Here is a 40,590-nt window from a genome sequence, read left to right on the forward strand (position 1 = left end):
TGAAATGAGTGTTTTTAAAGAAAAACGTGATAAAAATTTATCGAGCTATTATAGATTAAGTGAACGCTTGAAAATAGACTAAGGTTAGTTGGCTACGCTTTCATGGTAATGACCAGGTTACCTTCGAAAAACTTCAATTGTTTAAGCAAAATTTCTTGTGTATCAGCTGTCATAAATACGTGACCAACTTCGCTACTGGTACTGTCGTGCGCGAAAACTTCGTCCCCAGTTGTAATATTAAATTTAAATTGTTCTATTTCTTTAAGTGCTCTGCATTGCTCTATACCCGAAATTTCATCAATAATTCCTGGCCCCGGATGGATCATAAGCACGCACGCAAATTTGGTCGCTTTTATCGGTAAGGGTTTGGGTGTCGCTCCGGTTTCCAATTCAACATAGGTTTTCCATGGATTGAATCCATAGGCATATTGAATGAGTTCCATATAGTATCCGCCGGGAGGTCGTACTGCCATTTCGCCAAATACCGGCCCCGCTTTGGTAAGATAAAATTCGGCATGAGTCATGCCATTTTTAACGCCAAATCCTTTAATGACTTGATCATTTATGGCGATGATTTTTTCTTGTAAGGCTTGCGCTAAACTTGCCGGTAATATTGATTTTTTCCACTGGTGAAGATAGTCGGTGATATTATGAAAAATTGGCTCACCATTATGGATTAACGTCTCTACGCTGACTTCACGGCCTTCGACAAAAGCTTCCGCCAGTAAGCCGGGCTTATAATGTAACGTTACCTCAGCTAAGTTTTTTAGCACCATAACGCCTCTTGCACCTGATTCGGCTACTGGTTTAACAACAAGTGGCAGACCTAATTTTTCAACTAAGGATTCAGGCGTATCTTTATCATCAATGAGATGAAATTTTGTAATGGGAATATTGTGCTCTAAAGCTTTGAGTTTCATCTCGTTTTTATTATGTAAAATGCGGGTTATGCTAAGTGGTGTACCTGTAAGTTTGAATTTTTGACGAACCATAGCAGCAATATCGACACTCGATTCAGTGGCTGCAATAACATACTCGATATTAAATGCCCGTATTGCGGTGATATCAGCTTTTAAAAGATTTTTTTCAACGTTTTCAAATGATGTTTCAATATAACCGGACAACTTTTCTTTTCGACTTTCGTGAAGGGGACCATCACTCCAGAGAAAAACGTTATGGCCTAATTTTAATGCGGCGCGATAACATCGACCTCTTCTACCAACAATTAGTACATTCGCCATTAAATACCTCTAATAATTTCCAACTCATATTTTTATCTGCTGAGTCTAGTGAATATATATAAATTAATATATAAGAATATTTAGATTATTTAGTACAAAAGAAGAGGGCAGGTTAAAGTTTCAAACAGTGGTGTACTTTGCATCATTATCGTATTGTTAAATAGGGTCAGATATTAAGGAAGATAACGCTTAGCTGACCCATAGTTAATATGCCTGGGACAAGGCATATTAACTTTTATTGATAACGTTTAACGGTAAAACGCTTCAACTGTTCCTTTAGATGTCATCAAAAGTGGCTGGCCACGACGGTCTAACGCTTTGTTCATTGTGACTTTTACCCAACCTTCGCTGATGCAATACTCTTCAACATCAAAACGTTCTTTGCCATTGAGTCGAATACCTATCTCGTGTTGAAAAATTTCTTCTACATGATGTGGGCTGCGAGGATTACCTGATAGGCGATCGGGTAAAGCGGGTAGCGATGTCGTATCGTTCATGTTTGTGACCTATGATAAAAAATTGCGCTATTGTAGGCAATATATAGATAGCGCTCAAGCGCTGTTTAATAAATTTACCCCCTAGCGGCAACTAAATGTTAAGCATAACAGAAAATATATTGTTCTTTAGCCACATCTATGGCTCATTTCATCGATGTTTTCTTAAAGTCGCTCATTTTTAGATAAGCACCTTTAAATTGCCGGTGTCGCTTGAATAACTTTATTTCTAAGCCATTTATTTGCTGGTTCAAAGTCTAGGTTTGTGTGCCAATAAAGGTGCATATCAATATCAGGGAGTGCTACAGGTAAGGGATATATAACTAAGTCTAGCAATTGTGCATACATTTTAGCGGTTGTTTCCGTTGCGGTGAGTAACATATCATTACCTGCTATTACCCGACACGCGGAAAATGTATGCTGACACCGCAAACCTATTCTACGTTGTAAGCCAAGACGAGCTAATTCGAAATCCTCAATGCTCGGGCCTGCTGAACGTGATGACACTAAAATATGGTCCATCGCTAAATAGCTTTCTAAGTCTAGTATTGCTTTGATTTGTGGGTTGTTTTTACGTGCTACAACGACTAATTTATCTTTTTCTAATTGGGTATGTAATATATTGTCACTGACGGGCAATAATGTATCGATGGCTAAATCAATGTCGCCACTGGCGAGTTTGTTTTCCAGTTCATGGCGATTAACTCGGCGGCTACTTTGTATATTTACCCAGGGCGCTTCTTTATGAATTCTCTGTATCAAAGGCGGTAAGTAAGAGGCTTCTAACGCAACGTGCAACGAAATGGTAAAACTTTTGCGCGAGGTCATCGGCTGAAATTGTTTTGACTGTGCTAAACATATTTGTAATTGACGTAAAGCTTCACGCACATCTGCAACAACATTATTAGCCACCACAGTAGGTCGCATTTCATTGCCTTGGCGTACAAAAAGTGGATCGTCAAAATGTGCACGTAACTTGCTCAAAGAGTGACTAACCGCAGGTTGTGATAAATTCAGTGCTGACGCTGCTTTAGTAATATTGCCTTCGCAGTAAATAGCTTCAAATACCACAAATAAATTTAAGTCAACTTTCATCGCTATTTTCAACCTAGTTCGTCAAGTAAGTCATCAATATTGTCATTCTATTCATAAAATGAATAGTTAATCATTAAGTTTATTACTTTATTTAACTTAATTAGAGTCATATATTTAAACAATCGCTATTTATTTGTGCTGATTAATCTTTATTTTAGTGACTTTATTCGGAAGAGGAATAGTAGGTCATAATAACTATTCATTTGTTTAATTGTATGTTGGCAATTAATATCAATAAATCAAAAAAAACAGATGTTAAAGAATCTCAATAAGTGATGAAAGTGATAATAAGTCAGTACTTTATTCTATTTAAACAGCAGCCTACTACAGTGAACGGGTAAACTTATGACGGCCATTTATCTTATACGTCACGGGCAAGCCTCTTTTGGTAAAGCCGATTACGACCTCCTGTCTGAAAAAGGCCGTGAACAATCTCGTTTATTGGGTAAGTATTGGCAAGCTATGTCTGCACCAGAAAAAATCTACTCGGGTGATTTGCTGCGACACGGACAAACCCTAGAACACTTTTTATTGGGATATGAAAGTGAACCATCTCCAGTGATCTTGCATTCAGGGTTTAATGAGTTTAATCATCAAGAATTGTTAACTTGCCATGATGCACGATGGAAAGATTTTTCAAAAATGGCTGCGATAATGAGTGAACAGCCGAGCGCAAGTAAAGCTTTTCAAAAAGAGTTTGCCAATGCATTGTCACGGTGGATAAGTGGCAACCACGACAAAGATTATAAAGAAAGTTGGAGTCAATTTAAACAACGTTGTGTTAGCGCATTGCACGATGTCATTAAGCAAGAGCTAACGGCAAGAAAAACGCCTAGGCAAGCCAATCAACATACAAACAATATTTGTATTTTTACCTCAAGTGGCACCATAGCAGTCATTATTCAGCATGTTTTAGGCTTGTCCGATGATAAAGCATTAATCATTAATCAACAGTCACGCAATACCGGCGTTACTAAACTACTCTTTTCAGAAAAGAATTTAAGCATTGATTATTTTAACAACTATAGTCACTTGACCCTTGCAGGTGAAGACTGGGTTACGTTTAGATAATCGATATAATATTAGCAATTAACAAGGAGACTTAACATGAACAAGTTCAACTTATTCGATCTAACAGGAAAAATCGCTTTGGTTACCGGCGCAAGTCGTGGCATTGGTGAACAGATAGCTAAATTACTGGCGCAAAGTGGCGCCCATGTCATTGTTTCTAGCCGTAAAGTTGAAGGTTGCCAAACTGTAGTTGACGATATTATTGCAGATGGAGGCAGCGCTCAAGCTATCCCTTGTCATATCGGAGAAATGGACCAAATAGAAAGCATTTTCTCGCTGATTAAAGAACAACACGGCAAGCTTGATATTTTGGTTAATAACGCCGCGGCAAATCCCTATTTTGGCCATGTGTTAGATACTGATTTAGGTGCTTTTCAAAAAACAGTCGACGTGAATATTCGCGGGTATTTTTTCATGTCAGTTATCGGGGCAAAACTAATGAAAGAAAATAATGGTGGCGCTATTGTCAATGTTGCCTCTATTAACGGCGTTATCCCAGGTGACTTTCAGGGTATTTATTCAATTACCAAAGCGGCTGTCATCTCTATGACCAAGACCTTTGCTAAAGAGTGTGCCCAATTTAATATTCGCGTTAATGCTTTATTACCTGGCGGCACCGATACAAAATTTGCGTCAACATTAGTTAATAATCCCAAGATACTTGAACAAATGCTGCATCACGTGCCGATGAAGCGAATTGCACAACCTGAAGAAATGGCTGGCACTGTGCTTTACTTGGTTTCAAATGCATCAAGTTACACGACAGGTACTGCGATTAACGTTGATGGTGGTTATTTAATTGGCTAGGTAGTAAAGCGATTAATAACGGCAATATTTAATATCAATAAATTTTAGGAAATAAAATGAGTAACACTAATTCAGCTAAACTCTTCGAGTCATTTTCATCTGGCGGACTCACCTTAAAAAATCGTACGGTGATGGCCCCGATGACGAGAACCTTTTCGCCTAATTATATCGCCAATAATGATGTTGCAAAATATTATCGACGCAGAGCAGAAGGAAATGTTGGTTTAATTATTACCGAAGGTACTTTCATTTCTCATAAAGCGGCTAATGGCTATGAACGAGTTCCTGCTATTTTTGGTGAAGAAGCTTTAGCCGGTTGGAAACATGTTGTTGATGAAGTACACGCCGCTGGAGGTAAAATCGTGCCACAAATTTGGCATGTTGGCTCAGTGAGAAAAGCAGGTATTGGTCCTGATAAATCGGTACCTGCCTACAGCCCATCTGGATTATATAAACCCGGCGCGCCTAATGGTATTGAGATGAGCCAAGCCGATATAGACGAAGTTGTTGCTTCCTTTGCACAAGCCGCTGTTGATGCTAAAAATGTTGGTTTCGATGGCGTTGAAGTTCATGGTGCTCATGGTTATTTGGTTGATCAGTTCTTCTGGGAAGGAACAAATCAACGTGAGGATGGGTACGGAGGTTCATTGGAAAATCGTACCCGCTTTGGTGTGGAAATTGTCCAAGCAATCCGCGCCGCTGTTGGTGAAGACTTTCCTATTATCTTTAGATTTTCTCAATGGAAGCAACAAGACTACGATGCAAAACTCTGCCAAACACCCGCAGAGTTAACGACTTTTTTAACACTATTGAGTGATGCTGGGGTTGATATATTTCATGCCAGCACCCGCCGCTTTTGGTTACCAGAATTTGAAGGTTCGACGCTAAATTTAGCTGGATGGACGAAAAAAATAACGCACAAGCCGGTAATAACTGTGGGCAGTGTTGGACTCGACAGTGATTTCACCGGTGAAGGTAGTATGGATCTAGGCGGTGCTTCTAACCCAACCGGTATTGACGGTTTATTAACGCGCTTAAATAATGATGAATTTGATTTGGTTGCTATTGGCCGGGCGTTGTTAGTCGATCCTGAGTGGGTTAATAAAATACGAGATAAAAAAGAAGACCAAATAGCGCCGTTTAATAAAGAAGCGCTGATGAAGTTAAGCTAAATAAATTAAGTCAGTTGTCGGTTGATGAATTAAGTTTCAACCGCTGATGATTTTTGGATATCGTGACATAAAAATTCTCACTGCACTCGTTAGTAAACGGGCGCTATTAAATTATAGGGATCTCTCATGGATTTTGAATACAGTGACAAAGTTAACGCATTAATAAATCGTGTAAATTTATTTATGGATAAATATGTTTATCCTGCTGAGCAGAAAATGCATGAACAAGTTGCGCAAGAGCCTTGGTCAACACCACCGCTAATGGAAGAGCTAAAAGCGAAAGCAAAAGCAGAAGGGCTATGGAATTTATTCTTACCTTTGAGTTATGGCAAATATAGTGCGGGTTTAACTAACCTAGAATATGCACCTTTAGCTGAAATTATGGGTAAAGTGATGTGGGCGCCAGAAGTTTTTAATTGTGCGGCTCCCGACACCGGCAATATGGAAGTTCTCGCTAAATATGGTAGTGAAGCCCAGAAAAAGCAGTGGCTAGAGCCGCTACTTGAAGGAAAAATTCGCTCCGCTTTTGCCATGACAGAGCCTGAAGTTGCTTCAAGTGATGCGACCAATATTGAATTACGTATCGAACGTGACGGTGATGAATATGTCATCAATGGTAAAAAGTTTTACATCAGTGGGGCGTGTCGTAAACAATGTGAAATTATGATTGTTATGGGCAAAACCGACCCAGATAATGAAAATCGTTATATTCAACAATCGCAAGTGCTAGTGCCAATGAGAACACCCGGTGTCACTATGGTTCGCCCAATGAAAGTGTTTGGCTATGATGATTCGCCAGAAGGGCATGCCGAAATTATTTTTGAAAATGTTCGAGTGCCTATCGACAACATTATTGTTGCTGAAGGTAAAGGGTTTGAAATCGCGCAAGGGCGCTTAGGTCCTGGTCGTATTCATCATTGCATGCGTTCAGTGGGCGTTGCTCAGCGTGCGTTAGATTTAATGTGTCAGCGTGTTAATGAACGTATTGTCTTTGGTCGACCGATGATAAAACAACAATCAATACGCGAAGATATTGCTATTTCAGCTTGTCAAATTGAACAAGCGCGTTTGATGACGTTAAAAGCGGCACAAAAAATGGACCTTGAAGGTAATAAAGCGGCGAAAGATATTATTGCCATGATAAAAATAGTTGCGCCGAAGATGTCACTTGATGTTATTGACCGAGCCATTCAATGCCATGGCGCGGTAGGGGTTAGTCAGGATACCTTTTTAGCACATGCTTATGCGGGCCAAAGAACATTACGTTTAGCAGATGGTCCTGATCAAGTTCACATGATGCAACTTGGGCGAGATTTAGTTAAAAAATCGACATAACGTCAAACGATTATTGAAATTAACCGGCTTAAATCAGAAAGAGAATAAAGACATGGCAGCAAACGTACCTTTTGATGTTGAAAAACTCACCGCTTATTTAGCGCTTCATCTTAATGGTTTTATCGGGCCCATCACCCTTGATAAATTTTCAGGTGGGCAATCTAATCCAACGTATAAAGTAATAGCGCAGTCTGGAACATTCGTCCTGCGCAGCCAACCACCGGGCAAATTGCTAAAATCAGCACATGCGGTTGACCGTGAATATAAAGTGCTTGCGGCGTTAAAATCTTCTGACGTGCCTGTCGCCGAGGTTTATCACCTTTGTGAAGACACCAGTATTATTGGTTCGATGTTTTATCTGATGGAGTATTGTGATGGTAGCGTTTATTGGAGTGCCTCATTAACAGCAGTAAAAACCAATGAATATCGCAGTCAAATGTACGATGCGATGAACAATGCTTTGGTTGCCTTACATCGAATTAATGTTGAAAGTATTGGGCTTAGTGAGTACGGAAAAGCGGGTAATTATTTTCAACGTCAATATGACCGTTGGTCAGCGCAATACCGCGCCTCAGCACTTAAAAAAATAACAGCAATGGACGAGTTAAACCAATGGCTTGAAGTTAATCTTCCCGCAGATGATGGCAAAGTTTGTTTAGTCCATGGTGACTTTCGTTTAGACAACATGATGTTTGCTAAAGACAAACCAGAAATTATAGCCATTCTTGATTGGGAACTCTCAACCTTAGGACATCCGTTTTCTGATCTAGCCTACCAATGTATGGGATTACGTATGCCTCAAGGCATTGGCAGCATCGACGGCTTAAAAGGCGTAGATAGAGCAAGTTTAGGTATTCCAACGGAAGAAGAATATGTCGCCACTTATTGTCAGCGCATGGGCATTGAAAAGATTGATAACTGGACATTTTATCTCGCTTTTAGTTTTTTCAGATTAGCCGCCATTGTTCAAGGTGTTGCAAAAAGAGCGTCACAGGGCAATGCATCGAATGAGAATGCCAGTAAAATCGGTCAGTTTGTTGAACCTTTAGCATTGATGGCTTTAGAGATAATAGGGCAAGAAAAGGTCACCAAATAGCAGTTAGCGATTGAATTTAGCACCATGACAATAAATACGTTCAAATAATATTTTAAGGAAAAAAAAATGGATCCATTATTAGATTTTACCGGAAAAGTTGCTGTTATTACGGGAGCTGCTCAGGGGTTTGGTATGTTATTAGCCCAAGAATTAGCTCAGCGTGGTGCTAAGTTAGTGATCAGTGATATTAACGAAGCAGGTGTTAATAAAGTGGCCAATGATATTGCCGCTTCAGGCGCTGAGGTGTTCGCACTTCAATGTGATGTTGCTAACAATGTAGATTGTAAAGCTATGGTCGACTTAGCCATTGAAAAGTTTGGTCGTGTTGACATTGGCGTTAATAATGCCGGGGTTGCTCATGATTTTCATGCCTTACACGAAATTGACGAAGCGCTAATGGATAGACAATTTGCCATTAATGTTAAAGGTGTGCAGTTTGGCATGAGTCATCAAATTAAGCAGATGTTAACGCAGCAAGGTGGCGCCATTTTAAACGTTAGCTCAATGGCAGGTCTTGGCGGTGCGGCAAAAGTTGCGGCTTATTCTATGGCAAAGCATGCCGTTATTGGTTTAACAAAAACGGGCGCTGTTGAATATGGTCGCCATAATATTCGTATCAATGCGATATGTCCTTTTTTTACCTTAACTAAAATGGTCACTGATATGGCCGATGAAAGTATGCAAAGTAAAATGAGTTTAGGTGCGCCAATGAAACGTTTAGCCGAGCCTAAAGAGGTTGTTGCCGTGATGCTAATGATGCTGTCACCCGCAAACACATATATGACCGGGCAATGTATTGCAATTGATGGCGGTGTATCAGCACAGTAAACAATAATCTTGTGTTACTTTTTTAAATAGTTAATAAGAAGAGATCCGTATGGCCAGTGAATTAATGAATGAACGAGATATTGAATTTATGCTGTATGAATTCTTTGATAGTGAGTCTCTTTTAAAAAGAGAACGTTATCAAGATCATGACCGTCAAACATTTAACGAAGTTATTGCTACCGCTAAAACAATAGCAGAAAAATACTTCTTACCTATTCGTCAAAAACTTGATACCCACCAACCAACTTTTGACGGTAAAAAGGTACATTTAATTCCTGAGCTTAAACCCGCTATCGATGCTGTTATTGCCTCGGGTTTATCTTCAGCGACCGCAGATTATGAAACCAGTGGTATGCAACTACCACCAATCATCGCCAGTATCGCCACGTCCTATCTAACTGTCGCTGGTGGTGTCGGTTTAGGTTACAACATGTTGACCACTGCGAATGCTAATTTACTGAGTGCGCACGGTAGTAAAGACCTCATCGAAAAGTGGGTAAAGCCGATGCGTGCTGGTCGCTTTATGGGCACTATGGCGATGACAGAGCCGGGCAGTGGTTCAGGCTTAGGTGATTTAATTACTAAAGCGACAAAAGCCGAAGACGGTAGCTATCGCATTAGCGGTAATAAAATTTATATTTCGGGTGGTGATCATGATCTCAGTGAAAATATTGTTCACTTAGTGCTTGCGAGATTAACGGGCGCGCCAAAAGGGATAAGAGGTATTTCACTTTTTGTTGTGCCAAAATTTTTGCTTAATGACGATGGCTCAATTGGCGATGACAATGAAGTTGCTTTATCCGGACTATTTCATAAAATGGGCGGTCGAGCTCAAACGTCTACCGCATTGAGTTTCGGAGAAAAGAACGGGTCTGTTGGTTACTTAGTGGGGGAAGAAAATCAAGGGCTTAAGTATATGTTCCATATGATGAATGAAGCACGCATTATGGTTGGAACCAGTGCAGCGGTTATCGGTATAGCGGGTTACTTGTACTCATTAGACTATGCTAAAAATCGGCCACAAGGTCGTTTACCCTCGAGTAAAGATCCCCTATCACCTATGGTTAATATTATCGAACATGCCGATGTTCGAAGAATGCTACTCGCACAAAAAGCTTATGCAGAGGGGGCATTTTCATTAGTACTTTATGGCACACAATTGAGTGATGACGAGAAAACAGCCGCTAGTGCTAAAGAAAAAGAGCACGCACATCTCTTATTAGACTTTCTTACCCCTATTATTAAAACATGGCCTGCTGAATATGGCACTAAAGCCAATGACCTAGCCATTCAAGTACTCGGTGGTCATGGCTATATTAATGAACACCCCGTGGAATTATTTTATCGTGATAATCGTTTAAACGCGATTCATGAAGGTACAACGGGGATTCAGTCGTTGGACTTGTTAACGCGAAAAGTGCCAATGAATAAGATGGCAGGTTACTTAGCGACCTTAGCTGAAATAAATATAACTATAGAACAAGCCAAACATTATCAACGTTTAACTGAATTTAGCCAACAACTAACGGCAGCGGTAACATGTTTAAAGCTAACGACTGAAGCGTTATTAAGTGCAATGACCAGCAATAATATTGATTTAGCTTTAGCTAATTCGGTTAAATACCTCGAGTTGTTTGGTCACGTGATCGTCGCTTGGTTATGGCTCAAACAAGGCCTTGTTGCCACGAAAGCGCTTGAAAATAAACCACACCAAGCTGATGAAAATTTTTATCAAGGAAAACTGCAAACCTTACAGTATTTCTACAGATTTGAATTACCACAAATCGCGTTATGGTCAGCGCTGTTAATACAAAGTGATGACAGCACTTATCAGATGAAAGCTGAATGGTTTTAAAAATAGTCATTAAAATATCAGTTAAATAATAGAGATACCTATGCCAACAATAATTAACAAAGAAGAATTAGCAAATTATATCGGTTTTCAAGCAAAACCAACGCCTTGGCACTCAGTTACTCAGCAACAAATTGACCAATTCGCTGATTGTACACTCGATCATCAGTTTATTCATGTTGATGAAGAAAAGGCAAAAGCGACACCCTTTGGCGCTACTATTGCTCATGGTTTCTTATCATTATCAATGCTCTCTCATTTTGCTGAAGACTTTAGCGTTATCATTGACGGATTTTACATGGGCTTAAATGCTGGTTTTGACAAAGTGAGATTTTTACAACCCGTTACGGTGAATAGCCGTATTCGAGCCCATGCAACAACGTTGGCGATTGAAGAGAAAAAGCCAGGACAATATCGCTTGTCGACTCAAGTGAGTGTTGAAATAGAGGGCAGTGAAACACCTGCGCTAGTCGCACAGTGGATTTCAGTACAAATGGTAAAATCACATTAGTAGAAAGTAATTTTAATGTATTTTAAGGAAATTTCATGACCATCAGTTTTATAGGAAAAGTCGCTATTGTTACTGGCGCAGGTAATGGTTTAGGTCGCTCGCATGCGTTAGCGCTTGCTGCGCGTGGTGCAAAAGTCGTGGTTAATGATTTAGGAGGCGCGCGCGATGGTAGCGGAGCGTCTTCACAAGCGTCACAAGATGTCGTGCGTTTAATTGAACAAAACGGTGGAGAAGCCATCAGCCATGGCGCAAATGTTGCGAACTTTGATGAGGTACAAGACATGGTTAATCAAGCCATGGAAAAATGGGGCCGTGTTGATATATTAATCAATAATGCTGGTATTTTAAGAGATAAATCTTTTGCTAAAATGAGCTTAGCAGACTTTACTATGGTGATGGATGTTCATGTGATTGGCAGCGTTAATTGTACTAAAGCTGTTTGGGATATTATGCGTGCACAAAACTATGGCCGTATTGTGATGACAACCTCATCGAGCGGCATGTACGGTAATTTTGGCCAAGCTAACTACGGCGCAGCTAAAATGGCGGTGTTAGGATTAATGAATACGTTATCGATTGAAGGCGCTAAAAATAATATCCGCATAAACGCTCTTGCCCCAACCGCTGGCACACGTATGACAGAAGACCTCATGCCTGAAAACATTGTCAAAGCATTTGCCCCTGAAGCGGTAACGGCTGGTTTGCTCACCCTTTGTGATGACGATGCGCCGACTCGCTTTATTTTATGTGCAGGTGCGGGCGGTTACTCAAGTGCAAGTATGTTTGAAACTCAAGGTTGTTTTATTCCGCAATCGTCACAAACACCAGAATCTGTACGCGGGCAGTGGTCGCAGTTAACCGATGAGGCAGGCCAAGCAGCTTTATCTGCTGGATCAAAACAAGGTGAAAAATTTGTCAGCAAAGCTATGGCTTATATGAAGTCACAGCAGCAAGTATAAATATGACGACTGGTTTGTCGTTCAGATGATAATTAAAAAGGAATACTGATGAGAGAAGCTGTAATAGTATCTGCTGCGCGTACCCCGATAGGTAAAGCATACCGAGGTGCCTTTAATGATTTATCAGCGCCAACTTTAGCGGCTATTGCGGTTAAAGCCGCCGTTGAAAGAGCAGGAATCGATGCCAATGAAATTGAAGACTGTATTTTTGGTGCCGCGCTAACGCAAGGCAATCAAGGAATGAACTTTGGTCGGCAAGTGGCAATGGCGGCTGAATTGCCAGTTTCTGTGCCCGGTATGACTATCGACCGTCAATGTTCATCAGGTTTAATGTCTATTGCTATTGCGGCAAATCATATTGTTGGTGATGGCGCACAAGTGGTGCTTGCCGGCGGTTGCGATTCCATTAGTTTAGTACAAAACGATAAAATGAATATGCATAGGGCTGTTGACCCGAGTGTTAAAGCCTATCGACCAGCAACTTATATGCCGATGCTTGATACGGCCGAAATCGTTGCCACTCGCTATAGTATTTCTCGAGCAGAGCAAGACGGCTATGCGCTTAAATCTCAACAACGCACGGCCGCAGCACAACAAGCGGGTAGGTTTGATGATGAAATTGTGCCAGTGACCTGTACTAAACGTGTTATGGACAAGGCGACAGGCGATTTCAGCAAAGAAACGGTCACTTTAACTAAAGATGAAGGTAACCGTCCATCAACAACGCTAGCAGGACTGTCGGCTTTAAAGGCGGTCAATGATAATGGTGCTATTACTGGCGGCAATGCTTCGCAGTTATCTGATGGCGCTGCGGCTGTTGTTCTAATGGAACGAGGTTTAGCTGAGCAAAGAGGTCTTAAGCCTTTAGGAGTCTATCGTGGCATGGTTGTTGCCGGTTGTGAACCCGATGAAATGGGGATTGGGCCGATTTATGCGATACCCAAATTGTTAGCGCGTAATAATTTAACGATTGACGATATCGGCTTATGGGAAATTAATGAAGCTTTTGCGGTACAAGTTTTATATTGTGCGACTAAGTTAGGCATTCCCGAAGATCGTTTAAATGTAAATGGTGGGGCAATTTCTATTGGCCATCCTTATGGCATGAGCGGCACACGTATGGTGATGCACGCACTGATTGAGGGTAAACGTCGTGGAATCAAATATGTTGTCATTAGCATGTGTATTGGTGGTGGACAGGGCGCAGCAGGCTTGTTTGAAGTACTTTAACCGTTTTAAGTAAAACATTTACCGTGGCGTCACTATAATAATAATGCCACGTAAACAATAAGTGATTGGGGAGATAAGAATAATGGAAAAGATTTGGCTTGAAAAGAGTTACCCACCCGGCGTTGATTTTGAAATAGACCCAGATAAATATAATTCACTCGCAGATTTATTTGCTAAATATACCAAGTTATATCAAGGTAACACCGCTTTTATTAATATGGGGGCGAGTATTAGTTATCAAGAGCTAGGTCAACAAGCTCATGACTTTGCGGCTTATTTACAGAGAGATTTAGGATTAGTTAAAGGTGATAAATTTGCGATTATGATCCCTAATCTTCTTCAATACCCTATCGCATTATTTGGTGCCTTGTTAGCTGGGCTTACTGTGGTCAATGTTAACCCGTTATATACACCACGCGAATTAGAGCACCAGTTAAAAGACTCAGGCACTAAAGCTATTCTTATTCTTGAAAATTTTGCCCATGTTCTTGAAAAGGTTATTGATAAAACTGATGTTAAGCATATTATTCTTACAGCTGTTGGCGACAGGTTAGGGACAGTTAAAGGTTTACTGATTAACAGTGTACTCAGGCATGTGAAAAAGCAGGTGCCTGCCTTTAATTTCCCTGGAGCCGATAGATTTAATCAAGCGATGAAAAAAGGGGCTACATTAACCTTTAGCCCTGTCAAAGTGCTTGGTTCAGATCTCGCCTTCTTACAATATACCGGTGGCACAACAGGTCCATCAAAAGGAGCCATGCTGACTCACCGTAATATGGTTGCTAACCTTGAACAGTCAAATGCGGCGACCAAAAATGTTTATGAAGTCGGCAAAGAAATTATGATCACAGCTTTGCCGCTCTACCATGTTTATGCGTTAACCTCTAATTGCTTATGTTTTATCCCCTTTGGTGGTACCAATATTTTAATTACCAACCCAAGGGATATGAAAGGTTTTGTGAAAGAATTAGCCAAATATCCTTTTACAGTTATTACCGGGGTAAATACTTTATTTAATGCTTTGCTGCATACCCCAGGATTTGACCAGCTTGACTTTAGCCCATTAAAGCTTGGTTTTGGTGGTGGAATGTCGGTACAACGTCCGGTAGCTGAACTTTGGGAAAAGGTCACTAAAACAAGATTGTTAGAAGGTTATGGCTTAACTGAATGTGCGCCATTAGTGACCATGAGCCCTTTTAATCAACAAAGCTATAATGGCTCTATTGGTGTGCCTGTTTCTTCGACCGACATTCGCTTAATTGGCGATGATGGTCAGGAAGTTGTGCTAGGTGAGCCCGGTGAAATGTGGGTTAAAGGTCCTCAGGTGATGAAAGGTTATCACAACCGACCCGATGCAACAGCTGAAGTACTTAAAGATGGTTGGCTAGCCACCGGCGATATTGCCACCATGGATGAAAATGGCTTCTTCAAAATTGTTGACCGAAAAAAAGACATGATCAACGTCTCAGGCTTTAATGTTTTTCCTAATGAAATTGAAGAAGTACTCGTTATGCATGATGGTGTACTTGAAGCGGCTGCTATTGGTATCCCGCACGACACAACAGGAGAAGCGGTTAAGGTTTTTATTGTTAGGAAAAATCCTGATCTAGCAGAGCAAGATATTTTTGATCATTGCCATGAAATGCTAACAAACTATAAACGGCCTAAGTTAATAGAGTTCATCGATGAGTTGCCCAAAAGTAATGTCGGTAAAGTGTTACGAAAAGAGTTACGTAAGGATGTTGCATAAGTAGACAAGGTTATTTTTACGAGTAATAAATTGACTGGGTAATTACGCCTACGGCTAGTGCTATGTTAGTCCTTAGGCGTTTTTTATTCTGCTAGGAAGCTAAAAAACTCATTAACACGATAAGGACTTACCTGTGAATATAATAGAAAACAGCTGCCTTTTAGTAGGACGTTTACTTATGGGCTTATACTTTATTATCCCTGCGATAAGTAAAATTAACAAATTTGAGGGCACCAGTGTCTACATGGAGCAGCACAATGTTCCTATGGTGCCAGTACTATTAGTGGTGACCATAATCATTCAGTTGGTTGGCGGCGCGGGCATCATAGTTGGTTTTAAAAGTAAAGAATCCGCTTTTATATTGGCTGGATTAACCTTGGTCATTAGTCTTTTTATGCATAATTTTTGGGGAATGGCAGAAGGGTTAGCACGCAGCCACGAATTACAAAATTTTTTCAAAAACATGGGCATTATGGCTGGTTTATTAATGATTACCGGCTTAGGGACGGGAAAATTTAGTCTTGAAGGGTGCGAAGTGACTCATGCTAAAATAAGTTAATGGTATTAACCCTTCTAAATAGCAAACTCAAAGCCCAACTATAAACCCCAACGCAACAATAAACACAGAGTCATAAAACGACAACAAACAGCTGGAGAATATCTTATCATGACAAGCTCAAAACAATTATTTACTCATATTTCTGCAAGTGGAACACTTGAACTATCTTTAAAAGAGGTCGAAGTACCTACACCTAAATCCCATGAAGTGATTGTTCGTATTGAAGCCGCGCCCATCAACCCATCAGATATGTGGCCGATGTTCGGACCTGCTAATTTAGCCGAGGCGGTATTAAGTGCAGACAAGTTAACGCTTAGTGCACCTGTGCATAGCAGCATTTTACCTCGAATTAAATCGCGCATAGATCAAATGTTACCTATTGGTAATGAAGGTGCAGGTACCGTAATTGCTGCCGGTGACAGTGAAGCTGCACAGTCGTTAATGGGGAAAACAGTCGCGGTCTTAACCGGAGGCGCCTATGCCCAATATTGTTGCGTGCCCGCACAAGCTTGTATTGTTCACCATGAGGGCACTAGCGCTAAGAATGCTGCTTCTTCTTTTGTCAATCCTTTAACGGCTTTGGGCATGGTAGAAACTATGCGTATGGAAGGACATAGTGCATTAGTGCATACCGCTGCAGCGTCAAGTTTAGGGCAAATGCTAAATAAAATATGTCTGGCACAAGGCATTCCTTTGGTAAATATTGTCAGAAGTCACCAGCAAGTCGAGATACTTAAAGCGATTGGTGCTCAATATATTTGTGATTCGTCGAGTAAAACTTTTAAGACTGATCTTTATAAAGCGATTGATGAAACAGGGGCAACCTTAGCCTTTGACGCAATAGGGGGTGGCGAAATTGTCAGTGATATCCTGAACGCAATGGAGCAGTCTGGCAGCAAAGATGCCGTTGGCTTTAATACTTATGGTTCAGAGACTAATAAACAAGTGTATATTTATGGTGGTTTAGACTTCTCTCCAAGTACTTTAAATCGCGCTTACGGAATGACATGGGGCATAGGAGGTTGGTTATTGATGAGGTTTTTGAGTAAATTGCAACCACAACAAGTCGCCAAATTACAACAGCAAGTGGCTGATGAAATAAAAACCACTTTTGCTTGTGCGTTTACTGAAGAATTAAGTTTTGAACAAGCGATGACCCCCGCGACTGTTTTACAATACAACGCTAAAAAAACCGGCGAAAAATATCTAATTAATCCCAATAAAAATAGTTAAGCTCGTTTAGGAGACTGGACTCTTTTAGTTTAGTCTCCATATTTTTCTTTTGCTCTCTTAATCTCGGTGATATTTTCTTGTTATCGCTAACTCGTATTCATTTGGTGAATAATGAGCCATAAGTACTATTCATTTGTTTAATTTATTTGTAACCTTTACCATAGCTTAGAGATTATAATAATTTTTTATTGTCACCCATTAAGTGAACAACAAGATAATATGTTAGAAATATATGCTGGCGATTCAGCCATGAAGACGATTAAAGAAAATGGATTTTCACCTGACTTATTTACCTCTTTTTTAGCGGCGAGTGGTGGACCTAAATGGTTTACTTTATATGGTTTAGATAAATACCTCTTTAGTGAGTTTTTTAAAAATAGAGAACAAGCGTTAAATCTTATTGGTTCGAGTGTGGGAGCCTTTAGAAATGCTTGTTTTGCTCAAAAAGATCCCATCGCTGCGATAGAACGTCTCGCAAAAAATTATCATGAAACTGCCTACACGGCTAAAGCCAAGCCTGCAGAGGTTAGCCAAAAAGCATTAGAAATGATGGATGCTATTTTTGGTGATTCAGGCGAGCAAGAAATTGTTGATAACCGTCATTTTAAAGCACATATCATTGTTGCTAAATGTAAAGGTTTTGTTGCTTACGAAAATAAATTTATTCAGGGACTTGGCTTGGCAAAAAGCTATGTTAATAATCGCATCAGTCGCCCACGCTTAAATAGCCAATATGAGCGTTATATTTTTCAGTCAAGCCATAGTAACCTTGAGCTTAACGATCCCGATAACATAGCAACATCGCGGCTACCTTTTTCAACAGCCAATATTCGTAACGCGTTACTCGCATCAGGTTCAATTCCCTTGGTGATGCAGGGTATCAGCGATATTGAAAACAGTCCCAAAGGTATGTATCGAGATGGTGGTATTGTTGATTATCATTTTGATTTTGAGATTAAAAATCCAGGATTAACACTTTATCCCCATTTTAGCTCTTCACTTAAGGCTGGTTGGTTTGATAAAAGTTTACCAAGAAAAGTAAGATTAAAACACTACGAAAATACGGTATTGATTTGTCCTTCGGCTAAATTTATTGCTTCATTACCACATCATAAAATTCCTGATAGAAACGACTTTATAGCCATGAACCGTAAACAGCGAATGTGGTATTGGCAACAAGTGATGAATGACAGTGAAAAACTAGCTGAATCATTTGATCAAATTTATAAAAATCAACAATTAAGCCATATAAAAAGTATAAACCAGTTATTGGCATAGTCTTTTAAGTAAAGAGTCACCAATTACATACTATAAACGCATAGAGATAATAATGATGACAACGTATAAAGCGATAAATTTAGTGGCACGTCCTTCTGGTGGTCTAATAGGACCTGATTTGTTTGACCTTGTAAAAAAGGATATTCCTGAAGTGGCTAAGAACCAATTTCTGGTTAAACAATCACATATGTCATTAGACCCGGCAATGTTTGGTTGGATGAGTGCCGATACAGAAAGTTATATTCCACCGGTTGCCCTTGGCGATGTTATGCGCAGCTCAGGTATCGGTGAAATTGTTGAAAGTAATCATGATGATTTTAACGTAGGTGACCGCGTTATGGGTATGATGGGTTGGCAAGAATACTATTTAAGTGATGGTACGGGGTTAAATAAAGTAACAGCACCTTTACCAGATGAAGCTATCTTATCAGTTTTTGCCTTGCCGGGATTAACCGCAACACAAGGATTATACAGCATAGGTAAGCCTCAAAAAGGGGAAACACTTGTTGTTTCTGGGGCAGCTGGTTCGGTTGGCTCAATTGTGGGGCAACTTGCTAAAGCCGATGGACTAACTGTCATTGGTGTTGTAGGTAGTGATGAAAAAGCTGATTGGGTGGTAAATGAATTAGGCTTTGATGGTGCGATAAATTATAAAACCGATGATATTGCGACTAGATTAGCCCAATTAACGCCAAAGGGTATTGATGTCTATTTTGAAAATACCGGTGGAGCCATTCAGCACCATGTTATTGCCCGGATGAATGCTCATGGTCGAATTGTCGTCTGTGGCATGATTGCTGATTACCCAAAAGCAGAACCCGACTTGGCACCTAGTTGGATCCCTATCATTAAGAAACGCTTAACAATACAGGGTTTTACTATGCCAGATCATTTTGGCGAAGTGCCAGCCCTATTAGAAAAGTTAACACCCTATGTAATGCAGGGTAAAATTAAGTATCGTGCTCATATCCTAGATGGCTTTGATGAAGCAATGACTGGGTTGAATTTATTTTTTACCGGTAAAAATAAAGGTAAACTTATCGTTAAACTCTGATGAGTTAGCTTAATGCTTCGCGGTTATAAATTTTTCTTATCAATAAAACTTAAATTTACTTTACGCTATTTAATTAAAATGGAAATGAATATGTCCCAGAAACTTGTTAATAAACTGATGTGCACCCTAGTGTTTGCATGTTTAACATCCATGTCTGTTAGCGCAGAAACATCCGTTAAGACACCAAAAACAGATCAAAATGTGGCTGTCGCTAATGCTGTTGTAGCAATAACTGAGGTTAATATCGATGAGGACAGCTTTAGTTGTATAAGAGATATGACACCGGTTAGGCATTTTTATGTTGATAATCTTTTAGGAGATATAGCAAGCACTTTAGCCGCAGCTAATGCACCAGAGGGTGCTAAGTACCCCGTGGGCTCTGTTGTGCAACTGGTGCCAACAGAAGCTATGGTTAAACGTGAATCGGGTACTTTTCCTGCCACCGGTGACTGGGAGTTTTTTGAACTAGAAGTCAATGAACAAGGGTCAAAAATTGGTAAGCGTGGTTTTGTCGATGTTGTTAATCGTTTTGGCGGCAACTGTTTTGCTTGTCATGCACCAGCTCGAGAGCCCTGGGATTTTATTTGTGAATCAGATCATGGCTGTGAAACTATTCCTATCGATCACAAAATGACTGGCGCACTGCAACGTTCTGATCCTCGTTGTGGCGATGCTGTTCCCCAAGATGGCGATTGGATGGCACTGTTTAAGCTCAAAAGTATGGTCAGTATTGGCCTAACAAAACAGTGGTTTGAAGAAAAATTTTAACGTAAGTCGTTAGCACAATGAAAGCTGGCATGAACCGCTAATCGAGATGGTTGGTTTATTGTTAGCAGGGTACTATTGTTACTTACCGATAACGTGACACTATGGCCCGAACTATGAGTAAAGTGATAACATAGCTGTCTAGGAGGCTGGTATTGGTTTCATTTTACTAGCAGCTGAATGCTTTCGTCATTAATATAAAACGCCCAAGAAGTGAGTAACATCTTTTTTATAGCGTAAATAAATCGTAAATTAATTTCTAATGATGCCAATTATCATGGCTTCATCTTCATAGGTAATAACATGTTTAACAGTACAGAGAGTTATATTGCATCAGACGAACTTCGCTTAGCGGTAAACGCGGCAATTACCCTAGAAAAGCCATTGTTGATTAAAGGTGAGCCTGGAACAGGCAAAACGCAATTAGCTGAAGAATTAGCAAAGTCGCTTAATTGTAAATTATATCAATGGCATATTAAATCAACAACTAAAGCACAACAAGGTTTATACGAGTACGATGCTGTGTCGAGGTTACGTGATAGCCAATTAGGCGATGAACGTGTGCATGATATCGCTAATTACATTGTTAAAGGTAAACTTTGGCAGGCGTTTGAAGAAGAGCAACGTCCAATATTATTGATTGATGAAATAGATAAAGCTGATATAGAGTTTCCTAATGATTTATTACAAGAGCTCGATAAAATGGAGTTTTATGTTTATGAAACTCAACAAGTCATTAAAGCAAAACAACGTCCGATCATTATTATAACGTCAAATAATGAAAAAGAGTTACCCGATGCATTCTTACGTCGTTGCTTCTTTCATTACATCAAGTTTCCAACAAAAGTAGAAATGGAACAAATTATTGCTGTTCATCACCCGGATGTGAAAAAAGATTTATTAGCGCATACCTTAGAAGTTTTTTTTGAACTGAGAGACTTGCAAGGTATTAAGAAAAAGCCTTCTACATCAGAGTTAATAGATTGGTTAAAACTATTGGTCGCCGACGATGTTGCTCAAGAGGTATTAATCGATAAGCAGTCAGGTATTATCCCTTTATTTGGTGCGCTATTAAAAAATGAACAGGATGTCTCATTACTTGAAAAACTCGCCTTTATCAGTCGCAGAAATAGGTAGTTGTTGTGTTTATAGATTTATTTATAACGCTAAGAAAACATAAAGTTCCTTGTAGTTTACGCGAGTTATTAGACTTGATTGCGCTATTAAAAAAGGGTGTTGTTTTTGCTAATGTTGAAGAGTTTTATCACCTAGCTAAAATTGTTATGGTTAAAGATGAAATTCATTATGATAAATTCGACAGTGCTTTCGCTGAATACTTTGAAGGCATTCAAGCTATTGATATATTTGATAAAATATTACCTGAAGATTGGCTAAGAAAAGAGTTTGAAAAACACCTAAGCCAAGAAGAAAAAGATAAGTTAAAAGCATTAGGTGGTTTAGACGAGCTAATGAAAGCGTTAAAAGAACGCCTTGAAGAACAAAAGAAACGCCACGCTGGCGGTAATAAATGGGTGGGTACTGGCGGTACATCGCCTTTTGGCGCTTATGGTTATAACCCCGAAGGTATTAGGGTCGGGCAAGATAAAAATCGTAATAATAGTGCGGTTAAAGTGTGGGATAAGCGAGAATTTAAAAACTTTGACCAAGACCGAGAATTAGGCACTAGAAATATAAAATTAGCGCTTAAAAAGCTGAGAAAGTTTGCCCGTACCGGTGCAAGTGAAAAGCTTGATATTAACACTACTATCAGCTCAACGGCGAAAAATGGTGGTATGCTCGATGTACATATGGAGCCTGAACGCCATAATGCGGTAAAAGTATTGATGTTTTTTGATATCGGCGGCTCTATGGACGATTACATACATACTTGTGAAGAACTTTTTTCAGCGGCACATACCGAGTTTAAACACCTTGAGTTTTTCTATTTTCATAATTGTGTTTATGAAAGGTTATGGAAAGACAATAGCCGCCGCCGCAGTGAGACTATTGATTTAGAAGAAATCATTAGAACCTTTGGCGCTGACTATAAAGTTATTTTTGTTGGTGATGCCACTATGGGACCTTATGAAATAACCGCACCTGGCGGCAGTGTTGAACACTGGAATGAAAAACCAGGAACCTTTCATATGAACAAAATTCTTGGTCATTTTAATAAGGTCGCTTGGTTAAACCCACAACCAGAGACTCATTGGGATTATCATCACTCAATCTCAGTTATTAGGCAGTTAATAGCGGAGAGAATGTACCCTTTAACAGTCGATGGCATAGGGAGAGCGATAAAAGCGCTCAGTTAAATAGCTGGCTAGTACAGTAAAAATCAAGGACGGTTGTAGCTTTACCTGTCTGTAATGAATGAGGGCTATTAACAACCAGTTTATAGCCCTTCAGCTATGTCTCATCACTTACCAATCTTTTATTATGTTATTTATTATTGCCGCCGTTGCTTCTGGTTGCTCAAGGGGAAACATATGGCCGCCATTAGCTAATTTAATCAGCGGTATGTCATTCATCTTACTAAATCGATTAAAGTAACTCACCGGTAAAACGTCTGTTTTTTCACCATATATCAATGCAGATGGCACGGATAGTTTATTTTTATATTTTGTTAAATTGCAGGGTAAATGCCTAAATATATCGGCTTCAACCTCGGGTGAAAACATTAACTCCCATCTTTTATTCTTTAGCGTCACTGCGCTGTCTACGTAATCTTGTAAACATCGCGGATCGAAGTTTTGAAAAAGTTTCTTCTGAGCAAAATTATTGACTAATTGTGTTTCCGGCGGCCAATATTTTTGTCTGTTTTTGGCTCTACCAGCTGGAGATATTTTATCGATAAAAGGTGTTTTTTTAGCGAGTTTCAAAAACCAAGATAATGGCCCAGAAAATACCGGAGGATCTAACATCACTACGCCACGAAAAAGTTCAGGATGCTGGCAAGCGGCCATAAAAGAAATGACACCACCAAAAGAGTGCCCAACACAAATAACCTTTTGGTCTTGCTGCTTAATGAAGTTAACCAGTTCATTGACCAAAAATTGCCAATTATTATGGATGGGGTAACAATCATCGTGACCATATTGTTCTAAAGCAATGGTTGAATAATCGTTTGAAAACAAGGACAGAAAAGTACGGTAACTTCCTGCTGGAAAACCATTGGCATGGACAAAGTTGATTACAGGTTTTGACATATACGTTTATAAACACCTATGATAAAAATTATATAAAAGATTATTACCCTTGAATTTATTGTTAAAGGGTTAAGACTAAACTGAAGCGCTTTTAAAGATAGCGGTTAAAGAAATCAACCACACTACTTTCAGCCTTTTTAGGGTTGAGTTGCCATAGTTTAGTGTGCTCGCCACCTTCAGCTTGCCAAAATTGCTTAGGCTCCTTGGCGGCAGTAAATAAACGTTGCCCGTGTTGAAAGTCTACCGTTTTATCGGCAGTGCCATGCATAATGTAAACAGGTCGTGGCGAGATGGCTGCGATGTATTTCTCGGGATTAATTTCATCAATTTCTAAATTGCCGCGCCAAGCAAAAAATTTAGCTACCATTGGCATTAAGGGGTAACGAGGAAGACCGTAGAGTAGTTTTGCCTGTTCAGCGAGTACGTCCATCGAATTAGCGTAGCTACCACTAAAGACACCTGCTTTTATACGAGAGTCTTGTGCCATAACGATGATGCTAGTTGCCGCGCCCATAGAAAATCCCATCACACCAATAGAGTTACTACTTTTCTCATCAATTAAATAATCTAAAGCGGCTATGACGTCTTTCTTCTCGTGATAGCTCATCGTTGAAATAATAGTAGGGTCTTGACGAGGATGACGCAGGTCAATGGCTAAAACATTATAACCGGCAGCAACAATAGCCTTGGCGTAGCGCATACCTTCGGTTCGGTTTGCTGTTCTACCATGTACTAATAATATTGCTTTATGGCTGTCATTATCTGCAGGCATATACCAAGCCGGTAGTGTTAGCCCATCAGCGGTATTAAAAACTACTTCTTCAAAACTGAGGCCTTGTTCACTTGGTTCTCCGCAAAAGACAAAACGGGCTTTTGTACACTCAGTAATTGGGAGTATTAATATTTTTGAAGAAAAATACCATGCACCACTAAAGTAAACACAGATAAATAATAAAACAGAAAACAGGGTGAATTTTTGAATCATAAGTTAACGGCCTAATATACTGTGAGCGATCTTCTTATCTATAGCTAAGATCATACTTTAGTGAGTCATGGTAGATTTGCTATAGGCTCAAGGTCATCGTTGAATCTATTGCTATCGCCGCATCTAAAGCTGTTAGTATCTCTTTTCTTTCTCTAAGCTTAGTTCCGTGGTGTGCTGCCATATTTAGGGTTAACAGTTGCGTTGCTGCAGCTTTTGCCGTAGCCATTAATTGGTCGGATTCAACTAATGTATCTAGAAATCCAGCTAATACAGCTGTTTGTGGATCAAATAATTCAGCATTTATTACTGAGCGCGTTAGGTAGTTAATCGGTACACGGTTTCTGGCGAGTTCAAGGCCAGCTTGATGCATGGTCATACCAATGGCTACTTCATTAAGTCCAATTTTAAATGAACCGATAGTGCCGATGCGATAATCACAACTGAGTAATAAAAAAGCGCCTTTGGCAATTGCATGGCCGGTACAGGCGCCAACAATAGGAAAGGGAAAAGATAACATACGGCGAGTAAGCGTTGAGCCAGCTGTAACTAAAGATACGGCTGAATCAGAACTTTCTTTCATCGTTTTTAAATCATAGCCACCTGAAAATATTCCCGGTTGACTTGTTAAAATTACGGCAGCTTTCGCAGCTTCTGCTTGGTCTAAAGCACTGTTTATTTCTGTTATTACTTGATGAGAAATAGCGTTAACCTTGCCATTTTTTAGGGTGATCGTGGCAATGTTTTCATCGAGTTCAAAATCTATTAGTTCCATGTTTTTTCCTATAGTTGTTAAAATTGATATCACTGGCTGTTAGCCAAATTGAGCCGCTTTTTGATAAGCTGGTCTTTTTCTGATGTTAACGAGATAGTCTTTAGTTTTGCCTTTGTTTTCTAACAAACCAATACTTTCTGCAATCTCGAGTATCACTGTCATCATAATATCAGCAGCACTAAAAGAATCACCAGCAAAATAACGCCTTACGCTTAAAGTATTTTCGATATATGAAAAATCAAGATGATTTTCTTTAGTAATATAACCGTCAAGAGGCTGAGTGCCTTCACGAGTTTCCATTGACATCAGTAATGTCGTTATCACAGGTAAGCTTAACGAACCTTCGGCGAAGTGTAACCACTCTAAATAATGATAATATTCATTACAATCAATGCTGGGCCTTAAATTGCTTGACGTTGCATGGTTAAGAATATATTCCATTACCGCTCCAGACTCACACAAAGTAACCTCGCCATCAACGATAATAGGCGCTTTCGCTAGCGGATGAATTAATTTTAAACTTTCAGACGCTAAATTTGTGATGGGGTCACGTTGATGTTTAACAACGTTGTAAGGCATATTAAGCTCTTCTAACAACCAGATAACGCGTTTAGATCGTGATTTGTTAAGATGGTGTATGGTAATCATGTTTACATTTTTCCTTGCCATTTATTGCTATTACTTACAAAGTAAGTGACGCTTGGTAATTAAGGTTAAATCTTACCTTTTATATATGTAAGTTAGCTTACCATATATTTAGGTAAGGCTTTGTTGTGTTAAATGATATTTGAACGCAACAACCTAAGCAAAATACCTTCGACATATTCAAGCGTCAGTAACATAGAAGGTATTAAGCTAAAATCAATAACAAGTAATAAAAGTAGCCAATTAATTAGGCCAATAGAAACGCCTTTAGCGTAACTGACGATACCTTGTAAATCATTTTGAACAACCGTTAACCCTATGCCCATCATAATTCAAAATATACCAATAGCTGCGCTTTTGTCTTGTAAATGTAACTAATTCAGTACTATAGGTGTTTTTTATCAGTGTTCCTTACTATCTATTGGATAAAAGTTTTGTATGATTTTCCAACATCCAACATCCAACATCCAACATCCAACATTGTCTTAAACAAAACATATTACTAATGACGACTTATTAATTGTTATATGTGAGCCGTTACTTAAAAAAGCTAACCGCACCGGCCATATCTTCGCGGTTAGTACGAGTTTTATTTATTGGCGCATTTATATCAGCGTAGCCAAATGACATACCAAACAAAATACCTCTTTGTTCTGGTAAGTTTAAAGATTTTTTGATTGGATCTGGAAACTGCCCCAATGCACCTTGCATACAATTTGATAGACCGTGCTCAGCCATAATTAGTGAAAGGGTTTGCGCATATATACCTAAGTCAACCGCACCCATAATATCGAGATATTTATCCATAGTAAAAAATGCCACGTGGGGAGCATTAAAAAAACTCCAATTGCGGATCATCGCTTTTTGACGACCGAGTTTATCTTCACGGGTAACACCAATAGCACTGTAAAGTGCATTGGCTGAACCAAATTGACGGTCTCTATGGATGCCTTCATATTTAGGTAGCCAGTTAAAATCTGGATTTGGTGGTGTGCCACTCATAACTGTAGAGAGTAAATCATTTTTCAGTGATTCTTTCTTTTCCCCAGACACCACACAGGTTTGCCAAGGTTGTACATTGCAGTTTGATGGTGACCGTTGTGCTTGTGTAAAAATAGCGTCTAATAATGCTTGTTCGACAGGTGTTTCTAAATAAGCACGCACTGAATTACGTTCTTCTAAAAGGGTGGTTAAAGACATTGAGACTCCTTTATTATTTTAAAATAGTCTCACCTTAAGGGATGTGATTTATGAGACTTAGCATTGTTGCAATTAAATTTTGGGAAACGTTTAATCAATTATCAACAGATACAAATCACTTAAAAAAGTGATCTATACTTGTTACAAGAGGGTATAAATAGACACTGTAATAAGCTTAAAAAATATTTAAGCGCACTTCTGATGGTAAAACTGTTACCTTTTTAAAACCAATGAATAATTATTATCACGCTCTATTCTAAAATCATATAGTAAGTGGGGATTTTTCACTGGTTATTTCAGAAGCGCATTAACGTTTATTATATGGATACTGAATAGTTAGAGATAAATTAAATTCATTTGACTAATTTATCCCATATCGATAATATCAGTGGTATGACCACTTGGTTAAAGCAATGTTGAATAGTGAAGTCAACGGTTAATAATAAATTTTTGGAGTCAATAGAATGCCTGAATATAAAGCCCCAGTTCGTGATATTAAGTTTGTAATGCAAGAATTATTAGACTGCGACAAACACTATAAAAAATTAGGTTACGATGATGCTAGTGAAGATATGGTCGACGCTATTATCTCAGAAGCAGCCAAGTTCACCGAACAAGTGATTGCACCCTTAAATCAAATCGGTGATGAGCAAGGTTGTACGTGGACAGACGGTGTAGTAACCACGCCAGATGGTTTTAAAGATGCTTATCAACAATACGTTGAGGGCGGCTGGCCAACATTATCTCAAAGTGAAGAGTTTGGTGGGCAAGGATTACCTTATTCTCTTAATGCTTCTATTAGTGAAATGATGTCGTCTGCTAATCATAGTTTTGCAATGTATCCTGGTCTAAGTCACGGGGCACAAGCAACAATTGAAGCTCATGGCACCAGTGAGCAAAAACAGCAGTATATGCCTAAACTAGTTGAAGGTAGCTGGACAGGCACAATGTGTTTAACTGAATCACATTGTGGTACTGATCTAGGTATGTTGCGCACTAAAGCTATACTAAACGATGATGGTAGCTATGCGATTACCGGTACAAAGATATTCATTTCAGCCGGTGAACATGACTTATCAGATAACATTGTTCATATTGTTATCGCACGCCTTCCAGGTGCTCCTGAAGGTAGTAAAGGTATTTCTTTGTTTATTGTTCCTAAGTTTAATGTCAATGAAGATGGCACAAAAGCAGACCGAAATGCTGTGAGTTGTGGTTCAATCGAACATAAAATGGGTATAAATGCTAACGCTACTTGTGTTATCAATTTTGATAGCGCTAAAGGGTTTTTAATTGGACAAGAGAATCGTGGCCTACATTGCATGTTTACTTTTATGAATGCTGCCCGTTTAGGTGTAGCAATGGAAGGTTCTGCAGCAGCTGAAGCAGCATTTCAAGGTTCATTAGCTTATGCAAAAGATCGTTTACAAATGCGTTCTATTAGTGGTGTAAAAAATCCAGATGGGCCAGCTGATCCTATTATTGTGCATCCTGATGTTCGCCGTATGCTACTTACGCAAAAGTCTATTTCTGAGGGCGGTAGAGCACTAATAGGTTATTTGTCGCAATTAGTTGATATAACTCACGCATCAGATGATGCCGATGTTAAAGCGGATGCAGAAAACAAATTAGCCTTATTAACACCTATTGCAAAAGCATTTTTAACAGAGTTAGGTTTTGAGTGTACAAGTCATGGTGTACAAGTTTTTGGCGGACATGGTTTTATAAAAGAATGGGGTATGGAACAGCTGCTACGTGACACTAAAATTAGTTGTATTTATGAAGGTACAACGGGTATTCAAGCGTTGGATTTATTAGCCCGTAAAATTTTAGGTAGTAAGGGTCAAATTTTAAAGCCGTTTATGACTGACATTGCTATTTTTTCGAAAGACAATGCCGACAATCCAGCAATGAGTGAGTATGTTAGTACCTTAAACTCATACGCTAAACAATGGCAAATGATCACCGGTGATATTGGTCAAAAAGCCATGAAGAATGCAGATGAAATTGGTGGTGCTTCAGTTGATTACTTGATGTTTGCCGGTTACGTTACTTTAGGCTACTTCTGGGCGAAAATGGCCTCTGTAGCGCAAAGTAAGCTAAAAGACGGCGGCGAAGATGAAGCGTTTTATCAAGCTAAAATCAAAACAGCAGCATTTTACTTCCATCGTATACTTCCTAGAGCTCAAGGTCATGCAGCTTGTATCGAAGGTGGCGTAGACTCGATGATGGCTCTAGCAAGTGAAGACTTTGCATTTTAATTAAGCATCAGCTTTATTGATAATTAAAAAATAATTATTGGTAAACAGATAGATATCTATCCACTTTACACGGTTAAGATATTTTAAACGACTATTAAACTAATGCCTAATATTTAGATTTAAATCTGAATGTTAGGCATTTTTTATTTTACAGTAAGGTAAATAATCCATTTACAAACCATGCCTCGCTAAATAACTATTTAGGTAATTAATGAGAGTTGATTTAACTACTTGGTTGCGCTAATAAGTTGATGAGCTAGGTTTCGTTATTGATGTCGACTTGGTTGTGTACCTTATCGCTGAATATTTATTATCACTTTTAAATTATCTTTGTTGTTTTATATCAGCTTAACGTTATTGAGTTATCTCCAGCTAGATATAATCATTTGATTTTATCTAATATTAGTATAAATTAATTATCGGTTATAACGAGGGCACCAACGAGATGTGTCGATAACATATTGTTATAAAATTAAGGAATTGGCGATGCCAACAAATAAACACAAACGAAAAGCTTCATCACATGCTAAATCTAATAAAGGAAAAAACACAGAATCAACCGGTCTGATCATTTCACACCCTCAGGTTTTTATTTATGTTGGTTTGTTTTTTGTTGTGTTGGGGATATATTTATTAGCCTTTGAATCTCAGGATAACGCACTATTTGGTCTAGCTATGCTTTCTCTTGTGGCGGGAGTAGTGACAACTTTCTATGCAAATTTTACGCTATCAAAAAAAAAATCCCGCTAGGGTAGGCTTTTAAAGGGACTTAAGTGGTAAGAACCTTTAATATCCTGCTTATCCTGCTTATCCTGTGCTTTATGCTAGCTATTTGGCTTCGCGCGGAACCAGAGCGGTACATTAATTAAAAGCATCGATGATTTTATTTATCATCGTTGAGCCCGAACTCTGGTAAATCTTTAACAAAGCATGCTCTAGCAATATAATGCTAGCTGATTATCATCCAGGGTTAAAACTGTGTAACTAGAGAGTATATGAGATATTGGACGATTATCTGCCTTGTACTTCTATCGAGTGCTTGTACCCATAACAACTGGCGGACCGCGAGCAGAGAGCCTGCGGGTATTGCATCATTACCCAATGACGATAGTAGAGCCATCGTAGAATTCTATGCTGCGGATGCTTTTAGTTGGCGTGGTTGGTTTGCTGTTCATCCTTGGCTTGCAATCAAAGAAGAAAAAGCAACAGAATATAGTGTTTATGAGGTTACTGGTTGGCAAGTAAGACAAGGTTTATCGGCAATAAGGCAATATCAAACCCTAACACCAGATAGATACTGGTATGGTTCAAAACCGGTATTATTACTTTCTATCAAAGGTGATAAAGCGGCAAAGCTTATTCCTAAAATTCAGGCAGCGATCGCACTTTATCCTTGGGTAAATGAATATAGTATCTTCCCAGGTCCTAATAGTAATACTTTTATCGCTTGGATAGGTCTGCAAATCCCCGAGCTCGAACTTGAGCTACCATTAACTGCTATTGGCAGTGGCTACGCAAACAAAGCGCTAGCTACCCGTTAGTGCTTATCGATTAGAAAATTTATGTTATTTAATTGCTAGGTAGTTCACTAAATTATTGGATTGATTAACTTTAAAAAATATTCTTTATTAGTTGATATATTATCAATTTTAATTGGATAATGAAGTACCTGGTTGAAATAGTTAGCAAATTGTGAGATTTGTAGCACTAGTTTTCTGGCGTCATTAATAAACATAGTACAAATTTGATTATCTTTAAGCTCTTCTCTGTCTATTTGGAATGGCTGCTGTGATGTCTCTGATACCCATAATGCGCTTCTAAGTTTAGCTTGGATAAAATTCATTTCTGGGTTGCTAGCATTCAAGGTGTTTGCCCATTTAATGACTTTTGATAATTGGTCGTATAGATGATTGCCGTAGGCTTGCTGGTGGGTATTTGTTTGGATACTTTCTTGCATTATTGCTAACAGTGGCCTTTGTAAATGATAAGAATAAATAGAGCTCGTTTTTTGACTCGTCCTAAAGTCAAATCCTTCCCCTAATAGATATAGTTCTCCAATTGCCGTGTTGATGTTTTTACTTTTTCGAGTGATTTGTGAATATTGATTAGCAATTTGTGAAATTTGCGCGTATTCATGAATTTGGGTTAATTTTTTTGGGTAACCAGAGCCATCCAATTTTTCTTCATGCTGCTCTATTGATTCTAGGACTAACTTATTCTCTAATCCTGCAATTCTAGTAATTTCTTTACTTAAAATAGGATGAACTAGCCTGGCATCTTTCATTGTACTGTTCAATCGAGCGTAACCTATATTTTCAAAAAATAACACAGAGATCAGTTCAGATAATTCGGTTGGAGAATAGTTATTCGCTTTACCTATGTGGGTGCCGAACACTAAATTGATTAAAGTGTTTTGGTAAGCTGACGGGTTGATATGCGAAAATATACTGAGGTGGTCAATGATTTTCTTAGGGATAGATCCGCTTTTTATATAATCAGCAATAGTTGTTAGCGTTGCTGTTAGTTGAAAGTTATTTAAAACAGGATTTGATTTAGCTAAATCTAGAATCGGCGCTAATAAATCTTCCGTGGTTTTATCTTCGGTAAGAGCAATGACATCTTCATGGCCGATTATACCTTCTTTTTGTAAGCTAGTTAATTTTTCGCGTATTTTGTCTGTAATTTCAGTGCCGGCTTTTAAAAAAACTCTTTTTCCTTGTGGGTCGGTAATATCTTTATTGATCCCGTATTCCATTCCTGAATTTAAAATATTAGTTGAAAACTGTTTAGAAGTTTCTTTAACAAGTTGGTTAATAATGTTCACATTCGATCCTTGAATTAATTTTCTACTGCCAGTTCTATCTGTTAACTGTAGGAATGATTTCAGTTATTTGCAAAGCGTCTTATAAATTAGCTGATAAGTTTTTTATCAGTACCTTAAGGTCGTTTTAATTTGTGGTGAAGAAAATAATAATTTAATTATTTTCCTTTTGAAAAATATAATGCTTGTTATTGTACTTATCGGTAATAACTGTTGAACGGATTAAAATAGCGTAGATGTGATTTTAAAAAATATAACATATACTCAAGGACAGCTTTTTAAGAGATTAATTTCCCTATGAAAATTACACTATCTAAATTTAGGCTGCTGATTTTAATTTCATTATTATCTAGTGTTGCCGTTGCCGAAGACGTTTTAATGGCGTTTAGCCAAGAAATTCCTCCTTATGTTTTCGAAAAGTATAATAATGGCATTGAAATAGATATTATTTCTGCTGCTTTAGCCCATAAAGGTCATATTTTAAAACCACTCTATTTTCCATTAGGTCGAATTCCTATCGCCTTTCGTAATAACTTAGTGGATGCAGCAATGGGGGATATGGGGGATGATTTATCATTAGAAGGAGGTGTTTATGCTGACCCTGCTGTAATTTATGACAATGTATTTATTACTCTGAAAAGTCGTAATATTTCGATAAAAAGACCAGAAGATTTGGATAAATTACTTGTTGTTTCTTTTCAAGGAGCCGAAAAACGTTACCCTAAGTGGTTAAAAAAAGTAACAGATGAAAACAGATTCTATGGTATTAGTGATCAATTGACACAAGTAAAATTACTGCATTTAGACCGATATGATGTGGTATTAAGTGACCGATATATTTTCAAATATTTTGCTAAACAAATAGAGTCTTTGAATGCACTAGATACGGCAGAGGTTGATGAATATAGTTTTACTATTGTTGACCCTGATGATTATCGACCGGTATTTAGAAATATCAAGATAAGAGACGACTTTAATTTAGGATTAAAAAAAATAAAAGCCAGTGGAGAGTACCAAAAAATATATGATAATTACATGGGATTATAATTTTTAAGCTATTTAAATAAGTCTTGCTATTTTATCTAACCCAGTTTTATTATAATCGTTAATAGCGTTCCAAACTGCTAATTAATTACACTTTATTCCGACAAATTATTAAACATTTTATTAAAAGGAAAGCTCACACTAATATATTCAAAGTGCTAATATAGAGTATTATTCACTTTATTAGATTATCAAGAAAATGTTAGTTTTACTTCCTAAGATAGGATGTAGTTGAACCTAGCTCAAATAACTTATTCTGGCGGTGACACAACACTGTTCGAGTCAATATCCAATGACATTGCCGAAAAGGGCTACAGTATTCGCCCCTATGCTCTGCCAGAAGATTTAACCCGTCTGTTATTAAATCATCTTATTGAACTGCCCACTGAAAAATTTAAACGTGCGGGGATAGGTCGTGCCAAAGATCATATGATTAATGATTTTATACGGACAGATGAAATTAGTTGGATCGCGCGTAACAACGAAGCTAGTTGTGCTTGGATAAACTGGACAGAGTCATTGCAAGCTTATCTTAATAGGCGTTTGTTTCTGGGATTATTTTCTTTCGAAAGCCATTTTGCTCATTATGCAAAAGGAGATTTTTATAAAAAACACAAAGATGCTTTTAAAGGTGAAGGTAATCGGGTGTTATCTGTAGTGGTATACCTTAATCAGCATTGGTCTGCTGATGATGGGGGAGAGTTAGTGATTTATGATAAAAATTCACGTGGTTCGACAGTCATTGATAACAGTAAAATAACAGTATTACCCAGTTATGGCACGATAGTCGTTTTTTTAAGTGAAGAGTTTCCTCATGAAGTATTACCTGCTAAGCGAGACAGATACTCGATAGCAGGTTGGTTTCGCTTAAATAACAGTATTGATAATAATATTGATCCGCCAAGTTAATGAGAAACTTATGAACATTAAGAGCGTAGGCATTGTCTAAATTACCTGTGAAGCTTCATATTATCAGTGAATTAGATGATATAAATCAATTGATTATCCCTATAAAAGCACTTGCTGACAGAGAACGTGCTGCTATTTATGGTTTAACGGGTATGGTTTATACTCCCTATATTGATGATTATATGCAGGTAAGTATAAAAAAAGCGGCGATATTAGCTTGTTTAAAAGCACAAGGAGTACTGCCATTATCAAAGGTTGAACTGATCAGTACGGCATTAGATAACATACATAAAAGAGCTAAAAATAACGCTATTGTCGAATATGAAGGTAACCGTTATCAACGACGATTTTCGCCATTAAAATTAAGTAAATCCGGGAAAGTTGTTCATAAATGGGCGAGGTATTGGTTTTTACAATTACCCAATGGCAAAGTTGATGCTGATTGGGAATACCAAGTACGAGAAATTTGGCCTTCTTATTTTTTAATTAGGGTTAACGATCTATAACGAGGAAGGGCAGTAATAAATGCTAGCCCTTTTTCAAAACACCTATCAATTTATTTATGATAAATTACTAGCACATTTCCTCATGTTTATTCAATTTTAGCTAAATAAACGCTTTAATAAAGAGTAAAGTATCGTGACAGTCGACCCGATACCTATATACTCAATAGTACAACTATTCAATATGGGTACATTTATCGCAATAGTCTTTGTCTATCAGTACACACTTAGATTAAACCAGTAATGTAAACCGTTATATATTCCCTCCGATGTGTTTAGCTTAAAATATGAGGTTCCACGATTAATGAATAGTGTCATCAGTCCTCACTTACAAAGGTTTGAAAAACAAATATTAAGCTTGGTTCCTTATGCCAGCAACGATAGATTAGAATATTTAGTTAAAAAACTTCTACCTGATGAAAATTCTGGTCAGCACCTTGCTGTTAAAAATGAAATCAAAAAACTTGCCCAACAAGCCTCTAAACCAATAGATCTTCGATTGATCTTTGCTGACTGTCAAATCGTTACACACAATAAAGTTAATCATTATCTTGATATAGCCGGTAAAAAGCTTTTCAATGAAAAACTTGTTGAATATCAAAATCTTTATACAACAGCGCTTTACTATGAAGTTTATGAAGATGCTCAACATAGAGCGGCCAATAAAGATAAAGGTGTTAGCGAATATAAGAATGAAAGTGAAAGTGAAAGTGAAAGCGAATTTTCAGAGTTTAAAATAGATAAAACTGAACCTAAACCCTTAGTAAATAAAAATCGAATCATTAACGAACTAAAAAAACTTAACTCTGCCTGTAAAGTATTTATCAATCCTATTATGGGGATGACAGCACAAGGGAAAAAAGAGGTTGGCATTACAGCTAACATTGAAAAAATGAATAACCAAAAAGTTGTTATTCAGACCTCAGATGAAATACAAGATGTAAAATCGAATAAAGTGTACTTGTGGCTATATGACCATCATACTGAAATAGACTTCACTGAAGAACTTGAACTCGGATTTGTGATTATTGATAGCCAAAAATCTTCGCTAAATAATAAGTTTGAATACCTATTGAAGTTTTCAAGTCCATTAACAGATCAGCAAATGCGGGTTTTATTTGCTCATTATTTACGACAAAAAAAATTGGCGATTATTGGTCCTACAGAACGATTTATCACTCCTTTATTTGATTCGGTTACCTCTAAAGGTTATGAGCAGTTATATCTAAATAAAACCCACGATATTCCGTTACTTTGCTACAAGAGCAGTAATAGATGGCATGCAAAAGTAGCCATGAAAACCTCAGGAAATAACGAATTATGGGACTTTTTTAGTGATGAAGTTAAAAACTTTCATTTACCAGTGTTGCTTGGTAATGAATATATACAAAAAGCTTTAAATGAAAAAAATACAGTTGATAAGTACGCTTTTATATTAAAATCCCAATATAAAGATACCTTTATCTATTCTCTTATTTGGTATGACGATTTTGTTAATAATAGAAGCGTTAAAACTGTTTTTAATAATTATTTCAAAAATAGTCTTTTTCGAATGGTTAAAATATCCTCATCTTTTATTAATTCTGCAGAAGATGCTTATGTTCCTTCAGCATTACCTTGTCATGTTCACCCTAAGATGGCGGTATTAAATAGGGCAATCCCAAAAGCCGCACTAGATATGATCAATGATTGCGATCACATGATCACCATATCAGATATTACCAGCTTGTATGAAACGATATATCAACCAGTTAATGAAGAAATAACTGAACTAAAAAATCTATTACCTAAACGTTTTCAACTCAGTGTGGTTGACTCACTTGATGAGACTGAAATTGTTACCGCTGAAAATGATGACTCAAGAGGTGAAGACCGCTTTGTATTATCCTTTAAAATGGCTATTACACGCAGTAATAATGTTGTTACCAATATCCCCGGTATAACTAAAAATGTTTCGGTACAAGGTTTATTAGTTAATCTGCAAAAGGAAACGAAATTTAAAGCCGGTGAAGAAATTGAAATTGAATTAACGGTGCCTTTCTCGGAACAAGATAGAACACTATACAAACAAAAATATATTGTTTTGGGTTATAACAGTCATGGCGCTGTTCGACTATTAATGAATACTATTGAAAGTAAGCATTTAGCCTGTAGAGCGATACGAAAGTATATTTATCAACACGTTGATAACCTTGAAGCCTGTGGTAAGCGCGGCAGTCGTATTTATGGTCTGCAAAAAGCAATGAGAAACATATATGCACACAATCATTTCTCTATTCCATTCTACTTAAAAGCCACTAAGCATCAACAATATATTAATGCGGCGAGCTTTAGTGGTAACTCTGCACTTAAGCATCTTGTTTATAAAAATGAAAACAGCGAAGAAATTATTCTTAATCTATTGAGCAATCAAAAGTTTAGAGATTCTTGCTTATCAATTATTGCGGTACTTGCTTATAAAGAATTACCTGCTCGAGCATTTTATATTCTTGTTTTACCTAAAGATAAAAATGATAAAGAAGAGTATTCCTTTTGGTATCGTGATTTATCAGTATTGAAAAAATCGGCCCAATTGAAAGAATACACCCAGAAAGTATCTAAACACGGTAAACCGGCCATTCTAAAAGTTGAATTGAAAAAAAGTGATAAAGTGCAAAATATGTATTACCGTGACGAAATCAGTTATTTAAAAAGTCTAGATAAAGACTTAGCTGATGATCTTGAAACTCAATTAGAAAGTACTATAGGTATCGGAGAAGTCACCGATTTAACTGATATTGCTATAAAGATGATTACTAATGCCACTTAAATGACTACCAACCTATCAACTTTTGTCAAATAACCCGCAGAAAAAATATTAATACAACACTTTTAAGGTTCACCTAACCGATAAAATTAACTTACTAATGATTAATTTATCGATTATTTAGACTTTTAAGGGCGGTTGACTCGGGTGTAAGTTTGACGTTAAGGAACTTAAAAGGTTATGGTCACTCTATAGCGAATATCATGCTGTAATATTTAACGAATGTGCCTTTAAATAATGGCACCTAATAAAGACCCTGAGGTAAAAAGTGAATATAGAAAAATTAAATATCCCCACTAAATCAATAATAACGGTCGCGATTGCTGTTACCCTATTTTTCAGCTCTGTTTACACCGTCAATGAAGGGCATATCGGCATTGTTAAACGATTCAGTGAAGCCAAAGAGCAGGTCAACCCTGGTTTACACTTTAAAGTGCCTTTTATTGATAGCGTTGAAGAGATAGAAGTTAGAACACGAAAAAATGAAGAAAAAATGGCATCAAGTACCAAAGAACAAATGCCTGTAACTGTTATTGTTAGTGTTAACTGGACGGTAGATAAGACAGCTGCGCTTGAACTTTTTCGCCAATACGGTGGTTTAAAGCAATTTGAAAATAGAATTCTAGATCCTCGTTTTAGATCTGCCACTAAAGATGTTATCCCACAGTACGATGCAGAGAAATTAATACAAGATAGAGCAAGTGCCATTCAAGCGATTGAAGCAAGCTTTATCGAGGAAATGAAAGACTTTCCTGTTACGGTTGATAACATCCAAATTGAAAATATTCAATTACCGGCTAAGTACTTAACTTCTATTGAAACTAAGCAAACAGAAAAAAATCTAGCTGATGCAGAGAAACATAAACTCGCACGTCAAAATTTAGAAGCGCAACGTGACGTAAATACAGCAAAAGCAAAAGCAGACGGCATTAAGCTCGTTGCTATAGCAGAAGCTGAATCAATTAGAATTAAAGGTTTAGCAGAAGCTGAAGCGATTACCGCTAAAGCTAAAGCCTTGGGTAACAACCCTTTAATTGTTAAGCTAACCGAAGCTCAAAATTGGGATGGTAAGCTCCCAGCGACGATTTTAGGTAGTAGTAATATGCCAATATTGGATATGAGAGCAAAGTAGCCTGATACCATCATAATATAAGCCGCTTAATTGCGGCTTTTTTATTATAAATAAAAACATGTGGCTATCTCAAGTATTGACTGAACTTTGTAAAAATAGCTTATAGCTAATAATACAGAAATTGGTGGTCTTAATTGATCTAAAATAGATAGTTCAGACGTAGTACAAAAAATTATTGTTTAATTAGTAAGGTCATTATGGATTCATTAACACAAATCGTCTTAGGCGGCGCGGTCGGCTATGCGGTATTAGGTAGTAAAGTTGGCCGTAAGGCGGCTATTTATGGTGCCGTTTTAGGAACATTGCCTGACTTAGATGTGTTTTTGCCATACAGTGGTGATGTTGAAGCTTTTACTTACCATCGCGGATTTAGCCACTCGCTATTAGTACACTTGCTCATTAGCCCTTTAATTGTCTGGTTAATAACCAAGTGTCATCAAGCTACCGCCATTTATAAGAAGCACTGGTTTGCGTTGGTATTTTTGTGTTTATCTACCCATGGAATTTTGGACAGCTTCACTGTTTACGGTACACAATTATTGTGGCCTATTACTGAATATCCCTTTGCGGTCTCTAATTTGTTTATCATTGACCCTATGTATACCTTGCCGCTATTGTTTGCCTTTATTGCTATTTTTCTGCCCAGAGTTAAACTGGCAAATGTCTTAAAAATCAATCATTTTGCTTTGGCGATAAGCACACTTTATATTTGTTGGTCTTTGGTGGCAAAACTTTACATAGACGATAAAGTCACAACAGCGCTGAATGATCGGCAGATAAAAACACATCATTATTTGAGTACACCTGCGCCTTTTTCAACACTACTTTGGCGGGTATTGGTTATGTCCGATGGTCAATATTACGAGGGCTATGTCTCCGTGTTTGACTCAGCATCGGAGGTAAGTCTAGAAGCATATCAATCGTCAGACTCTCTGCTTAGTACTATTAAAAATGAATGGGATGTGCAACGACTACAATGGTTCACGAAAGGCTTTTATTCAGTAAAACAAGAAGAGCAGTATATTGTTTTATCCGATTTACGCATGGGTGTGGAGTGTAGTTATGTGTTTAATTTTATTGTTGGCGAGCAAACGAGTATGGGTATTGTTAAGAGTCATGCTGAAAAGGTAAGTGCTAGGCCAGACTTTAGTATGCTTGGTAGTGTTTTGCAGCGAATTTGGGATCCATCAGTTTCTTTGTCGCCGCTGAGAGAAAACGGTGTTTGTGTTAACAGTAAAAATTTATTTTCTAAGAAAGTTTAATCAGATGAGTACACATCATGTGGATGTCTCGCTTCTTACTTATATCAGGAGATAGCTTATTAACGATTATTTATAATTTAAGCGAATGATTAAAAATATCATTAAATTTTGACAGGGCAGACAGCAAATAATATTGAATTATATGCATTTAATTATTATGTTATTGTGAAAAATTTATCCATAGAGTGACTTGATTGAACTATGAACTATAGATTTTGTATTGGAGGATATATTTTTGAAGATGGAACTGACGACCTGATTTTAAACTTTTATCTTAAGTTGGTTGCGGGAGCCCATATCTTTCGAAAGGGAACTAACGACCTGATTTTAAACTTTTATCTTAAGTTGGTTGTGAGAGCCCATATCTTTCGAGAGGGAACTGACGACCTGCTTTTTATACTTAAGCTTAAGTTGGTTGCGGGAGCCAGATTTGAACTGACGACCTTCGGGTTATGAGCCCGACGAGCTACCAGACTGCTCCATCCCGCGTCCGAATGTCCTAATAGGTTCTTAGGAAAGCCAAGTTGTTTTAATTCAAACTTAAGAATTTGCTTTTTATACTTAAGCGTAAGTTGGTTGCGTGAGCCCATATCTTTCGAAAGGGAACTGACGACCTGATTTTAAACTTTTATCTTAAGTTGGTTGCGGGAGCCAGATTTGAACTGACGACCTTCGGGTTATGAGCCCGACGAGCTACCAGACTGCTCCATC

37 protein-coding genes and 1 tRNA gene are annotated in these 40,590 nt (G+C 38.1%); 27 read left to right on the plus strand and 11 right to left on the minus strand.

Annotated elements, in window-relative coordinates; all coding sequences use genetic code 11:
- Positions 1 to 92: 92 nt before the first annotated feature.
- The 3 genes from ESZ26_RS13255 to ESZ26_RS13265 all read right to left on the minus strand — a co-directional run bounded on the left by ESZ26_RS13255 (position 93) and on the right by ESZ26_RS13265 (position 2,830).
- Positions 93 to 1,241 (minus strand): ATP-grasp domain-containing protein, encoded by a 1,149-nt coding sequence (locus ESZ26_RS13255; protein ID WP_146799957.1) that lies wholly within the window; start codon positions 1,239 to 1,241, stop codon positions 93 to 95.
- Between the two features lie 248 nt (positions 1,242 to 1,489).
- Complete coding sequence (locus ESZ26_RS13260) at positions 1,490 to 1,738, minus strand: DUF3297 family protein (RefSeq protein WP_146799958.1); 249 nt, start codon at positions 1,736 to 1,738, stop codon at positions 1,490 to 1,492.
- A 192-nt stretch (positions 1,739 to 1,930) separates the two neighbouring features.
- Positions 1,931 to 2,830, minus strand: a complete 900-nt coding sequence (locus ESZ26_RS13265; protein ID WP_146799959.1) for a LysR family transcriptional regulator — start codon at positions 2,828 to 2,830, stop codon at positions 1,931 to 1,933.
- A 345-nt stretch (positions 2,831 to 3,175) separates the two neighbouring features.
- Between ESZ26_RS13265 and ESZ26_RS13270 the strand changes: the two genes are divergently transcribed.
- The 18 genes from ESZ26_RS13270 to ESZ26_RS13355 all read left to right on the plus strand — a co-directional run bounded on the left by ESZ26_RS13270 (position 3,176) and on the right by ESZ26_RS13355 (position 22,645).
- Positions 3,176 to 3,901 carry a histidine phosphatase family protein gene (locus tag ESZ26_RS13270; protein WP_146799960.1) on the plus strand — a complete coding sequence of 242 codons (726 nt, stop codon included), beginning with the start codon at positions 3,176 to 3,178 and terminating at the stop codon, positions 3,899 to 3,901.
- A 36-nt stretch (positions 3,902 to 3,937) separates the two neighbouring features.
- On the plus strand, positions 3,938 to 4,708 hold the full coding sequence (locus tag ESZ26_RS13275) for an SDR family oxidoreductase (RefSeq protein WP_146799961.1): 771 nt from the start codon (positions 3,938 to 3,940) through the stop codon (positions 4,706 to 4,708).
- A gap of 56 nt (positions 4,709 to 4,764) precedes the next feature.
- Positions 4,765 to 5,880, plus strand: a complete 1,116-nt coding sequence (locus ESZ26_RS13280; RefSeq protein WP_146799962.1) for an NADH:flavin oxidoreductase — start codon at positions 4,765 to 4,767, stop codon at positions 5,878 to 5,880.
- A 126-nt stretch (positions 5,881 to 6,006) separates the two neighbouring features.
- Positions 6,007 to 7,215, plus strand: coding sequence for an acyl-CoA dehydrogenase family protein (locus tag ESZ26_RS13285; RefSeq protein WP_146799963.1), 1,209 nt, complete (start codon positions 6,007 to 6,009; stop codon positions 7,213 to 7,215).
- A 52-nt stretch (positions 7,216 to 7,267) separates the two neighbouring features.
- Positions 7,268 to 8,311 carry a phosphotransferase family protein gene (locus tag ESZ26_RS13290; RefSeq protein ID WP_146799964.1) on the plus strand — a complete coding sequence of 348 codons (1,044 nt, stop codon included), beginning with the start codon at positions 7,268 to 7,270 and terminating at the stop codon, positions 8,309 to 8,311.
- A 66-nt stretch (positions 8,312 to 8,377) separates the two neighbouring features.
- Positions 8,378 to 9,139 carry an SDR family NAD(P)-dependent oxidoreductase gene (locus ESZ26_RS13295; protein WP_146799965.1) on the plus strand — a complete coding sequence of 254 codons (762 nt, stop codon included), beginning with the start codon at positions 8,378 to 8,380 and terminating at the stop codon, positions 9,137 to 9,139.
- A 49-nt stretch (positions 9,140 to 9,188) separates the two neighbouring features.
- Complete coding sequence (locus tag ESZ26_RS13300) at positions 9,189 to 10,994, plus strand: acyl-CoA dehydrogenase (RefSeq protein ID WP_146799966.1); 1,806 nt, start codon at positions 9,189 to 9,191, stop codon at positions 10,992 to 10,994.
- A 40-nt stretch (positions 10,995 to 11,034) separates the two neighbouring features.
- On the plus strand, positions 11,035 to 11,502 hold the full coding sequence (locus ESZ26_RS13305) for a MaoC family dehydratase (protein WP_146799967.1): 468 nt from the start codon (positions 11,035 to 11,037) through the stop codon (positions 11,500 to 11,502).
- Positions 11,503 to 11,537: 35 nt separating this feature from the next.
- Positions 11,538 to 12,461, plus strand: a complete 924-nt coding sequence (locus tag ESZ26_RS13310) for an SDR family NAD(P)-dependent oxidoreductase (protein ID WP_146799968.1) — start codon at positions 11,538 to 11,540, stop codon at positions 12,459 to 12,461.
- Between the two features lie 48 nt (positions 12,462 to 12,509).
- Positions 12,510 to 13,691, plus strand: coding sequence for an acetyl-CoA C-acyltransferase (locus ESZ26_RS13315; protein ID WP_146799969.1), 1,182 nt, complete (start codon positions 12,510 to 12,512; stop codon positions 13,689 to 13,691).
- Positions 13,692 to 13,773: 82 nt separating this feature from the next.
- Positions 13,774 to 15,441, plus strand: a complete 1,668-nt coding sequence (locus ESZ26_RS13320; protein ID WP_146799970.1) for an AMP-binding protein — start codon at positions 13,774 to 13,776, stop codon at positions 15,439 to 15,441.
- 133 nt (positions 15,442 to 15,574) lie between these two features.
- Positions 15,575 to 16,000, plus strand: coding sequence for a DoxX family protein (locus tag ESZ26_RS13325; protein ID WP_146799971.1), 426 nt, complete (start codon positions 15,575 to 15,577; stop codon positions 15,998 to 16,000).
- 108 nt (positions 16,001 to 16,108) lie between these two features.
- On the plus strand, positions 16,109 to 17,233 hold the full coding sequence (locus tag ESZ26_RS13330; protein WP_146799972.1) for a zinc-binding dehydrogenase: 1,125 nt from the start codon (positions 16,109 to 16,111) through the stop codon (positions 17,231 to 17,233).
- 219 nt (positions 17,234 to 17,452) lie between these two features.
- Entirely contained in the window at positions 17,453 to 18,511 is a 1,059-nt protein-coding gene (locus tag ESZ26_RS13335; protein ID WP_146799973.1) for a patatin-like phospholipase family protein, read from the plus strand.
- A 55-nt stretch (positions 18,512 to 18,566) separates the two neighbouring features.
- Complete coding sequence (locus tag ESZ26_RS13340; RefSeq protein ID WP_146799990.1) at positions 18,567 to 19,565, plus strand: NADP-dependent oxidoreductase; 999 nt, start codon at positions 18,567 to 18,569, stop codon at positions 19,563 to 19,565.
- Positions 19,566 to 19,655: 90 nt separating this feature from the next.
- The gene (locus ESZ26_RS13345; protein WP_223271679.1) at positions 19,656 to 20,333 is read left to right on the plus strand and encodes a hypothetical protein; all 678 of its coding nucleotides are present in this window, start codon (positions 19,656 to 19,658) and stop codon (positions 20,331 to 20,333) included.
- A 300-nt stretch (positions 20,334 to 20,633) separates the two neighbouring features.
- Positions 20,634 to 21,467 carry an AAA family ATPase gene (locus ESZ26_RS13350; protein ID WP_070376888.1) on the plus strand — a complete coding sequence of 278 codons (834 nt, stop codon included), beginning with the start codon at positions 20,634 to 20,636 and terminating at the stop codon, positions 21,465 to 21,467.
- Positions 21,468 to 21,472: 5 nt separating this feature from the next.
- On the plus strand, positions 21,473 to 22,645 hold the full coding sequence (locus ESZ26_RS13355; protein WP_146799974.1) for a vWA domain-containing protein: 1,173 nt from the start codon (positions 21,473 to 21,475) through the stop codon (positions 22,643 to 22,645).
- 108 nt (positions 22,646 to 22,753) lie between these two features.
- Here the strand turns inward: ESZ26_RS13355 and ESZ26_RS13360 are convergent, their stop codons facing one another.
- From ESZ26_RS13360 to ESZ26_RS13385, 6 genes are all read right to left on the minus strand, one after another.
- Positions 22,754 to 23,539, minus strand: a complete 786-nt coding sequence (locus ESZ26_RS13360; protein WP_146799975.1) for an alpha/beta fold hydrolase — start codon at positions 23,537 to 23,539, stop codon at positions 22,754 to 22,756.
- 91 nt (positions 23,540 to 23,630) lie between these two features.
- Positions 23,631 to 24,524, minus strand: a complete 894-nt coding sequence (locus tag ESZ26_RS13365; RefSeq protein WP_146799976.1) for an alpha/beta hydrolase — start codon at positions 24,522 to 24,524, stop codon at positions 23,631 to 23,633.
- A gap of 79 nt (positions 24,525 to 24,603) precedes the next feature.
- Positions 24,604 to 25,296: a crotonase/enoyl-CoA hydratase family protein gene (locus ESZ26_RS13370; RefSeq protein WP_146799977.1), complete on the minus strand. Its 693-nt coding sequence runs from the start codon at positions 25,294 to 25,296 to the stop codon at positions 24,604 to 24,606.
- A gap of 39 nt (positions 25,297 to 25,335) precedes the next feature.
- Positions 25,336 to 25,944 carry a glutathione S-transferase family protein gene (locus ESZ26_RS13375; protein WP_146799978.1) on the minus strand — a complete coding sequence of 203 codons (609 nt, stop codon included), beginning with the start codon at positions 25,942 to 25,944 and terminating at the stop codon, positions 25,336 to 25,338.
- A gap of 128 nt (positions 25,945 to 26,072) precedes the next feature.
- The gene (locus ESZ26_RS13380; RefSeq protein ID WP_146829389.1) at positions 26,073 to 26,270 is read right to left on the minus strand and encodes a hypothetical protein; all 198 of its coding nucleotides are present in this window, start codon (positions 26,268 to 26,270) and stop codon (positions 26,073 to 26,075) included.
- 208 nt (positions 26,271 to 26,478) lie between these two features.
- Positions 26,479 to 27,141: a nitroreductase gene (locus ESZ26_RS13385; protein WP_146799980.1), complete on the minus strand. Its 663-nt coding sequence runs from the start codon at positions 27,139 to 27,141 to the stop codon at positions 26,479 to 26,481.
- A 464-nt stretch (positions 27,142 to 27,605) separates the two neighbouring features.
- Here ESZ26_RS13385 and ESZ26_RS13390 point away from each other — a divergent pair, with 464 nt between their 5' ends.
- The 3 genes from ESZ26_RS13390 to ESZ26_RS13400 all read left to right on the plus strand — a co-directional run bounded on the left by ESZ26_RS13390 (position 27,606) and on the right by ESZ26_RS13400 (position 30,943).
- On the plus strand, positions 27,606 to 29,402 hold the full coding sequence (locus ESZ26_RS13390) for an acyl-CoA dehydrogenase C-terminal domain-containing protein (protein WP_146799981.1): 1,797 nt from the start codon (positions 27,606 to 27,608) through the stop codon (positions 29,400 to 29,402).
- A gap of 486 nt (positions 29,403 to 29,888) precedes the next feature.
- Positions 29,889 to 30,152, plus strand: a complete 264-nt coding sequence (locus ESZ26_RS13395) for a hypothetical protein (RefSeq protein ID WP_146799982.1) — start codon at positions 29,889 to 29,891, stop codon at positions 30,150 to 30,152.
- Positions 30,153 to 30,397: 245 nt separating this feature from the next.
- Positions 30,398 to 30,943, plus strand: a complete 546-nt coding sequence (locus ESZ26_RS13400) for a DUF3750 domain-containing protein (RefSeq protein ID WP_146799983.1) — start codon at positions 30,398 to 30,400, stop codon at positions 30,941 to 30,943.
- Between the two features lie 47 nt (positions 30,944 to 30,990).
- Here ESZ26_RS13400 and ESZ26_RS13405 read toward each other — a convergent pair whose 3' ends face one another.
- Complete coding sequence (locus ESZ26_RS13405) at positions 30,991 to 32,226, minus strand: HD-GYP domain-containing protein (RefSeq protein ID WP_146799984.1); 1,236 nt, start codon at positions 32,224 to 32,226, stop codon at positions 30,991 to 30,993.
- A 294-nt stretch (positions 32,227 to 32,520) separates the two neighbouring features.
- Here ESZ26_RS13405 and ESZ26_RS13410 point away from each other — a divergent pair, with 294 nt between their 5' ends.
- The 6 genes from ESZ26_RS13410 (at position 32,521) to ESZ26_RS13435 (ending at position 39,879) form a co-directional block, all read left to right on the plus strand.
- A complete protein-coding gene (locus tag ESZ26_RS13410; protein ID WP_223271680.1) occupies positions 32,521 to 33,270 on the plus strand; it encodes a substrate-binding periplasmic protein in 750 nt (249 codons plus the stop codon).
- Positions 33,271 to 33,498: 228 nt separating this feature from the next.
- The gene (locus tag ESZ26_RS13415) at positions 33,499 to 34,176 is read left to right on the plus strand and encodes a 2OG-Fe(II) oxygenase (RefSeq protein ID WP_223271681.1); all 678 of its coding nucleotides are present in this window, start codon (positions 33,499 to 33,501) and stop codon (positions 34,174 to 34,176) included.
- 32 nt (positions 34,177 to 34,208) lie between these two features.
- On the plus strand, positions 34,209 to 34,682 hold the full coding sequence (locus ESZ26_RS13420; RefSeq protein WP_146799985.1) for a hypothetical protein: 474 nt from the start codon (positions 34,209 to 34,211) through the stop codon (positions 34,680 to 34,682).
- Between the two features lie 301 nt (positions 34,683 to 34,983).
- Entirely contained in the window at positions 34,984 to 37,488 is a 2,505-nt protein-coding gene (locus tag ESZ26_RS13425) for a hypothetical protein (protein ID WP_146799986.1), read from the plus strand.
- Between the two features lie 301 nt (positions 37,489 to 37,789).
- A complete protein-coding gene (locus ESZ26_RS13430; RefSeq protein ID WP_395881227.1) occupies positions 37,790 to 38,617 on the plus strand; it encodes a prohibitin family protein in 828 nt (275 codons plus the stop codon).
- Between the two features lie 197 nt (positions 38,618 to 38,814).
- Positions 38,815 to 39,879, plus strand: a complete 1,065-nt coding sequence (locus ESZ26_RS13435) for a metal-dependent hydrolase (RefSeq protein WP_146799987.1) — start codon at positions 38,815 to 38,817, stop codon at positions 39,877 to 39,879.
- A 412-nt stretch (positions 39,880 to 40,291) separates the two neighbouring features.
- On the opposite strand, the gene ESZ26_RS13440 is transcribed toward ESZ26_RS13435, so the two are convergent.
- Positions 40,292 to 40,368, minus strand: a tRNA-Met gene (locus ESZ26_RS13440).
- Positions 40,369 to 40,590: the final 222 nt, after the last annotated feature.

Origin of the sequence: Colwellia hornerae, assembly GCF_007954355.1 — a bacterium.
Lineage (GTDB): Bacteria > Pseudomonadota > Gammaproteobacteria > Enterobacterales > Alteromonadaceae > Colwellia_A > Colwellia_A hornerae.

What these genes read in the sequence shown, in the direction of transcription:
- ESZ26_RS13255 (WP_146799957.1), bottom strand. Translation starts at nt 1,241, where the DNA reads ATGGCGAATGTACTAATTGTTGGTAGAAGAGGTCGATGTTATCGCGCC.
- ESZ26_RS13260 (WP_146799958.1), bottom strand. Translation starts at nt 1,738, where the DNA reads ATGAACGATACGACATCGCTACCCGCTTTACCCGATCGCCTATCAGGT.
- ESZ26_RS13265 (WP_146799959.1), bottom strand. Translation starts at nt 2,830, where the DNA reads ATGAAAGTTGACTTAAATTTATTTGTGGTATTTGAAGCTATTTACTGC.
- ESZ26_RS13270 (WP_146799960.1), top strand. Translation starts at nt 3,176, where the DNA reads ATGACGGCCATTTATCTTATACGTCACGGGCAAGCCTCTTTTGGTAAA.
- ESZ26_RS13275 (WP_146799961.1), top strand. Translation starts at nt 3,938, where the DNA reads ATGAACAAGTTCAACTTATTCGATCTAACAGGAAAAATCGCTTTGGTT.
- ESZ26_RS13280 (WP_146799962.1), top strand. Translation starts at nt 4,765, where the DNA reads ATGAGTAACACTAATTCAGCTAAACTCTTCGAGTCATTTTCATCTGGC.
- ESZ26_RS13285 (WP_146799963.1), top strand. Translation starts at nt 6,007, where the DNA reads ATGGATTTTGAATACAGTGACAAAGTTAACGCATTAATAAATCGTGTA.
- ESZ26_RS13290 (WP_146799964.1), top strand. Translation starts at nt 7,268, where the DNA reads ATGGCAGCAAACGTACCTTTTGATGTTGAAAAACTCACCGCTTATTTA.
- ESZ26_RS13295 (WP_146799965.1), top strand. Translation starts at nt 8,378, where the DNA reads ATGGATCCATTATTAGATTTTACCGGAAAAGTTGCTGTTATTACGGGA.
- ESZ26_RS13300 (WP_146799966.1), top strand. Translation starts at nt 9,189, where the DNA reads ATGGCCAGTGAATTAATGAATGAACGAGATATTGAATTTATGCTGTAT.
- ESZ26_RS13305 (WP_146799967.1), top strand. Translation starts at nt 11,035, where the DNA reads ATGCCAACAATAATTAACAAAGAAGAATTAGCAAATTATATCGGTTTT.
- ESZ26_RS13310 (WP_146799968.1), top strand. Translation starts at nt 11,538, where the DNA reads ATGACCATCAGTTTTATAGGAAAAGTCGCTATTGTTACTGGCGCAGGT.
- ESZ26_RS13315 (WP_146799969.1), top strand. Translation starts at nt 12,510, where the DNA reads ATGAGAGAAGCTGTAATAGTATCTGCTGCGCGTACCCCGATAGGTAAA.
- ESZ26_RS13320 (WP_146799970.1), top strand. Translation starts at nt 13,774, where the DNA reads ATGGAAAAGATTTGGCTTGAAAAGAGTTACCCACCCGGCGTTGATTTT.
- ESZ26_RS13330 (WP_146799972.1), top strand. Translation starts at nt 16,109, where the DNA reads ATGACAAGCTCAAAACAATTATTTACTCATATTTCTGCAAGTGGAACA.
- ESZ26_RS13335 (WP_146799973.1), top strand. Translation starts at nt 17,453, where the DNA reads ATGTTAGAAATATATGCTGGCGATTCAGCCATGAAGACGATTAAAGAA.
- ESZ26_RS13340 (WP_146799990.1), top strand. Translation starts at nt 18,567, where the DNA reads ATGACAACGTATAAAGCGATAAATTTAGTGGCACGTCCTTCTGGTGGT.
- ESZ26_RS13345 (WP_223271679.1), top strand. Translation starts at nt 19,656, where the DNA reads ATGTCCCAGAAACTTGTTAATAAACTGATGTGCACCCTAGTGTTTGCA.
- ESZ26_RS13350 (WP_070376888.1), top strand. Translation starts at nt 20,634, where the DNA reads ATGTTTAACAGTACAGAGAGTTATATTGCATCAGACGAACTTCGCTTA.
- ESZ26_RS13360 (WP_146799975.1), bottom strand. Translation starts at nt 23,539, where the DNA reads ATGTCAAAACCTGTAATCAACTTTGTCCATGCCAATGGTTTTCCAGCA.
- ESZ26_RS13365 (WP_146799976.1), bottom strand. Translation starts at nt 24,524, where the DNA reads ATGATTCAAAAATTCACCCTGTTTTCTGTTTTATTATTTATCTGTGTT.
- ESZ26_RS13370 (WP_146799977.1), bottom strand. Translation starts at nt 25,296, where the DNA reads ATGGAACTAATAGATTTTGAACTCGATGAAAACATTGCCACGATCACC.
- ESZ26_RS13375 (WP_146799978.1), bottom strand. Translation starts at nt 25,944, where the DNA reads ATGATTACCATACACCATCTTAACAAATCACGATCTAAACGCGTTATC.
- ESZ26_RS13380 (WP_146829389.1), bottom strand. Translation starts at nt 26,270, where the DNA reads ATGATGGGCATAGGGTTAACGGTTGTTCAAAATGATTTACAAGGTATC.
- ESZ26_RS13385 (WP_146799980.1), bottom strand. Translation starts at nt 27,141, where the DNA reads ATGTCTTTAACCACCCTTTTAGAAGAACGTAATTCAGTGCGTGCTTAT.
- ESZ26_RS13390 (WP_146799981.1), top strand. Translation starts at nt 27,606, where the DNA reads ATGCCTGAATATAAAGCCCCAGTTCGTGATATTAAGTTTGTAATGCAA.
- ESZ26_RS13395 (WP_146799982.1), top strand. Translation starts at nt 29,889, where the DNA reads ATGCCAACAAATAAACACAAACGAAAAGCTTCATCACATGCTAAATCT.
- ESZ26_RS13400 (WP_146799983.1), top strand. Translation starts at nt 30,398, where the DNA reads ATGAGATATTGGACGATTATCTGCCTTGTACTTCTATCGAGTGCTTGT.
- ESZ26_RS13410 (WP_223271680.1), top strand. Translation starts at nt 32,521, where the DNA reads ATGAAAATTACACTATCTAAATTTAGGCTGCTGATTTTAATTTCATTA.
- ESZ26_RS13425 (WP_146799986.1), top strand. Translation starts at nt 34,984, where the DNA reads ATGAATAGTGTCATCAGTCCTCACTTACAAAGGTTTGAAAAACAAATA.
- ESZ26_RS13435 (WP_146799987.1), top strand. Translation starts at nt 38,815, where the DNA reads ATGGATTCATTAACACAAATCGTCTTAGGCGGCGCGGTCGGCTATGCG.